The organism is Streptomyces sp. NPDC031426, assembly GCF_055581585.1.
In genome coordinates this window covers 1-55,330 of sequence record NZ_JBVIJE010000006.1, presented here as the reverse complement: position 1 = coordinate 55,330, position 55,330 = coordinate 1, and the positions used below count along the sequence as shown (strand labels likewise).

Sequence of the window (55,330 nt, the reverse complement as noted above, 5' to 3'; positions counted from 1 at the left end):
CGCGACGGCCTTCCACGCCGACGGCTGGGGCGGCACGGTCGGCGTCGGTCTGCTCGCGGTCGCCGGCGTCGTCACCATCACGGTGCTCGGCACGCGCGCGGCCCGGGTGGCGGCGCGGCGGGAGCCGGTCGTGGCCTGACGCGCCGAACCCGGCGTTCCCCCTGCTCGGGGCCGGTTGTCAGTGGGCGCGGATAGCGTCTGCCGGACAACTGGCCCTTCGATGCAGGGGGTTTGCCGTATGGAGTTCCGGATCGCGCGCGGAGAGCTGGCGGAGGCCGTGGGCAGGGCCGCACGCGCGCTGGCCGCCCGGACGCCGGTGCCCGTGCTCGGCGGACTGGTGCTGACCGCGGAGGCGGGGCGGCTACGGCGACGACGTGGCGGCACAACGGCTGCCGGCCGTCCTGCGGGGCGCGGCGGAGGTCACCGTGGCGTTCAACCCGGCGTATCTGCTCGACGCGCTGACCTCCTTCGAGGGCACCGGGCTGCGGATGGAGCTGCTCGGGGCCGGGCAGCGGGCGTTGCTGGGCGGAACCGGGGTGGCAGAGGGGCACCGGCATCTGCTCATGTCCGTGAAGCAACTGGTCTGAGCTGCGCTTTTCCGGACTCGGGGGGCCGTTGTCAGTGGGCTGCGGTAGCTTCCCAAGTGCTGGGGCGCGATGGCGCGCTACAGGGACGGCCACAGGGGTGGGTGGACGATGGGTGACAGCACGGCGACGGCGGACCTCGACGTCGCACTGGAGAAGCACCGGACCGAACTGACCGGGTACTGCTACCGGATGCTCGGCTCCTCCTTCGAGGCGGAGGACGCGGTGCAGGACACCCTGGTGCGGGCGTGGCGGAGCTACGACAAGTTCGAGGGCCGCTCCAGCCTGCGCTCGTGGCTGTACCGGATCGCGACGAACGTGTGCCTGGACATGCTGACGGCGGGCAACAAGCGGGCGAGACCGATGGACCTGACGGAATCGACACCGCTCGCGCAGGTCGCGCTCTCCCCCCGCCCCGACCACACCTGGCTGGAGCCGATGCCGGACGCGCGCGTGCTGCCTACGGTCGACGATCCGGCGGAGGCCGCCGTCGCGAAGGAGTCGATCCGGCTGGCCTTCATGGCGGCCCTCCAGCAGCTGCCGCCCAAGCAGCGGGCGGTGCTGATCCTGCGCGAGGTGCTGGCCTGGAAGGCCAGCGAGGTCGCCGAGCTGCTGGACACCTCGGTCGCCTCGGTCAACAGCGCGCTGCAGCGGGCACGGGCCACGCTCGCGGAGCGCGCGGACGCGAGCCCCGAGGGCGCGGTGTCCGATCCTCTCGACGAGGAGCAGCAGAAACTCCTGGAGCGCTATGTCAAAGCCTTCGAGGGCTACGACATGACGGCGCTGACGGCGCTGCTGCAGGAGGACGCCATCATGACGATGCCGCCGTTCGACCTGTGGCTGCGCGGCCCCGCCGACATCACCGGTTTCATGTCGACGCTCGGTGCCTCCTGTGCCGGCTCCCGCCTGCTGCCGGTGCAGGTCAACGGACTGCCGGGGTTCGCGCACTACAAGCCGGACGAGGAGCAGGGCGGTTTCGCTCCCTGGGCCGTGCAGGTGCTGGAGCTGTCAGAGGGCCGGATCACCGGTTTCCACTGCTTCCTCGACACCAAGCGCTGGTTCCCGCTCTTCGGCCTCCCCCTCCATCTGGAAGCGGAGCCCGGCGAGGTCGAGAAGGGCGTGTAGCGCGGGATCGGGGTCCCGCAGCCGAATCCGCCCGCCGGCCCGGCGGGCGGCCAGCTCCAGCCGGGCCAGCAGGTCCACGGCGGCCAGGCCCGGGGGCCCGAGCCCGCCCACGTCGCACACGACGACGCGGGCCCCGCTGCCCGCCAGCAGCATCTGCACCCGGGCACACAGCGCCGCCGCCTCGTCCCGGGTGACAGGGCCGGGCAGCACGAGCACGGCGGGTTCCTTGGCATCCACGTTCGGTAGACCGGCGGACCGGGCGGAACTCATCGGCATCGATCACCGCCGGCACAGAGCACATTGACCGGTTCCCCGTTCTCCTCGGAGGGTTGGCCGTGTGACGGGGGTGCTGAGCGGGTTCGCGGTGATCGCGGTCGTCATCGGGGTGGGTTATGTGCTCGGGCGGCGCGGGACGCTCGGGGTGCAGGGCGGCGAGGTGCTGACCCGGCTGGCCTTCACGGTGGCGGGCCCCGCGCTCCTGTTCACGACCCTCGCGCGCGCCGACCTGTCGGTGCTGTTCTCGGCTCGCCTGCTGGTGACGGCTCTGAGCACGGCGGCGGTCGTCGGGGCCTTCGTGGCGGTGGGTACCGTACGCAGCTGGGGCGTGGGCCGTACGACCATCGGCGCTCTGTGCTCCGGTTACGTCAACTCGGGCAACCTCGGTATTCCGATCGCGGCGTACGTCCTGGGCGACGCGTCGCTGGTGGCGCCGGTGCTGCTGTTCCAGGTGGTCCTGGTGGCGCCGGTCGCGCTGACGATCCTGGACCTGTCCGGCATGGGCGAGAAGGGCACGCTGTGGCGGCGCCTGCTGACACCGCTGCGCAATCCCATAGCGGTGGGCTCGCTGTCGGGAGTCGTGGTGTCGGCGGCGGGCTGGACCATCCCCGGCCCACTGCTGAATCCCCTGACCCTGATCGGCAACATGTCAGTCCCGGCGGCCCTGCTGGCCTTCGGCATGTCGCTGCCCGGCAGTTCGGCCCCCGGCCGGGGCCGGGACCGCCGACTGGTCCTGCTGTCCGTGGCGTTGAAGTCCCTGGGCCAGCCGCTGGTGGCGTGGGCGCTGGCGACGGCGGTCTTCGGCCTCCACGGCGCCCCGCTGCTGGACGTGGTGGTGACCTCGGCCCTCCCTGGCGCGCAGAACATCTTCACCTACGCGAGCCGCTACCGGGTGGCCGAGGGCCTGGCCCGCGAGTCGATCCTGCTGTCGACGGTCGTGTCGGTGCCGGTGCTGGTGGGAGTGGCGGCGGTGTTGGGGTGACGGCAGGTCAGTCGAAGGGGAACTCGCTGGTGTCGAGCTCCAGATTGAACGGCTCCGGAAGCATGAACTCGTCCCCGAACTTTCCTGCGCGCAGCACGCGGTACACATCGCCCTGCGGCTCACCGTACAGCGTGATGGTGGGGCCTCCGGGCGCCCAGCTGTCGATGAGGAGGTAGAGCGGAACGCCCGCCTGAGCGTATCCAGCGGCCTTCTTGATGCGGTCGTTGCTCGCGTTCGACTTCGAGGTGATCTCAACGACCAGCTCGGCCGCAGCCGCCGGGACGTAATTGCGCTTCTCCACGCGCAGTGCCTCCCTCGGCGCTACCGCGAGGTCGGGCATGTAGAGCCCGTCGCGGGACGGCACGGCCGTGCCCAGAGTCTGGTAGATGCCCCAGTCCCGAGGAATGACCTTGTACAGCTCGCGCTGCACGAGGTCGGCAAGTCGTTATCGGCGTTGGACGGCGGTGGTGCCACGGTGACGATCCCCTCGATGATCTCCACCTTGCAGCCCTCTGGCGCGTCCGTCTCCTGCCAGATCCGGACGACGTCGTCCCACTCGTGGCTGCTGGCCGACGAGTGGTCGACATCGGTGCGTCACCGATCCCAGCATGCCGAACGGGACCGGCGGCGGTCCACCGATCCCGTTCACCCGAAAGGGAAATCCCCTGGTCAGGCGATACGTTCCAGCACCACCGGCGACGGCGTGAAGTCCGTGCCCGGCGCCGCGATGTCGTACGAGCCCTGCACCGCCTGCAGCGCGTACTCGAAGCGCTCGGGGGTGTCCGTGTGGAGGGTCAGGAGGGGCTGGCCCTCCGTCACCGTGTCGCCCGGCTTGGCGTGCATCTCGACGCCCGCCGCCGCCTGCACCGGGTCCTCCTTGCGGGCGCGGCCGGCGCCGAGGCGCCAGGCGGCGATGCCGATGCCGTAGGCGTCCAGGCGGGTGAGGACACCCGAGGACGGCGCCTTGATCACGTGCTGTTCCTTCGACGTGGGCAGCACCGCGTCCGGGTCGCCGCCCTGCGCCGCGATCATGCGGCGCCAGACGTCCATCGCCGAGCCGTCGGCCAGGGCCTTCGCCGGGTCGGCGTCCTTCACCCCGGCCGCCTCCAGCATCTCGCGCGCCAGGGCCAGCGTCAGTTCCACCACGTCCGCCGGGCCGCCGCCCGCCAGGACCTCCACCGACTCGCGGACCTCCAGCGCGTTGCCGGCCGTCAGGCCCAGCGGGGTCGACATGTCGGTCAGGAGGGCCACCGTCTTCACGCCGTGGTCGGTGCCCAGGCCGACCATGGTGGTCGCCAGTTCGCGGGCGTCGTCCAGCGTCTTCATGAAGGCGCCGCTGCCCACCTTCACGTCCAGGACCAGGGAGCCCGTGCCCTCGGCGATCTTCTTCGACATGATCGAAGAGGCGATGAGCGGGATCGCCTCCACCGTGCCCGTCACGTCCCGCAGCGCGTACAGCTTCTTGTCCGCCGGGGCCAGGCCGTCGCCCGCCGCGCAGATGACCGCGCCGGTCCCCTCCAGCACGGACAGCATCTCCTCGTTCGAGAGCAGCGCGCGCCAGCCCGGGATCGACTCCAGCTTGTCCAGGGTGCCGCCCGTGTGGCCGAGGCCCCGGCCGGAGAGCTGCGGGACCGCGGCACCGCAGGCCGCGACGAGGGGGGCCAGCGGGAGCGTGATCTTGTCGCCGACGCCACCCGTCGAGTGCTTGTCGGCCGTCGGGCGGGACAGGGTGGAGAAGTCCATGCGCTCGCCGGAGGCGATCATTGCCGCCGTCCACCGGGCGATCTCGCGCCGGTTCATGCCGTTGAGCAGGATCGCCATGGCGAGCGAGGACATCTGCTCGTCGGCGACCTCGCCGCGGGTGTACGCGTCGATGACCCAGTCGATCTGCTCGTCGGTCAGCTCGCCGCGGTCCCGCTTGGTGCGGATCACGGAGATGGCGTCCATGGCCATGGCTGGTGGCTTCCTTCCGGAGGTGCGAAGTGTGCGGCCCCCCTGCGAGCGGGGCAGGGGGGCCGTACGGGACTTACTTGGTGAGATGGTCCGGGCCGAAGGCCTGGGGCAGCATCTCGGACAGCGAGAGGACGCCCGCGGGGGTGTCCAGGAGGAGGTCCGGGCCCCCGAACTCGTACAGCAGCTGACGGCAGCGGCCACAGGGCACCAGCAGTCCGCCGGTGCCGTCCACGCACGTGAAGTGCGTCAGGCGGCCGCCGCCCGTGCGCTGCAGGTCGGACACCAGGCCGCACTCGGCGCACAGGCCGATGCCGTAGGAGGCGTTCTCCACGTTGCAGCCGGTGACCGTGCGGCCGTCGTCGACCCGGGCCGCCACGCCGACCGGGAAGCCGGAGTAGGGGGCGTAAGCGTGGGACATCGCCTCGCGCGCCACCTCCCGCAGCGCCTCCCAGTCGAACCCGGCGGCATTCCGCGTCACTTGCCCTGACCCTTCCGGTAGCGCATGCCGTCCGCCTTCGGCATCCGCAGGCGCTGCGCCGACAGCGACAGCACCAGCAGGGTGACGACGTACGGCGTGGCACCCACGAAGTCACTCGGGACCTCGTCGGTGACGAGGTACCACAGCAGCACCAGCGCCGCCACGATCAGGCTGATCGCGCCCTGCCACAGCGACGTGCGATACAGCTTCCAGCCTGCCAGGGCGACGAGCAGAATGACCAGCAGGAGCAGCAGCGCGTGGACGGTCGGACCGCCGTTGCGCAGCTGGAGGGCGTCGGAGTAGCCGAACAGGCCCGCGCCCATCGCGAGTCCGCCCGGACGCCAGTTGCCGAAGATCATCGCCGCGAGGCCGATGTAGCCGCGGCCACCGGTCTGGCCCTCCAGGTAGGTGTGCGAGGTGACCAGCGCGAGGAAGGCACCGCCGAGGCCGGCGAGGCCACCGGAGACGGCCACGGCCGCGTACTTGTACGTGTAGACGTTGACGCCGAGGGACTCGGCGGCGGTCGGGTTCTCACCGCAGGAGCGCAGCCGCAGACCGAACGGGGTGCGCCACAGCAGCCACCAGCTGCCGACGAACAGCACCACGGCCAGGATCGTGATCACGGACAGGTTGGTGACCAGACCGCCGATGATGCCGGCGAGGTCGGAGATCAGGAACCAGTGGTGGGTCTCGATCGAGTGCAGGCCGCTGGACAGGCCGGGCACGGTGACCTGCGGCAGCGAGTCCACCGGCGGGGACTGCTTGGGGTTGCCGCCCGCGTTGGCCGCGCTGCCGCCCGCGAAGAACAGCTTGGCGAGGTACTGGGTGGCGCCCAGCGCGAGCAGGTTGATCGCGACACCGGAGACGATGTGGTCGACGCCGAAGGTGACGGTGGCGACGGCGTGCAGCAGGCCGCCGAGGACGCCGAAGCCGATCCCGCACAGCAGGCCGAGCCAGGGGCTGGACTGCCAGCCGACCCAGCCGGCGCCGAAGGTGCCGAGGATCATCATGCCTTCGAGGCCGATGTTGACCACACCGGAGCGCTCCGACCACAGACCGGCGAGGCCGGCGAGGCCGATCGGCACGGCGAGGCCGAGCGCGGCGCTGACCTGGCCGGCGGAGTCGAGCTGCTGGGAGCCGGTGATCATGCGGACCGCGGCCAGGAGCAGCAGCGCACCCGCCACGAGCAGGAGGATCTGGCCGAAGGAGCGGCCCGAGCGCTGCGGCGCGCCCGCCGCCTTGGGCGCCGCGGGCGGCGGCGTGTCGGTCATCGTGGCAGTCATCACGCCACCTCCTGCTTCTTCGTCGGGGCGGCGGCCTGGGCGGCGAGTTCGGCGCCGACCTTCTGCTGCTGGCGCTTGAGGCCGTAGCGGCGCACGACCTCGTAGGCGATCACGACGCACAGGACGATGACGCCCTGGATGACGCCGAGGATCTCCTTGTCGTAGCCCTGGAACTCCAGGTGGTTGGTGGTGCGCTCCAGAAAGCCCCAGAGCAGGGCGCCGAGCGCGATGCCGATCGGGTGGTTGCGGCCGAGCAGCGCGATGGCGATGCCGGTGAAGCCGATGCCGACCGGGAAGTCGTTGCTGTACGCGTAGGAGTCGTTGAGCAGGGTCGGCATGCCGATCAGACCGGCCACCGCACCCGAGATGATCATGCTGGTGGCGATCATCTTCTTCACGGACACACCGCTCGCGGAGGCGGCGCTCTCGGACTGGCCGACGGTGCGCAGGTCGAAGCCGAACCGGGTGCGGCCGAGGACGAACCAGTACGCGACACCGACGGCGGCGGCGATGAAGATGAAGCCCCACAGCTGCCCGGCCGGGCCGGTGTTGATGCTGAAGAAGTACGAGGACGACGGCAGCGGCTTGGTGGAGACCACGGTGCCGCCCTGTTCCAGCTGGGCCAGCTTTCCGGGCTGCAGCAGGTAGGCGATGATCGCGGTGGCGATCGAGTTCAGCATGATGGTCGAGATGACCTCGCTGACGCCGCGCGTCACCTTGAGGACGCCCGCGATGGCCGCCCACAGGGCGCCGGTCGCCATGGCGCAGATGAGGATCAGCGGGATGGCGATCCAGCCGGGCACGGTCAGCGCCCCGCCGAGGACGGCGGCGAAGAACGCGGCGAGCCGGTACTGGCCGTCGACGCCGATGTTGAACAGGTTCATCCGGAAGCCGATGGCGACGGAGACGCCCGCGAGGTAGTACGTCGTCGCCTTGTTCAGGATGTAGACCTGGCTGTCGCTGGCGAAGCCGTAGGTCATCATGTCGCTGAACGCGGAGCCGGGGTTCTTGCCGGTCGCGAGGATCACCAGGGCGGTGACGACGAGCGCGGCGACGACCGCCAGCACCGGCGCGGCGAGGCCGAGGAGCAGCCGCTCCTTGTCGATCCGTGAGGTCAGCTTGTTCATCGCTCGTCGTCCTCTGTGTGCTCCAGGTGGCCGGTGGCCGCACCCGTCATGGCGGAGCCCAGCTCTTCGGGGGTGATGGTGGCGGGGTCGGCGTCGGCGACCAGGCGGCCGCGGTACATCACCCGCAGGGTGTCGGAGAGCCCGATCAGCTCGTCCAGGTCCGCGGAGATCAGCAGGACGGCCAGTCCCTCGCGGCGGGCCTCGCGAATGTAGTCCCAGATGGCCGCCTGGGCGCCGACGTCCACACCGCGGGTGGGGTGGGCGGCGATGAGCAGCTTGGGGTCGTGGCTCATCTCGCGGCCGACGATCAGCTTCTGCTGGTTGCCGCCGGACAGCGAGCCCGCGGTCACGTCGATACCGGGGGTGCGGACGTCGTAGGCCTGGACGATCCGCTCGGTGTCGGCGCGGGCGGCCTTGATGTCGAGCAGCCGGCCGCGCACGTTGGGCTTCTCGGTGACGTGGCCGAGGATGCGGTTCTCCCACAGCGGGGCTTCCAGCAGCAGGCCGTGGCGGTGGCGGTCCTCGGGGATGTAGCCGATGCCGGCCTCGCGGCGGTCGCGGGTGGGGGTGCCGGAGATGTCGGTGCCGTCGAGGGTGATCACGCCGGCGTCCGGGTGGCGCATGCCCATGATCGCCTCGACCAGCTCGGACTGGCCGTTGCCCTCCACACCGGCGATGCCGAGGACCTCGCCCTTGTGGATGGTGAGGGAGATCTGGTCCAGGATGATCCGCTCGATGCCCTCCAGGTCGGTCTGCGCCAGGTGCAGCCCCTCGACCTTCAGCATCGGCACGTCCGTGACGGTGGACTCCGCGGTCTCCGGGGTGGGCAGCTCGGCGCCGACCATCAGCTCGGCGAGCTGCTTGGGGGTGGTGCCCTGCGGCGAGACCGTGCCGACGGTGGTGCCGCGCCGGATGACGGTGATCTCGTCGGCGACCGACAGCACCTCGCCCAGCTTGTGGGAGATGAAGATGACGGTGAGGCCCTCGGACTTCAGCTCGCGCAGGTTGTCGAAGAGGGCGTCGACCTCCTGCGGCACGAGCACGGCCGTCGGCTCGTCGAGGATGAGGGTCTTGGCGCCACGGTAGAGGACCTTGAGGATCTCCACGCGCTGGCGGTCGGCGACGCCCAGCTCCTCCACCAGCACGTCCGGGCGGACGTTCAGGCCGTACGCGTCCGAGATCTCCTTGATCCTGGTGCGGGCCTTGTTGCCGATGCCGTACAGCTTCTCCGCGCCGAGGACGACGTTCTCCAGCACGGTGAGGTTGTCGGCGAGCATGAAGTGCTGGTGCACCATGCCGATGCCGCGGGCGATGGCGTCGCCGGGGTTGTGGAAGGTGACCTGTTCGCCATTGACCGTGATGGTGCCCTCGTCCGGCTGCTGCATGCCGTAGAGGATCTTCATCAGGGTGGACTTGCCGGCGCCGTTCTCACCGCACAGGGCGTGGACGGTGCCCGTGTGGACCGTGATGTCGATGTCGCGGTTGGCGACGACGCCGGGGAAACGCTTGGTGATGCCGCGCAGTTCGACGGCAGCGGGAGGGCTGGACGCGTTGATGGCGCACTCTCCTCGGGGAAAGGGGCTGCGTAGGGGAGGGCTTGGGCGTCGGCGACGCTAGCGCGGCAACTCCACGCTACACGCGTAGAGTTGACACATTGTTATGGCTCGACGGGGGGGCTCCGGAGGGCGCCCCCGCGCCGAGCCTCAGGTCCCGCGGTACGGCCGGACCGCCGCATCGGCGGTCCGGCCGTACCGGACGGGTCACGGGGTGGTCTTGACCTTGATCTGGCCGGAGACGATCTTCTGCTTCGCGGCGTCCAGCTTGGGCTGGATGTCGTTGATGAAGCCACCGCTGGTGGCCAGCGAGACACCGTTCTTGGCGAGGGAGTAGGCGTTGAGGCCGGCCAGCGGCTTGCCGTCGTGCACGGACTTGATGAAGTCGTACACACCGACGTCGACGTTCTTGACCATGGAGGTCAGGATCGAGTTCTTGTACTTGGCCAGACCCGGGATGTTGTACTGGTCCGAGTCCACGCCGATGGCCCAGGCACCCTTGGTGCCGCTGACGGCCTCGATCGCGCCGTTGCCGGAGGAGCCGGCGGCCGAGTAGATCACGTCGGCGCCGTTGTCGAGCATGCCCTGCGCGGCCTCCTTGCCCTTGTCGGGGCTGGCGAAGCCGGAGAAGTCCGAGCCGTGGCTCAGGTACTGGGTGTCGACCTTGATCTTCGGGTTGGTGTCCTTGACGCCCTGGACGTAGCCCGCCTCGAACTTCTTGATCAGCGGGACGTCGACACCGCCGATGAAGCCGACGTGGTCCTTCTTGGTCTTCAGTGCCGCGGCGACACCGGCCAGGTAGGAGCCCTGCTCCTCGGTGAACGTGATGCTGTCGACGTTGCTCGCGTTCACGACCGAGTCGACGATGCCGAAGTTGGTCTTCGGGAACTGCTTGGCGATCTTGGTCACGGCCGGCGCGTAGGAGAAACCGACGGCGACGATCGGGTTGTACCCCGCCTGCGCCAGGTCCGACAGGCGCTGCTCGCGGTCGGCCTCGGTGTCGGAGGTCTTGGCGGTCAGCTCCTTGATGGAACCGCCGAACTCCTTCGCGGCCTTGTCGGCACCGCGCGCGGCGGAGTCGTTGAAGGAACGGTCACCACGGCCGCCGACGTCGTAAGCGAGGCCGATCTTGATGCCGCCCTTGGCGCCGCCCGAGGACGAGGGGCTGGCGTTGTTGTCGGAGGACGTGCTGCCACACGCGGTGGCAGTCACGGCGAGAGCTGCGGTGGCGATTGCCGCAGCGGAAAGCTTGGCTACCCGGCGCACGGGAGGCTCCTTCACCTGACCTGAGCGCCGTGTCGGCGCTTGATGTGAGCACCATGCCAGTGCTCGAGCCGAAACGCCCCGGCGGCGTCGGCTTCGCGGCATCGTAACGCGCGTAGATGTCGCAAAAAACCCTCTCGCGAAGCCGTTATCGATTCGAGGCAAACAGCGTCTGAACTCGCTCTCCCGGTCCTCTCATGGCGCTGTTGCGAAGCGTGTACGAATGGCTTACATGTGTGTTGCGCCGGCCAGCGGAACCGTCCCGGGCCCCGGGCACCCGCCTCGGAGGCCACCCCGGACGCCCGTCTCCGGGCCACCCCAGGGCCCCGCCTCGGTGCCACCCCGGACGCCCGTCCCCGGGCCACCCCAGAAGCCCGTCTCGGCGCCACCCCGGACGCCCGCCCCCAGCCCACCCCAGAAGCCCGTCTCGGCGCCACCCCGGACGCCCGCCCCCGGGCCACCCCAGAAGCCCGTCTCGGTCCCCCCCGGACGCCCGTCCCCCGGGCCGCCCCAGGGCCCGGTCTCGTGCCACCCCAGGAACCCGTCTCCGGGTCACCCCCGGGGGGGGCCGCAGAGACCCCGGGGCCCGGGCGCTCAGCCCTGTACGTCGTTCGGCTCCAGGAAGGCCGCCGCCGTGAACATCTCCACACCGACCTTGATGGCGTGCTCGTCGGCGTCGAAGTCGCCCTGGTGAAGATCGCGCACGGTGCGCTCGCCGGGCTTGCGGACGCCGAGCCGGGCCATGGCGCCCGGGACGTGCTCCTGGTACCAGGAGAAGTCCTCGCCGCCGAGGCTCTGCTCGGTGCTCTCGACGGAGTCCCGGCCCCGCCGCGCCGCCATCGCCCGGCGCAGCAGCTCGGTGGACTCCCGGTCGTTGACCACGGGCGGCACTCCGCGCACATAGGTGATCTCGGACTTGGCGCGGTGCATGGTGGCGACCTCGTCGATGGCCGCGTGCACGAGGTCGGGGGCCTGCCGCCAGGCCTCCAGGTCCAGACAGCGCACGGTCCCGGACAGCTCGGCGTGCTGCGGGATCACGTTCGGGGCGTGCCCCGACTCGATCCGCCCCCAGGTCAGCGCCAGCCCGGCCCGGGTGTCGACGCGGCGGGCGATCAGCGCGGGCAGGTCGACGGCGACCCGGGCGGCGGCGGTGACGAGATCGGTGGTCAGATGCGGCCGGGCGGTGTGCCCGCCGGGCCCGTCCAGGGCGATCTCCAGCCGGTCGCACGCGCTCGTGATCGCGCCGTGCCGCAGCCCGACCTTCCCGGCGTCGACGCGGGGGTCGCAGTGCACGGCGAGGATCCGCTCGACCCCCTTCAGCGCCCCGTCCTCGATGGCGTCCAGCGCGCCGCCGGGCAGCACCTCCTCGGCGGGCTGGAAGAGCAGCCGCACCGGCCGCGGCAGCAGGCCCTTGGCATACAGGTCGGCGAGCACGAGCCCGGCGCCGAGCACGACGGTCGTGTGCACATCATGCCCGCACGCGTGCGCCCGGTCGGGCACGGTCGACCGGTACGGGCAGTCGGTCTTGGTGTCCGGGATGGGCAGGGCGTCGATGTCCGCGCGCAGGGCCAGCAGCGGTACGGCCGGCCGCTCACCGTCCGTCATGCCGATGTCACAGACGAGTCCGGTTCCCTTGGCGAGCACCCGGGGCCTGAGCCCCGCCTGCTCCAGCCGCTCCTTGATCGCGGCGGTCGTACGGAACTCTTGATTGCCCAGCTCAGGGTGCATGTGCAAGTCGCGACGGAAGGCGACGAGTTCGGCGTGCAGGGCTTCGCTCAGCACGCCGGGGAGCACATCCCCCGCGAGGCCGGCCTCGGACTCTAGGGACATCAATTGCTTCACCCTCTGAAGGGTAGGACGCCCGGCTGGTCGACTACCCCTCGATCAACAAAACTTCAGCCCGTTAGGGGAAGAAAATCTGACCGGCGGACGCATGGCGGCGGACACTGATGGGTAAAACCTCTGTTTCTTCTTCCACGCATACCACGCCTCCCCGCACTCACGCGCGCCATGTCCACGAACCGGACCCCCTCCCACGCCCCCGGCCGGTAGGGTCCGCACCCGTGACCGACGCGACCGAGAACCCTCGCACCGAAGCCACCGAGGCCTTCCTCCGGACGACCCGCGCCTCCTACGACGCGATCGCCAAGGACTACGCCGCCCAGTTCCCGGCCGGCGGCTGGCACCCCCTGGACCGCAGCGTGATCACCGCCTTCGCCGAACTGGTCACCACGCACGGCACGGCCCCCGTGGCGGACCTGGGCAGCGGCCCCGGCCATGTCACCGCGCTCCTGGACGAGCTTGGCGTCCCGGCCTTCGGCGTCGACCTCTCCCCCGCCATGGTGAGCATGGCCCGCGACACCTACCCCCGGCTGCGCTTCCACATCGGTTCGATGACGTCCCTGGACCTGCCGGACGCCACCCTGGGCGGCATCCTCGCCCTGTACTCGACGATCCACGTCCCCGATGCCCACCTGCCGGCGGCCTGCGCGGAATTCCACCGCACGCTCCAGCCCGGCGGCCACGCCCTCCTCGCCTTCCAGACCGCCGGGGCGCCCGGCCATCTGCACCTCCCGGAGCGCTTCGGCCACCAGATCGACCTCGACTACTACTGGCGTACCCCGGAACAGCTCACCACGGCGCTGACGGAGGCCGGCCTGGAACTGGTGGCGACGGTGCGCCGGGAACCAGCCGCCGAGGAGACCCTGTCGAGAGCATTCGTACTGGCCCGCAAACCCGCCGCCGGAGCCTGAGCCGATCCGGTGACAGAACCCGATGGGCGGATCCGCACCAGCCCCCTCGCTGCTGGACGACCCCGTCCCCGTCCCGCCCCATGAAAGCCCGAGGCCAACCGGAAGCCTTTCGAACTACTCCGGCGCAACGGGAGTTGAGCCGACAGAAATGTCTGGACACGAAAGGGTGCCGTTTCCTCGCGGCGACCGCGATCGTTGCCGGAACGGTGGCGATGGCGGCTCCGGCGCAGGCCAGTACACAGGACTGCCCGCACTATCCGGCGGGCGAGGGCTACGTGGTCGGTTCGGGGGTCACGCGGGCATGCAACATCGGCCAGGGAGCGGGTGGCCCGGCCGACACGCTGACGTGTAACCAACTGCTCGTGGACCTCGGTGTCCGTGCGGCACACGCCGCCAGGGCGTGCGATCCGGCAAACGACTGATCCGGCACGGGATGCAGCAGCCCCTTGGCCCCCTGGCCTAGGCCGGGCTGGGGCTCACCGCCGCCAGGCGGTGTACGTCACGGGCCGTGCCGGTGACACCCGACAGAAAGCCCTGCGCTCGCGGCGACGCGTTCTCCGTGAGCCAGGCGGGGTCGATGTCGCACACCGCGACCCGCACGCCCGTGCCGGCCAGGGCCAGCGGCAGGGTGTGGACGACCGTCGAAGGGAAGCTGAGGACCGTACGGCCGATCGGGCCCCGGCGGGCGATCAGCTCCAGGGGGAGGTCCGGGCGGACTATCTCCAGGCCGGTCTCGGCGGCCAGGCGGTGCAGCTTGTCCGCGCTCTCGCGGCGGTGGGCGAAGTAGCGGGTCGCGCCGTGCGTCCTGGCCAGGGTGCGGACGGCCTCCAGATAGCGGTCGCCGTCCACCACGCCCGTCTCCACCAAGGACGTCCCCACCATGTCCGCCCCCTTGGTGATGCGCGGGGGCCCGAAGCGGGCACGGGTCCAGGAGAAGTCGTTGGCCGTGACCGTCACCCCGTCCGGGGTCTCCGTCACCGGCATGGAGGAGAAGACCTCGACCCTGCGGCGCGCGCTCGGCGTCAGCCGGCGCCGGGCCGAGGAGGAGACGGGGGCGAAGAGCAGGTCCCTCGCGCCCGGGCGGCCGCCCTTGCGGTGCCAGCGGACCAGCCGCTCACCGCGGGCCAGCTGGGCGACGAACTCCATCGTCGCCGTGCCGTCGTCGACCACGACCAGGTCCTTCGCCCGCGTGATCGTCAGCAACAGCTGCACATACCGCGAGAACGGGTCGCCCATGACGATCCGGTCGGCCTTTCTCAGGGCCCCCGCCAGGCCGCCGATCGTCGAGAAGGGCGCGGTCGTGCCGCCCCGCGCCTCCTCCCAGCGCACCCGGTACCCCTCGTCCCGGGCCAGGTCCGCCATGCGGCGCAGCTGGCCCCGGGACATGGGATCGGTCGGCGACAGGACGACGACCGTGAGCTCCGCGCCGGTCTGTGGAGGGTTGCCGGCCACCGTCCGCCGTACCTGCGCGGGCACGGACGGAAGCGGGTCCGTGGCCGGCAGCGGGTCCGGCTGCGCGCCGCGCAGGCCGTGCAGATGCGCCCACTCCAGTACGTTGAGCAGCTGGACCGGGCTCTCCACGAAGGCGAGCGTGCGGGGAGGGTGGCCGGCGTGACCGGCGCGGGGGCTCATCGGCGTACGACCGTCCCGTCGTAAGGGGATCAAAACACTCAGACCGTGACCGGCTCGCCCGCCGCCGCGGCGATCTCCGCCTCGGCGACGACGCCGGCGACGCGGCGCAGCTTCTTCATCGGGCCGAGCTCGGAGTCGTAGACCTTCTTGACGCCGTCACCCAGGGAGGACTCGATCACGCGGATGTCGCGGACCAGGCGCTCCAGGCCCTGCGGCTCCACCGACGCGGCCTGGTCGGAGCCCCACATGGCGCGGTCGAGGGTGATGTGACGCTCGACGAAGGCCGCCCCGAGCGCGACCGCGGCGAGGGTGGTCTGCAGGCCGGTCTCGTGGCCGGAGTAGCCGATCGGGACGTTCGGGTACTCCTTCTCCAGCGTGTTGATCACGCGGAGGTTGAGTTCCTCGGCCTTCGCGGGGTAGGTCGACGTGGCGTGGCACATCAGGATGTTGTCGCTGCCCAGGACCTCGACCGCGTGGCGGATCTGCTTCGGGGTCGACATGCCCGTGGAGAGGATGACGGTGCGGCCGGTGGCGCGCAGGGCGCGCAGCAGCTCGTCGTCCGTCAGGGACGCGGAGGCCACCTTGTGGGCCGGGACGTCGAACTTCTCCAGGAAGGCGACGGCCTCGGTGTCCCACGGGGAGGCGAACCAGGCGATGCCCTTCTCCTTGCAGTACTCGTCGATCTGGCGGTACTCGTCCTCACCGAACTCCACGCGGTGGCGGTAGTCGATGTAGGTCATCCGGCCCCAGGGGGTGTCGCGCTCGATGTCCCACTGGTCGCGCGGGGTGCAGATCTCCGGGGTGCGCTTCTGGAACTTCACGGCGTCGCAGCCGGCCTCGGCGGCCACGTCGATCAGCTTGAAGGCGTTCTCCAGCTCACCGTTGTGGTTGATGCCGATCTCACCGCAGATGTAGACGGGACGGCCGGGGCCGACCTCGCGGGAACCGAACGTACGCAGACGGGAGTTGGTGCTCATCAGGGGATGTCCTTACTTGGGGAGGGAATCGAGAGAGGGGCCGAGGATCCAGCTGGCGATCTCTCGGATCGCGCCGTCACCGCCGGGGAGGGTGGTGACCGCGCGTGCGGCGCCGCGTACGACGTCGTGGGCGCTCGCGACCGCCACGGGCCAGCCGACGAGGGCGAAGCACGGCAGGTCGTTGACGTCGTTGCCGACGTAGAGCACGCGCTCCGGCGCGATGCCCTGCTCCTCGCACCACTGCTTCAGCGCGAGGTCCTTGCGGTCGATGCCGTGCAGCACGGGAAGCTTCAGCTTCCGGGCCCGGGCGGCGACCACAGAGTTCTGTTCCGTGGACAGGATCAGCATCTTCAGGCCGCTCCTGCGGAGGGCCGCGATGCCGAGTCCGTCGCCGCGGTGCACGGAGACGAACTCCCGTCCTTCGGAGTCGATCAGCACCCGGTCGTCGGTCTGGGTGCCGTCGAAGTCCAGTACGACCGCGTCGATGTCGTCGGCGGTCGGCAGCGAACCGGGGCGGTCCGCGTCGAAGAGCGGGGCCAGCGCGCGGGCGCGGGCCAGGTCGTGCGGATCGTCGATCTCCAGCACGCGCGCGGGGTCGGTGCGGACGAGTTCCGTACGGCCGAAGAAGCGGTGCTGGTGCTTGCGGAAGCCGGCCGCGTCCATCGCGTAGGCGGCGCCGGTCTCCAGGAAGTCCTGCGGTCGGTCCTGGCGGCGCGGGCGGTAGGACTTGTCGTGGTTGACGCCATGGCCTCCGGCGGTCGGTGTGGGAACGGCGTGGCTGCCGCCCGCCGCCGCGGCCACCGAGGCCGTGCCGGTGGCTGACGGCTCGCCGTGCGCGGAAAGCTCGTCGACCGCGTCGCGCCAGACGAACCCGTGGAACGGCGCGACCGTCAGCGCGGTGTCCGCGCCGCCTTCGATCACCGCCGACGCAACCCCGTCGATGTCCTCGCGGACGATGAACGGGCTGGTGCACTGCACGAGCAGGACCACGTCGACGGCGGCGCCGTGCAGCGCCTCGTGGGCGTCCATGGCGTGCAGGACCGCGGCCTCGGAGGTCGCCGTGTCCCCGGCGATGGCGGCCGGGCGCAGCACGACCTCGGCGCCGGCTTCCCGGGCGGCGGCGGCGATGGCCTGGTCGTCGGTGGAGACGACGACGTCGGTCACCAGCCGGGTCGCCCGGCACTCGCGCACCGCGCGCGCCACCAGCGGGACCCCGCCGACGGGGGCGAGGTTCTTCGCGGGCACGCCCTTGGAGCCGCCGCGGGCGGGGATCACCGCGAGCACCCGGCGCACCGTCGCGCCCTGGCCCGCTTCCGGGTTCGACATGGGGTCCACTCCTTGGAAAGAGGTCACAGCTCCCCCATCCGGCGGATCACCGGAGCGACCCGCTGCACGCCGTGGCGGTAGGCGCCACGCGCGGCGCGGCGCACGATCTGGCGGACCGGTCCGGGCTCCTTGTCGGCGGCGGGCGCGCCGGGCAGCGGGACGCCGTCGGGGCCGAGGTGGTGCCGGGCGAGGATGCCGGGCAGATAGCCGGGCGCGGTCTCGGGGGTGTAGTAGGGGTTCAGGGGCGGCAGGCCGCCCGGCCGGTCGAGCAGCTTGGCGATGCGTTCGCGGGCGGTGTCGAAGGCCGTCCCGTACGACCCGTCGGCGGCCACGCCCTGCCGGGCCACCCACTCCTCGTCGGCCACCGGCCGGTGCCCGGCGTCGAGCTGGTCCCAGGAGGCCAGGCACCCGGAGCCGGTGAAGTGGTGGTTGCCGAGCACCTCGCGCACGCCCAGGTCGGTCAGGACGACCGTGGGGATACGGCGGTGCAGGGCCTCCAGGGCGGCCGTGGAGCTGACCGTGACGAGCAGGTCGGTGCGATCCAGCACCTCGCCCATGTGGCCGTACACCAGGCGGAAGTTGGCGGGCACGTCCGTGCCCTGGACCAGCTTCTGGTACGGCAACTCCTCGATATGGGTGGTGTGTTCGCCCGGCTTGGAGCGCAGCTTCAGCAGCACCTCGCGCTCGGGGTGCTTCCGGGCGTGCTCGATCAGCCGGTTCAGCAGGTAGGTGCGGTCCTTGCGGCTGTCCGGGACGGACGGCTGGGCCGCGAACACCACGGTGTAGGGCTCGTGTTCACCGGTGTACGGCGCCCCGCCGAGGAAGGGCAGCGCGACCTCGGTGACCGAGGAGGCGTCGGCGCCCACGCCCTCGTACACGGCCCGGAACCGGTCCGCGTCGTGCCGGGAGTTGGCGAGGACGAGGTCGGCGCCGTGCCGCAGCAGCAGGCCGTCGGCGAGCTTCTCGTAGACGACACCGACGTAGCCGGTGACGACCACGGGGCGCTTGCCGGCGCCCGCCCAAGTGGCGCGCAGCCCGTGCAGCATGGCCTGGACGCCGCCGCCGACGAGCGCGAGGATGAGCACGTCGTACTGGTCTTCGACGGCTCCACCCATCGCACGAAGGAACTCGACGCCGGTGACCTCGCGCAGGGAGTCCGCCCGGACGCCGACCTCCTTCAGCTGGCGGGCTGTCGGGGTGGCGCGTCCTCGCAAGAGGTAGCCGTCGAGCCGGATCTCGGCATCCGTGGGGGCGAGGCGCTGCGCGGTGAGCGCGCCCCACTTCCACCGGGTGTCGGAATCGGCGAGGACGGCGACCCGCAGGGACTTCGTAGCACTTGCTGGCACGCTGAAGACGCTAGGAATCCATTCCGAGGTTCCGCCCAACCCGAATGCAACAAACGGTTAACAGCACATCGCCGAATGGCGAATCGGGCCGTGAGAGCACGGGAAAACAGCCCGGTTCACAGCTTCGCCACGTGGCGTTCACCCAGCATCAAGCGGACGGTCAAGACGAATGACGGGCTTCGTCCTAACGTTCAAGCCGTGGTCAAGCTCTCCGTCATCGTGCCGTTCTACAACGTGCAGCAATACGCGCCCGACACGCTCAGGAGCCTGAAGGCGAACGCGCGTGAGGACTTCGAATTCATTCTCGTCGACGACTGTTCGCGCGACGGGACACCAGAGATTCTCGCGCGCGCGGAGCGCGAGCTGCCCGGAGCGGTCTACGTCCGGCACGAGCAGAACGGAGGGCTGGCGACCGCCCGCAACACCGGTATCGACCGGGCGCGCGGCGAGTACCTGACCTTCCTGGACGGCGACGACTGGCTCGCCCCCGGCTACTTCCCACAGCTGGTCGCGGCCATGGAGGAGCTCGGCTGCGACTTCATCCGCACCGACCATGTGCAGTGCACGGCGCGCTCGCGCACGGTGAACCGGGTGCCGGTCGGCCGGCGGAACGTGGTGATGGACCCGCGGGAGGCGATCCTGCCCACCGACCGGTCCACGTCCGTCGACTACGCGTACGCGTGGGCGGGCGTCTATCACCGCCGGCTGGTGGACAAAGGGCTGCTGCACTTCACCGACGGACTGCGTACGGCCGAGGACCGGCCATGGATCTGGAAACTGCACCGGGAGGCGGAATCCTTCGCGGCGGTGAGCATGCTCGGGGTGTTCTACCGGCGTGGCGTCGCCTCCTCGCTCACCCAGATCGGCGATGTCCGGCAGCTCGATTTCATTCGCGCGTTCGATCAGGTCATCACGGAAACGGCCGGGGACCGGGACGCCGATCAGCTGCTGCCGAAGGCCGTCCGCACCTATTGCGCCATCATTTCCCATCATCTGGGATCCATCGAAAGGTTCGAGCCCGCGGTGGCGAAGAAACTGAAATCCATGAGTGCCGCGGCCCTGCGGCGCATGCCGCAGGACGTGCTGGACGAGGCGCTGGACTCCATGGACCTCCAGCGCGCCACCAAGCTGCGCCGGCTGCGCCGCCGTCCCGCCTCCGCGGGGGCTGCCGCGTGACCACCCAGATCTTCCAGGCGTCGACGCTCTACGGCACGGCCACGCTCGCCGCCGCCCTGGACTCCGGCTGCTTCGGCCCGACCGACCGGCGGATCCTGCTGGTCTGCAACAACGCGGCCACGCCCGAGACCACGCCCGCGCTGGACGAGGCGCCCGGTTTCGAGAAGCTGCGCGACCGGTTCGACGAGGTGATCTCGTACAACGAGACCATCTTCCCGTTCCACCCGGGCGGCTGGGCGCCCCGCACGGACGACATGCCGCTGTGGGAACGCTTCCTGCGGCACGAGTGGCGACTCGGCGACGACGACGTGGCGCTGGCGGTCGAGTCGATCCAGGTCAATCCCTCCCTGGCGCTCGCGCAGATCTTCAACGGCGCCCCGGTGACGGTCTACGCCGACGGCCTGATGAGCTACGGCCCCACCCGCAACAAGATCGACCCGCTGGTCGGCACCCGTGTGGACCGGGTGCTCCACCTGGACCTGGTGCCGGGCCTGAAGCCGCTGCTGCTGACCGAGTTCGGCGTGCCCGGCGAGGTGCTGCAGACGGCCGCCTTCACCAAGGTCCTCGCCGAACTCGCGCCCTCCGGCGCCGAGTTGCCGGAGATCGAGGAGCCCGCGCTGCTGCTCGGCCAGTATCTGTCGGCGCTGGACATCCTCACCGCCGAGCAGGAGGAGAAGCTGCATGTGCGGATGCTGAAGGGCGCGGCCGCCCTCGGGCACACCAAGGTCGTGTTCAAGCCGCACCCGTCCGCCCCGGCCCGCTTCACCCGCCTGCTGGAGCAGGAGGCGGAGCGGCTGAAGGTCGAGCTGACCGTGCTCGACACCCCGGTCCTCGCGGAGGTGCTGTACCAGCGGATGCGTCCCGCGCTGGTCGTCGGCTGCTTCTCCACCGCCCTGCTCACGGCGCAGGCCCTGTACGGCCTGCCGGTCGCCCGGATCGGCACCGAGGTGCTGCTGGAGCAGCTGGCGCCGTACGAGAACAGCAACCGCGTCCCGGTGACCATCGTGGACGCGCTGCTGCCCGAGCTCGGCAACCGCGCCGCGGTGACCGAGCAGCGGGCCGGCATGGACGTGGAGGCGCTCGGCGCGCTGATCCGCGCGGTGGGCTTCGCGATGCAGCCGAAGATCTACCCGAGTCTGCGCCCGGAGGCCGAGGCCTGGCTGGCGCGGAACCTGAACCAGCGCACCGTGCGCTACTTCAAGCGCCGGCGTCTGTCCTCGCTGGCCCTGCCCGGTGGGGTGCCCTCCCAGTTGGCGTTCATCCCGCGCAACCCGACGGTCCGCCGGATGGCGAAGAAGGCGCGCAGTCTGCGCAATTCGGTACGCCGCTGACACCACCGAGTGAACCCTCACCGACCAGTTGACGAACAGTGTGCCGAACAGCCCGGTCGTGGGTGTGAGGCGCCGAGACCCTGGTAAGGCGCCCCACACCATGGCTGCTTCATCCCCCGCCCTGAACGCCGTTCCCGCTCCTCCCGCCGCCGGAACGGCACCTGCCTCCAGGCCCCGGAGCCGTCTGCTCGCCCTGGACGGTCTGCGGCTCGTCGCCGCACTGATGGTCTGCCTCTACCACTACACCGGCCGCGGCGGCACGGTCTCCGCGTCCTGGCACGGGAGTCCGGCCCACCTCTTCCCTGGGCTGTCCCGGGCGGCCGTCTACGGCAATTTCGGCGTCGAGCTCTTCTTCGTCATCAGCGGTTTCGTGATCTGCATGAGCAGTTGGGGCCGCACCCTCGGTGACTTCTTCCGCTCCCGGGTCTCCCGCCTGTACCCCGCGTACTGGGTGGCCCTGGTCCTGGTCACGGGTGCGTCCCTGGCCCTGCCGGTCGTGGTCCACCCGGTCCGTCTGGACGAGTTCCTCGTCAATGTGACGATGCTCCAGCAGCCGATGGGCGCGACGCGGGTGCTGGGCGTGTGCTGGACACTCTGGGTCGAGGTGCGTTTCTACGTGCTGTTCGCGCTGTTGGTCGTCCTGCGCGGGGTGACCTACCGCCGGGTGGTGCTGTTCGCGTGCGTGTGGACCGTGGCGGCCGTGCTGTGCCACTCGTCCGGCAACGAGCTGTTGAACCAGGTCGTCATGCCCGAGTACGCCCCGTTCTTCACAGGCGGTCTGGCGCTGTACCTGATACACCGCTTCGGCAGTGACCTGCTCGCGTGGGGCATCGTCGCGATGTCCTGGCTGCTCGCCCAGAGCGAGGCCACCCGTGGCCTGTGGGGCCCGCACCCGCACCGTGACCCCTACGTGGTCATCCTGATCGTCACCGTCGCCTTCGCGGCCGTCGCCGCCGTGGCGTTGGGCTGGACGCGCTGGGCCTCCTGGCCCTGGCTGGTCACGGCCGGCGCGCTGACGTACCCGTTCTACCTGGTCCACGAACACCTCGGCTGGTTCGTCATCCGGGTGCTGCACCGGGGGCTCGGCCTGCCCGCGTGGCCGGCGCTCGGGGTGACGGTGGTCTCCATGCTGCTGCTCGCCTGGCTGATCCACCGGTTCGTGGAGAGGCCGTTCGGCCCGCGGCTGAAGGGGGCACTGAAGGGGCGGAAGTTGGGCAGCCGTTCACCTCGTCTTGGGTTTTGAACCAGCCCCTCGGGCAGGCACCGTAGAGCCCTTGCCACCCCCAGGCCGCACAGGCTTTTCGCAGGGATCCCACAGACGCCGTACCGAGGGAGCGCCCACCCCGCATGGCCACCATCCAGGAAACGACGCGACAGCCCGAGCGTCTCGACGACGTCCCCGGCTGGTTCCCGGTGCTCGACCAGTTGCTCTTCGACTGGTTCCTGAACCGGCAGGAAACCGCGGACATGCGGGGTGATCTGCTCGAAGTCGGGGTCTACATGGGGAAGAGCGCGATCTTCATCGGACGGCACCAGCAACCGGGCGAGCGGTACACCGTGTGCGACCTCTTCGAGGGCGACGCCCCGGACGACGCCAACCAGGCCGAGTCCACGAAGTCGTACAGCGCGCTGACCCGGAGCGTGTTCGAGGACAATTACCTCTCCTTCCACGACGAGCTGCCCCGCGTGCTGCAGGGCCCCAGCTCGATCGTGCCCGGCGGGGTCGAACCGGGCTCCTGCCGGTTCGTGCACATCGACGCCTCCCATCTGTACGAGCATGTGCACGGCGACATCGGAGCCGCCCGCGACCTGCTGCTCCCGGACGGGATCGTCGTCCTGGACGACTTCCGCTCCGAGCACACCCCCGGAGTCTCCATCGCCACCTGGGAGGCCGTGCTCAACCGTGGCCTGCGGCCCATCTGCCTGAGCACCCAGAAGCTGTACGGCACCTGGGGCGACCCGGAGCCGGTCCAGGAGGAGCTGCTGGCCATGGCGCGGGAGCGGTCCGACTGCCACCTGAGCGTCCAGGAGGCCGCCGGGCACCGGATCGTCCGGCTGAAGTCCAAGCACATGCGGGCGCCGGAGTTCCCGGCCTCCAAGCACGCGAAGGCGGCGCAGCCGCAGCCGGTGCCGCAGGAGACCCCGGCACCGGCACCGGCACCCGCGCCGGCTCCGGTCCGGCCCGCCCCCCGCCGCGGCGCGAGCCGGGTCCGCCGGATCGCCGTCGACCTGCTGCCGCCGGTGGTCACGCGGGCGATCCGCAAAGCCCGCGCCGCCCGGAGGTGACGGCTTAGCCGATCCCGTACCGCGCCCCGACACCCGCGATCACGAGCGCCAGTCCCTCCTCGAACTGCTCGTCGTAACCGTCGAAGAGCAGCTTCCCGGCCTCGGCGGCGAGCGGGTACTCGCCCATCCGCCGGGCGCGTTCCTCGACGTCGTACCCCTCCCGGCGCTCGCCCGGGAGGGGCTGCACGCCCTGCTCCTCGGTGACGAAACCGATGGTGTACGCGTTCACCGTGCGGCCCGCGTGGACCGCCTGGGCGAGGGTGAATCCGGCTTCCGTCAGCAGCCGCAGGTTGGCTTCGAGCTGGGGCGCGTGGTCCGTGCCCGTGAAGCGGGAACCGCTGAACACCTTGGCACCGTCGCGGTAGCCGAGCAGCGCGGTCCGCAGTCCGCGCCCCGCCTTCAGCAGCCGCTCCTGCCAGCTGTCGGCGGGATCGAGCGCGGTGCCGGCGACCATCCGCCGGTACATCTCCGTCGCCATCTCGTCCAGCAGCGCCTGTTTGTCCTTGAAGTGCCAGTACAGCGCGGGCGCCTTGACGTCCAGTTCCTTGGCGATGGCGCGCAGGGTCAGGCCGTCCAGGCCCACCTCGTTCAGCAGCCGCAGCGCGGTGCCGGCGACGCGTCGGCGATCCAGCGGGGCGCGTTTCTCGGGGTTCACACTTGACAGCTTAACAGCGTTAAGGGCACCCTCGTGGGCGACGGCACTTAACGGCGTTAAGGGGATTTGTGATGGATGTTCTGATCGTGGGGGCGGGTCCGACGGGTCTGACGCTCGGCATCGACCTCGCCCGGCGCGGTGTGGACGCGCTGGTCGTGGAGCGGGCGGAGGGACTGTTCCCCGGCTCGCGCGGCAAGGGGCTCCAGCCGCGCACCCTGGAGGTCTTCGACGACCTGGGCGTACTGGACGCGATCCGAGCGGCGGGCGGCCCCTACCCGACGCGGATGATCTGGAAGGACGGCGAGCGGGTCGGCGAGCTGCCGATGTTCGAGCGGATCGAGACGGACGAGGGCACGCCGTACACCGAGCCGTGGATGGTCGCGCAGTGGCGAACGCAGGAGATCCTGTACGGGCGCCTGCTGGAGTGGGGCGGCCGGGTGGACTTCGGGCGCGAGGTGACCGGCCTGGAGCAGGACGCCGAGGGCGTGACCGTGCGGTTCGCCGACGGCAGGACCGCACGCGCGGGGTACGTCGTCGCGGCCGACGGCGGACGCTCGGTGGTCCGGCGCGCGGTGGGCGTGGGCATGACCGGGGAGACGGTCGACCCGGCTCCTTTCCTGGTGGCGGACGTACGGCTGACGGGCCTGGGCCGGGACCAGTGGCACACCTTCCCCAAGGACGACGGCACCGCCCTCGGCCTGTGCCCGCTGGCCGGCACGGACGACTTCCAGCTGCAGGCGCGCCTGCCGGAGGGCACGGAACCCGACCTGACCCTCGATGGCATCTGCAAGCTGGTGGCCGCGTACACGCACCTCTCCGCCGAGGACGTCACGGGCCTGCGCTGGTCTTCCGACTTCCGCCCCCGCGCCGCCCTCGCGGACCGCTTCCGGATGGGCCGGGTCTTCCTCGCCGGCGACGCCGCCCACGTCCACTCCCCGGCCGGCGGCCAGGGCCTGAACACCAGCGTCCAGGACGCCTACAACCTGGGCTGGAAGCTCGGCTCGGTCCTGCGCGGCGGGGCGCCGGAGGCGTTGCTGGACACCTACGAGGAGGAGCGCCGGGCGAACGCGGCGGCCATGGTGAACCTGTCGACGGGCGTGCACCGCGGCGAGGTACGACGCGGAAAGGCGACGGTGCAACTGGGGCTGGGCTACCGGGAGTCGTCCCTGAGCGTGGAGACACGGACCGACCCGACCGGCGTGCGGGCGGGCGACCGCGCCCCGGACGGCACGGTGTCCGGCGCCCGCCTCTTCGACGCGTTCCGGGGCCCGCACTGGACGCTGCTGGGCGCGCGCAGCCCGGTCACCGGCGTGCGCACACTCCCGACGGCACCGGAGTCCTACGGCCCGGGCGTCTTCCTGATCCGCCCGGACGGCTATGTGGGCTGGGCGGGCAGGACGACGGAGGGCCTGGACGCGTACGGGGCGCGGACGGGGGCCTTCGCGGCGGGGTGAGGCACTCCGCCGACGAAGCCGCCCGCAACCCGGCGATCCCCGCGCCCGTCATGCAGGGCATGATCGAACGGGCCGCGGCCAACCGCTGACGGTCGACGGCTCAGGCGCTGGCCAGCGTCAGTTTCACCGCGAACCCGAGGAACAGCGCGCCCGCCACCGAAGTGGCCGTCGCCGACAGCCGCTTGCGGCGCCGGAACGCGGCGGCGAGGCGCGTGCCGCTGAATATCAGCGCGCTGAGATAGAGGAAGCTGGCCAACTGCGCGAACGCGCCGAGGACGACGAAGGACAGGGCCGGATAGGCGTAGTCCGGGTCGACGAACTGCACAAAGAAGGCGACGAAGAACAGGATCGCCTTGGGATTGAAGAGACTGACGACGAGCGCCCGCCGGAACGGCTGCTCATATCCGGTGCCGGACGGGGCCTCCTCCGCCACGGCCTTCTCTCTGCGCGTCCGCCACATCTGCCAGGCGGCCCGCAGCATGCCGATCGCCAGCCAGGTCAGATATCCGGCACCGGCGTACTTCACGATCCCGAAGAGCAGGGCGTTGGCCTTGAGCAGGGAGGCGACTCCTGCGGCGGAGAGCGTCATCAGCACGGTGTCCCCGCACCACACACCGGCGGCTGCGGTGTAGCCGGCCCGCACGCCGCGCCGGGCGGCCACGGAGAGGACGTAGAGGGAGTTGGGCCCGGGCAGCAGAACGATCAGGACGAGTCCTGCCAGATAGGTGGGAAGGTCGATGACACCGAACATGGAAAGGAGTGTCGCACGGGGGTACGACAGTCCGGTCCGGGGTGGGTCAGAACACTTCCGAGGGCTCATATGCCCCCCAAACCCCCCGCAGCGCGTTGCACACCTCCCCCACGGTCGCCCGCCCCCGCAGTGCCTCCTTCATCGGGTACAGGACGTTGCCCTCCCCCTCCGCCGCCATCCGCAGTGCGTCCAGCGCCGAGTCCACCGCCCGCTGATCCCGCTCGGCCCGGAGCTTCTCCAGGCGTTCCGCCTGCCGGGCCTCGATGGCCGGGTCCACCCGGAGGGGCTGGTACGGCTCCTCCTCGTCCAGTTGGAAGCGGTTCACCCCGACGACCACCCGCTCCCCGGAGTCCGTCTCCTGGGCGATCCGGTACGCGTTCCGCTCGATCTCGGCCTTCTGGAAGCCCCGCTCGATCGCCGCGACCGCCCCGCCCAGGTCCTCGACCCGCCGCATCAGCTCGACGGCCGCCTCCTCCACGTCGTCCGTCATCCGCTCCACCGCGTACGACCCCGCGAAGGGATCCACCGTCGCCGTCACGTCCGTCTCGTGGGCCAGCACCTGCTGGGTGCGCAGGGCCAGACGGGCGGACTTGTCGGTCGGCAGGGCGATCGCCTCGTCGAAGGAGTTGGTGTGCAGGGACTGGGTGCCGCCCAGCACCGCGGCCAGGGCCTGTACCGCGACCCGGACCAGGTTCACCTCCGGCTGCTGGGCCGTCAGCTGTACGCCCGCCGTCTGGGTGTGGAAGCGGAGCATCAGGGACTTCGGATTCCGGGCGCCGAACTCCTCCCGCATCACCCTGGCCCAGATCCTGCGGGCGGCGCGGAACTTGGCCACCTCCTCCAGCAGCGTCGTACGGGCCACGAAGAAGAAGGACAGGCGGGGCGCGAAGTCGTCGACGGACATGCCCGCCGCCACCGCCGTACGGACGTACTCGATGCCGTCCGCCAGGGTGAAGGCGATCTCCTGGACGGGCGACGCGCCCGCCTCGGCCATGTGGTACCCGGAGATCGAGATCGTGTTCCACTTCGGGATCTCGGCGGTGCAGTACTTGAAGATGTCGGCCGTCAGGCGCAGGGAGGGCTTCGGCGGGAAGATGTACGTCCCCCGCGCGATGTACTCCTTCAGCACGTCGTTCTGGATCGTGCCCGTCAGCTGGTCGGGGTGCGCCCCCTGCTCCTCCGCCACCAGCTGGTAGAGGAGCAGCAGGAGGGCGGCCGGGGCGTTGATCGTCATGGAGGTCGACACCTGGTCGAGCGGGATGCCGTCGAACAGCAGCCGCATGTCCTCGATCGAGTCGATGGCCACGCCCACCTTGCCGACCTCGCCGTGCGCGAGGGGCGCGTCGGAGTCGTGGCCCATCTGGGTGGGCAGGTCGAAGGCGACCGACAGGCCCGTGGTGCCGTGGGCGATCAGCTGCCGGTAGCGGGCGTTCGATTCGGCGGCTGTGCCGAAGCCGGCGTACTGGCGCATGGTCCAGGGGCGGCCGGTGTACATGGTCGGGTAGACCCCGCGGGTGAAGGGGTACGTGCCCGGTTCGCCCAGTTTCCCGGCCGGATTCCAGCCCTGTAGGTCCTGCGGGCCGTAGACCGGCTCGATGGGCAGTCCCGACTCCGACTCATGCGTCATGGATGCCTCCGGGGTGCGTCCTGTCACCCCTCACCATGCCCCGTCGTTCGGCGGCGGTCACGCTGGGAAGCATCTCCAGCATGAGGATCCCGGGAAGACCCGCCGCCCTGCTCACCTCGGCCGCCGCCGTCGCCGCCCTGTGCGGCTGCACCGTCCAGCCCACGGCCGCCGACGGCAAGGCCCGGGCACCGGTGCACGTCCCGACCGGTGGTCGGAGTCCGGCACAGAGCCCGGGAAGTGGTCCGGCGCATCCCACCCGGACGGAGCAGCCGGCGGTGCCCGCTCCCCGGGTGCTGTACGCGCGCGGCGACAGCGGGGCGGGCGTTCGGGAGCTGCAGGCCCGGCTGCGCCAGCTGGACTGGCTGTTCGACGGGCCGACGGGGTCGTACGACGATCTGACCGAGCGGGCCGTGCGGGGCTTCCAGGGCAAGCGCGGGCTGCCGCGGACCGGGCGGACGGACACCGTCACCTGGCAGCGGCTGGTGCGGATGACCCACACGCCCGGCACATGGGAGCTGTTCCTGATGGGCGGTCAGCCGGCCGGCGCGCCCGACCCGCGCTGTATGACCGGACGCGTGCTGTGCATCGACAAGACGACGCGGACGCTGCGCTGGATGGTCGGCGGGCGGACGCTGTCGACGACGGCGGTGCGGTTCGGGGCGCAGTACACGCCGACCCGGGAGGGTGTCTTCCACGTCTACTGGAAGGCGCGGGACTGGGTGTCGACGCTCTACCACTCGCCGATGCCGTACGCGATGTTCTTCAGCGGCGGCGAGGCCGTGCACTACTCGTACGACTTCGCGGCGCGCGGGTACGCGGGAGCTTCGCACGGATGCGTGAACGTCCGGGACGAGGCCGCGATCCAGGAGCTGTTCGCTCAGGTGCGGGTGGGCGACAAGGTCGTCGTCCACTGGTGACGGGGGATTGCGGGGCGGGGGGGGGGGGGGGGGGGGGGGGGGGGGGCCGCCGCCCCCCCCCCCCCCCCCCCCCGCCAGGTGCACGAGCCGTGGGTACGGGGGGAACCCCGGCTCAGTGCGACGGCCGATGACCAGTCGGCTCACTCAGTACTGCGTACCGGGCTCCGAAAACGTCACACCCCGCGCGAAGAATTTTTCGCGACCCAAGAAACCGCAGGTCAGATGGGCGGGAGGGGGCAGAGGGCGCGGGCCGCGCCGACGGGCCTGCCGGTCAGAGCGTGTGGTACGTCGGGCTCGGCGCCGGGACCGGTGTGGTGCCGGTCGTCCGCGCGGGGTGGGGCGGAGCGAGGGCCGTGGGAGCGGGCGCGGCTGCGTCGCCGTGCCAGCCCTTGCCGCCACCGCCGTTGCCGGGGTGGCCGCCCGCACCGTGACCGTCGCCACCCTGGCCGGGGTTGCCTTCCTCGTCGCCGCCCTGGCCGTTTCCGTTGCCCTTGCCCTTGTTGCCGTTCTCGTCGCCCTCGCCGCCGCTCGTCGCGCCGGCGGCCGAGTCGGTGGTGGCGAGGACGACCTTGCAGTACCGGCTCACCCGGGCGCTGCCGCCGGCCAGGTCCTCCAGGGCGCGCCGGCGGCCGGCGGTCAGTTCCTTGCCGTCCCGGATGTCCCGGCAGGCCGAGGCCGCGTCCTTCCACCGGTCGCCGGGGGTGCCGGAGGAGTCGCCGGTGCCCGGAGCGGTGCTCTTGTCCTTGCGGTCGTCCGGTCCCATGGCCTCGCCGGAGGCCCCGCCGGGGTGCGCGCCCGCGCTGCCGCTCGGCACGCCGGTCCCCACCGACGCACCGGGGGTGCCCTGCGGGACCGAGGCCTGCGGCGTTCCGGAGTTCGGGCCGGCGGAGACGGAGGTGCCCGGGCCGGGGCGTTCGGGCCCGAACCTGGGCAGCATCCCGGTCCCGGCGGCCACGGCGACCCCGCCGACCGTGCCCACGGCCACCACCGCGGCGAGCGCCAGCCGCACCGGGCGGGCCCAGCGGGTGCGGCGGACGGGGATTCCGGTACGGTCCGGGGCGCCGATGCGGACCAGGCCAGCGTCGGCGCCGGGCACGGGCACTCCCAAGGCGCCGTCGGCGCCGGCGCGTTCGGTGCCGGCGGCCTCGCGGGCCTTGCGGAACGCGGCCAAAGCGGCCTGCTCACCGGGGAGTTCGCCGGTGGCGGGGTCCGTCTGCGAGGTCAGTGCGCCGAGCGCCCGGGACAGGCGTTCGGCCTGGTCACGGGCGGAGGCGTCGACGGCTTGAAGCGACTCACCGCGCAGCAGGCGTTCCGCCGTCTCACGGTTCAGCCACTTGTACTGCTCGTCGGCCATCACATGTCCTTCTGCGTCCGCGCACGCGTATCCGTCACAGTTGCGGACGACACCGCGCGACCGCGCGGTTCTCGCTGGGCCGGGAGAGCGTCGAGCACGCCCGCCGATTCCGGATCCTCGCCGAGCAGTTCAGCGAGCCGCTTCAGGCCGCGGTGCGCGGCGGTGCGTACGGCACCGGCGCGTTTGCCGAGGGTCTCGGCGGCGCTCTTGGCGTCGAGGCCGACCACGACGCGCAGGACGACCGCCTCGGCCTGGTCCTGCGGCAGCCGTGCGATGAGGGAGAGGGTGCTGTCGGTGGTCAGGGCCTCGATGGCCTCGCCGGCCGTGTCGGACTCGGCGGCCCGGCCGGTGAGTTCCGTCTCGTCGCCGCCTATGGCGGGGCGGCGGCCGCGCATGCGTATGTGGTCCAGGGCGCGGTTGCGGGCTATGCGGGCAGCCCAGCCGCGGAAGCGGTCGGCGTCTCCGCTGAACCGGTCGAGGTCGCGGGCGATCTGCAGCCAGGCCTCGGACGCCACGTCCTCGGCGTCCGGATCGCCGACCAGCGTGCGTACGTATCCGAGCAGCCGTGGATGCACCGCGCGGTACACAGTACGGAACGCGGTCTCGTCACCGTCCTGCGCCGATCGCACCGCGGCGGTCAGCTCCGCGTCGTCCCCCAGCACCTGACTCCCTTACGCCTGTTTCCCGGTCGGCGCGAAAGGCACGTTACGGCGTCAAACCGTTCCCCGTCCATGTCCGTAGAAGATGCAACTAACTCGTGACCGAGTGCGGATGTGCGCAGGGTGAGGGTCGGCGGTGGCCGGGTGTGACAGAAACAGCACGCACGGCGCTGTAGAGGGTACGGGCCGCATGCGGCCCGACCGCGCGACGGCCGGGGCCTCTCCTGTGGGGGGTGGCGGCCCCGGCCGTTCGCCTTTCGCGGTACGCCCGGGTGACGAGGATTACTTCTTCCCGGAGGCCTTGCGGTCCGAATCGCCGCCGTTTCCGACGTTGTTGCCCCTGCTGGCGCTTTGCCCCTTCTCGGGGGAATTGCCGCTCTTGTGAGCCTTCTTCCCCTGGGCGGACGCCACTTGGGCGGCGCAGTAGGCCGCGACCTTGTTCTCGCCGCCCGCCGCCTCGACGAGCCGGTGCCAGGCGGTCGAGTCCAGGGCGCCGCCCCGGCTCCCGGCCCGCTCGTAGGTACGGCAGTGCGCCACGGTGTCCCGGGCGGTGGCCGGATGGTGCGGAAGCGTGGACGGGGCACCGGATCCCGCGCCGGCGGTCCCGGCGGACGTGCCGGGAGCGGCCGGCCCGTTCGGGATGGCCGTGGACGGGTGGGCCGGCCGCGAGGTGCCGGGGTGGCCGCCTGATCCGGCGACGCCGATGGCCGCGAAGGCGACACCGCCGAGCGTGAGGCTCGCGAGCACCACCGAGAGCGTGGCCTTCAGCGACGCCCGCGCAGGCCTCGGCGCGGCGGGCCGCCAGTCGTCCCGGCGCCGGGTGCGGGTGTGGGCGCGGGCGGCCTGCGTCGTGCGGGCGGCGCGGTAGGCGGCGACGGCCCGGCGCTCGGCCTCGGCGTCGACGCCGTGGGCGCGCAGGACGGCGCCGAGCCGCGCCTCGAATCCGGAGTCCGCGCGGTCCCTGCCGGCCTGGTCCGCGGGGGCGTGATCCGGTGCGGAAAGGGTGCCGCCGGGGTGCGCGCACCGGCGACCGAGGGGACCGTCGCCGCTGTGCCGTTCACCCATGACCGTTCCCGTCCTCGTCCGGTGCGCCGGAGACATGCCGCCTCCCGGGCCTCGTACCGGCTCCGGAACCGTCGGCGCTCGCGTATTCATACGGCTCTCGGCCGGCACCGTTCACTTCGACTCACCCAGCGTCCGGGTGCCGCCGTCCGTCACACCCCGGTCCGCCGGGTCCGGGGCGCCCAGCTGCCGGGCGAGACGTTTCAGCCCGCGGTGCGCGGCCGTGCGGACGGCGCCGGGGCGCTTGCCGAGGACGCGTGCCGCGGCGGGGCCGTCGAGACCGACGACCACCCGGAGCAGTACGGCCTCGGCCTGGTCGCGCGGCAGGCTGTGCACCAGTTCCAGCGCCCGTGCGGTGGACAGCGACTCCAGGGCCTGGGCGTGGGTGTCGAGCCGGCCGGGCAGCTCCAGCGCGTCCTGTTCCAGCGGCGCGGCCTGGGGCCGTACCCGCCGGCGGCGCAGATGGTCCAGGGCGCGGTGCCGGGCGATGGTCGCGGTCCAGCCGCGGAAGCCGGCGCCGTCGCCCTTGAACCGGCCCAGGTCGCGGGCGATCTCCAGCCAGGCCTCGGACGCCACGTCCTCGGCCTCCTCGCCGACCAGGCCCCGCAGATAGCCGAGCAGTCCGGGCTGCACGATCCGGTAGGCCACCGCGAAGGCGGTCTCGTCGCCGTCCTGGGCGCGCGCGACGGCCGCACCCAGTTCCCCGTCCCGCGGCTGCGGGCGCCGGGGTTCCCCTCCCTGGCCCAAGAACCGTCCTCGTCCGTAACAGCCCGGGGCCCGTGCCCGCGCGTACCGAATCCGCGTGCGACACGGCCGCACGTGCTCCATGTCCCACGGTGATCAGCGCCCAGGCACACAGATGTGTCACAGCTGCCCGGGCGCGAATCCGACGCCGTGACGTCTCCGGCCGGGGCCCGCGCGTGGGCCCCGGCCGGTCAGCGGGAGCCGGTCGCGTCCCGGCAGAGCAGGCGCAGCGAGCCGTTGCCGCCGTAGACCTGCCGGGCCTCGTCGATGGGGTCCCAGAGCCGGCCGTCGGGGGTGCGCACCCAGTGGTCGCCGCCGGTCGTCCACCACTCGGCGCCGCTCTGCCGGACGATCACCTCACCGGCGTAGGCGCCGAAGCCGCGCAGCACGCTCTGGACGGCGGCGTACGGGGGTCCCTCGCGCCGTATCTCCTCGATCATCCGGTCCACCCGCCACAGGCTCTGCGCCGAGTAGTCGAGCCGCACCCGGGCGCCCTCGCGCATGGTCGCCACGGCGTCCGCGGCCCACCGGACGGGCTTCGCCGCGGCCTGTGGCCTGGTCTCCTGCTGTGCTGTCACGTACTGGGCTGTCACATAGGGAAGAGCGACGCGGACGGGGCGACCGTCACCGTATTCCGCAACGTTTCGCCAACCGTCGCAGGACTACCCCACGTCCACCGCAGTACTGCCACAGGACCCGTCCACGCACGGGGGTTTGACCGCTGCCTCTCATGCCCCGCTGCGCGCCCGCCGCGACACCACCGCGCGCAGGACCCGCCGTCCCTCGATCGACAGGTCCAGGGCGCGCCGCAGGCCCTGCGGACCGTGCTCGGCCAGAACGTCCAGCACCGCCGTCTGCCGCCGCAGCTCCGCCGCGACCAGCGGCGGCAGGTCCGCCGTGTCCCCCGCCCGCCCGGCGTCGAGCCCCTCGGCGGCCGGCGTACCGTCCGCCGCCGGGTCCAGCAGCCGGTGGATGCGCAGCGAGGCGACGGAGCAGGCGTCGGCCCAGGGCCGTACGGCGTCGGCGGTGCGCTCGGCCGGGGCCGCGTCGAGCATGCGGCGGACGAGCAGCGCGGCCTCGTCGTCCGGCTGCCCGGCACCGAGCGCCGCCCGCGCCTTCTCCAGGCTCGCGCCCCAGTCGGAGCCGTCGGCGAGGCTCGCCCACAGGGGCCGCAGCAGCTCGTCGTCGGCGCCGAGCAGCGGCAGGCACCGATCCAAACAAGCCAGTCCGCTGGCGGCCAGTCCCCGTTCGTCGGCCTGTGCGATCCGTTCCACCAGGCTCATGAAATGTCTCCCTCGCCGGGGCGCCGACCGTTACGGAGCCCGCACTTCCCTTTACTGCGTGGTACGGCGCGGGAGTGTCACAGCCAGAGATTTTCAGCCAAAAACCGGGACCGGCACCGGACCCGCGAGGGCCTTGCGATCCTGCATCCGGGTCAGGCGGACGACCACCACGATCGCGAGGACGGCGGCCGCGATGTCGACCGCGTCGGAGAACAGCATCTGCCCGGCGGCGTTCCGCAGCAGCCTCGCCGTGTGGGCGTGGCTCCAGCTGAGGGACGCGAGCCGTCCGGTGAGAACGCTGATGATCCACAGCATCCACCAGGCGTTGACCGTCCTGTGCCGGGCCCGCTCGCCCCAGGGCACGCTGGCGTCCCAGGCGTTCAGGACGATCCGGCGCGGGAACCACAGCTGGAGCCTACGCGCGGCCTCCCCCCGGCCGCACACATGAGCACCGGAACATACGACCGGACGGTGTGGTGCGTCCACCCCTTCGCGATCAGTCCGGTTCCGTCAGCCCAGCCGGTTCGCCAGAGCCTGGAAGCCCGTCCAGGACAGCGCGGGCCTGCCCGGGTCCCACAGCTTCTGGGCGGTGGCCCGCAGGGGCAGGCGGATGCCGGCCGCGACCTGGGCTTCGGTCTGCGCGTTCGGGAAGTCGCCCCAGACCGCGAACGCCCCGCCGAGGATCTGGCCGTCGTAGCGTGCCGGTACGGCCGTCGTGCCGCGCAGCACCCGTGGGGTCCACTGTTCGTAGATCCGCCGTCCGGTCGGGTAGACGAAGGTCTGCGGCTGGCCGAGGACGTAGTAGAGGAACTCGTCGTTGTGGTTGATGACCTCCCGGCCCGCGCTCAGATACTCCACGGGCGGCCGGGCGCCGAACTCCTTGCCGGTCCAGTAGGCGACCTGCAGGTCTTTGGCCGCCTGCACGGACGTGCCGGGGTAGAAGCCGTCGTTCCAGGCCCGCACGGTCCTGCCGTGGGCGCGGACGGTGCCGGCGCGGTCGTTCAGCCAGCCGGTGGCGAGGTCGGCGACCGTGCCGCCGGAGCCGTACTTCTGCCGGGCGGCGGCCGCGAGCTGCGGATATGAGGTCTGCGGGCTCTTCACGGTCAGCGCCTGGTACTCGTCGCCGCCGAGATGCCACTGGTCGCCGGTGAACAGCCCCGCGTACTCGTTCAGCAGATCGTCCACGAGCTTCGCTGAGGCGGGCTTGGAGATGTCGATCGCGCCCTTGGTGACGACTCCGCTCGCGTTGCGCAGCTTCAGGTCGGGGTGGGCGGCGAGGACGGCGCCCAGATGCCCCGGCGAGTCGAGTTCGGGCACGACGGTGATGTGCCGGCTGTCCGCCAGCTCCACGATCCGCTTGACCTGCGCCTTGGTCAGATGGTCCGTGGAGACGATCTCGGGGTGGGTGCTGGACTCGATCCGGAACGCCTGGTCGTCGGAGAAGTGCAGCCCCAGCTCGTTGAACTTCAGGTCTCCCAGCTCCCGGATCCGGTCCTCGATCCAGGACTCGGAGAACGGTTTGCGCGCGATGTCCAGGTTGAACCCGCGCACCGGCTTGGCCGGCTCGTCCCGTACGACCCCCTCCGGGGCAGTGCCGCCGCCGTGGACCTCCTGCTTGAGGGTCCGGGTGCCATAGAAGACGCCGGCCTCGCCGGGCCCGCTGATGTCGACCCGCCCCTCCCGGACGGTCATGGTGTACGACTCCTGGTTCCCGCCCCCGCCACCGAGTGCCAGCCGGACGTCGCCCGCCCGCACGTCGTCCTTCTCCCCGGCGTAGGTCAGCCCCAGCTCCCCGGCGATCAGCTGCCCCTCGTCGGCCAGCTCCCCGTCGCTGACCACCACCCGGTCCGCCCTCTGCGGCTTCCAGCCGGGCCCGCGCGCCGGGGTGTGGGAACGCACCGCTGGAATCGTGAGCGGTGCCCGGGACAGCGGATAGGACCGGCCGGGCGTCGGCCCCGCCGGCGGCGTGGCCGCCCCGCTGGAAGCGCCGCCGGACACCCTGCCGGACGACGACTGCCCCGCACCCCCTTGCCGCGTCCCGCCGCCCCCGCCCGACGACGCCCATACGCCGATCCCCGTGCCGAGCGCGACGGTCCCGACGACCACGGCGGCCACCACCGCCCGCTTCCGTATCACCTGCTGCGCCGGAGCGCGGCGCCTGTGCTGGCTCACCCGGCCAACGTACGACCTATCCGCACTCCATCCGTCATCGAGACGTTCTGAAACTCTTCCGTCCGAGTGAACTTTCAGGCACCTCACGGACACACCGTGACCACTCTCGATAACCTGACGACACACCTTTCACAGCATCCCCTGCCACGCCACATGTGACGCGAGGACCCACGCTGCCCGCCCACCGTCTCCCGTATCTCCCCAAGCCCCTGGACGCCTTCAACGCGGCACCCGCCGACGAGGCACGCGCCCTCCTGCTGCACTGCCTGCGCAGCCTGCCCTGGGCCCACCGGGTCGCGGACCACCGCCCCTACCCCGACCTGGACTCCCTCCTGGCCGCGGCGGACGAGGCGGCGTACGACCTGTCACCGGCCGACCTGGCGGCGGCCCTGGCCGGAGAGTCGCTCCCGGAGCTGCCAGAGGACACCTATTCGGCGGCCCACATGGCCCTGAGCGCGGCCCACGCGGCGTACGAGGCCCGATTCGGACACGGGTTCGTCATCTATCTGGGCGATGTCCCGCCGGACGAAACCCTCGACCACACCCTCGAGGCGATCCGATCACGTTTGACAAACGATCCGGAGGAGGAACGGGTGATAGCGGCAGAGGAGCTACGGCGCCTCGCAAGAGGCAGACTGGCCACCTGCCTGAGGGGCGCGGGGCCGCATCCATCAGCGGCTCCGCCGCGGGGCGCGAACAGCAGCAAGGCACCCGCACCCGGCGGATAAGAGGGCATACCACTCCAGTGGCCGCTGGACCGCTCCCCCATCCGGTGCCAATTTGATCACACAAGGTAGGCCCCCCGTAAAGCACGGCGCAGCGCATGGCTACGATGCTGGGGGCCGGTGGACCGTACCCGGCCGGGCCCGCCCGACACCGAAGCCGGCGCGGCCCCAATCCCCGCTCCCGGAGGGACTTCCGTGCCGGCTGGAACGCTGTACCGCGGCCGGGAAGGAATGTGGTCCTGGGTGGCTCACCGAGTCACCGGCGTCCTCATTTTCTTCTTCCTGTTCGTTCACGTGCTGGACACCGCTCTCGTGCGTGTCTCCCCCGAGGACTACGACAAGGTCGTAGCCACGTACAAGACGCCGATCGTCGCGCTGCTGGAGTACGGCCTCGTCGCCGCCATCCTCTTCCACGCGCTCAACGGCCTGCGTGTCATCGCCGTCGACTTCTGGTCGAAGGGTCCGCGCTACCAGAAGCAGATGTTCTGGAGCGTGATGGGTGTCTGGGTCGTCCTGATGGTCGGCGCGATCTACCCGGTCCTCGGCCACGCCGCCCGCGTTCTCTTTGGGAGCTGACGCCGATGTCCACGACTGAAACCACCGCGTCCGGCGTCGGCCCCGTCGAGGGCGCCCCCGTCTACACCGTCGACAACCCGGCCCCGCTGATCGAGGCGCCGCGCAAGCGGACCAAGAAGTCCCCGAAGTCGACCCGGGGCAACTTCGAGCTGGCGGCCTGGCTGTTCATGCGCCTGTCCGGCATCGTGCTGGTCGTCCTGGTCCTCGGCCACCTGCTGATCCAGCTCGTGCTGGACGGTGGTGTCTCCAAGATCGGCTTCGCCTTCGTGGCCGGCCGCTGGGCGTCCCCCTGGTGGCAGGTCTGGGACCTGCTGATGCTGTGGCTCGCGATGCTGCATGGCGCCAACGGCCTGCGCACGGTCATCAACGACTACGCCGAGCGGCCTGCGTCCCGCATGTGGCTGAAGGCCCTGCTGTACACCGCCACGGTGTGGACCATCCTGCTGGGCACGCTGGTGATCTTCACCTTCGACCCGAACATCCGCTAGGCACGGGGCTGCGAGAATCATGAAGATCCACAAGTACGACACCGTCATCGTCGGCGCCGGTGGCGCGGGCATGCGCGCCGCCATCGAGGCGACGAAGCGCAGCCGCACCGCCGTGCTGACCAAGCTCTACCCCACCCGCTCCCACACGGGCGCCGCGCAGGGCGGTATGGCCGCCGCGCTCGCCAACGTGGAGGAGGACAACTGGGAGTGGCACACCTTCGACACGGTCAAGGGCGGTGACTACCTGGTCGACCAGGACGCCGCCGAGATCCTGGCGAAGGAGGCCATCGACGCCGTCCTCGACCTGGAGAAGATGGGCCTGCCGTTCAACCGGACCCCGAACGGCACCATCGACCAGCGCCGCTTCGGCGGTCACTCCCGCAACCACGGCGAGGCGCCGGTCCGCCGGTCCTGCTACGCGGCGGACCGCACCGGCCACATGATCCTCCAGACGCTGTACCAGAACTGCGTCAAGGAGGGCGTGGAGTTCTTCAACGAGTTCTACGTCCTGGACCAGCTGATCACCGAGGTCGACGGAGTCAAGCGCTCCGCCGGTGTGGTCGCCTACGAGCTGGCGACCGGTGAGATCCACGTCTTCCAGGCGAAGGCCGTCATCTACGCCTCCGGCGGCTGCGGCAAGTTCTTCAAGGTGACCTCCAACGCGCACACCCTCACCGGTGACGGCCAGGCCGCCGTCTACCGCCGGGGTCTGCCGCTGGAGGACATGGAGTTCTTCCAGTTCCACCCGACCGGCATCTGGCGCATGGGCATCCTGCTCACCGAGGGCGCCCGCGGTGAGGGCGGCATCCTGCGCAACAAGGACGGCGAGCGCTTCATGGAGAAGTACGCTCCCGTCATGAAGGACCTGGCGTCCCGTGACGTCGTGTCCCGCTCCATCTACACGGAGATCCGCGAGGGCCGCGGCTGTGGTCCCGAGGGCGACCACGTCTACCTCGACCTGACCCACCTCCCGCCGGAGCAGCTGGACGCCAAGCTGCCGGACATCACCGAGTTCGCGCGCACCTACCTCGGTATCGAGCCGTACACGGACCCGATCCCGATCCAGCCGACCGCGCACTACGCGATGGGCGGCATCCCGACCAACGTCGAGGGTGAGGTCCTTGCGGACAACACCACCGTCGTCCCGGGCCTGTACGCGGCCGGCGAGGTCGCCTGTGTCTCCGTGCACGGCGCCAACCGCCTCGGCACCAACTCGCTGCTGGACATCAACGTCTTCGGCCGCCGTGCGGGCATCGCCGCCGCCGAGTACGCCGGCAAGGCGGACTTCGTCGAGCTGCCGGAGAACCCGGAGTCCCTGGTCGTCGAGCAGATCGAGCGGCTGCGGGGCTCCACCGGCAACGAGCGGGTGGCCACGCTCCGTCGTGAGCTGCAGGAGACCATGGACGCGAACGTCATGGTGTTCCGCACCGAGCAGACGATCAAGACGGCGGTCGAGAAGATCGCCGAGCTGCGCGAGCGCTACAAGAACGTGGCGATCCAGGACAAGGGCAAGCGGTTCAACACCGACCTGCTGGAGGCCATCGAGCTGGGCAACCTGCTGGACCTGGCCGAGGTCATGGCCGTCTCGGCGCTGGCCCGCAAGGAGTCCCGCGGCGGTCACTACCGCGAGGACTACCCGAACCGCGACGACGTCAACTTCATGCGCCACACCATGGCGTACCGCGAGGTCGGCGCCGACGGCTCGGAAACCGTCCGTCTCGACTACAAGCCGGTCGTCCAGACCCGCTACCAGCCGATGGAGCGTAAGTACTGATGGCTACCCCTGTTCTGGACAAGGAAGAGGCGGCCGGCAAGCCCGAGCCCGGTTTCGCCGACTCCCCCTACATCACGGTCACCTTCCGGGTCCGCCGGTTCAACCCGGAGGTCTCGGCGGAGGCGGCCTGGGAAGACTTCCAGCTGGAGATCGACCCGAAGGAGCGTGTCCTCGACGGCCTCCACAAGATCAAGTGGGACATCGACGGCACCCTCACCTTCCGCCGCTCGTGCGCGCACGGCATCTGCGGCTCGGACGCGATGCGGATCAACGGCAAGAACCGCCTTGCCTGCAAGACGCTGATCAAGGACATCAACCCCGAGAAGCCGATCACGATCGAGCCCATCAAGGGCCTGACGGTCCTGAAGGACCTGGTCGTGGACATGGAGCCGTTCTTCCAGGCGTACCGGGACGTCATGCCGTTCCTGGTCACCAAAGACACGAACGAGCCGACCCGTGAGCGGCTTCAGTCGGCCGAGGACCGCGAGCGCTTCGACGACACCACCAAGTGCATCCTGTGCGCCGCGTGCACGTCGTCCTGCCCGGTGTTCTGGAACGACGGCCAGTACTTCGGTCCGGCCGCGATCGTGAACGCCCACCGCTTCATCTTCGACAGCCGTGACGAGGCGGGCGAGCAGCGCCTGGAGATCCTGAACGACCGTGACGGCGTGTGGCGTTGCCGTACGACCTTCAACTGCACGGACGCCTGCCCGCGCGGTATCGAGGTCACCAAGGCGATCCAGGAAGTGAAGCGCGCGCTGATCACGCGCCGCTACTGATCGTCCCGGCGCCTGCCCGAGGGCCCTGCTTCCGAGTGTTCGGAAGCAGGGCCCTCGGGCGTTTTTGTCGGATTTCATCGCTCGACGGTTCTAATGTGACGACATGTCAGACGACGAGTCGTACGAACTGCTCGGTTTCGACAACGTGCTGCTCCCCGTCGGCGACCTCGGCGAGGCCGTCGGGTTCTACGAGCGGGCCGGGTTCGGTGTCGAGTTCCGGTTCGACGAGGGCGGGATCGCCCTGCTGAAGATCGGCAAGGAGACCCCGGGGATCCTGCTGTGCGCCGAGGAGACCCTGGGGCACCGGTCGCCGCCCTGGCCGGCGCCGCGCATCTGGCTGGAGGTGCCGGACGCGCGAGCGGCGGCGCGGAGGCTGGCCGCCGCCGGTGTCGCGCCACTGGACGAGGTGCTCCCGGTGGCCACCGGCTGGGCAGTGGAGATCGCCGACCCCTGGGGCAACGTCCTCGGGTTCACGGACTACAGCAAACGCCCGGAACTGGGGCGCAGAAGCTGAGCACCATTGAGTTGAACATGTTCAAAAACCGGGCTACAGTCATCCCTGTCAGCGTTTTGAACGCGTTCAAGAAGGGGTGGGGGCATGGACCGCACGGTCATCGCCTACGTCATCTACCTGGTCGTCAGCATCTCGCTGACCATCTGGGTGGCCCGCACGCTCAGCCACAACGGCCGGATCTTCCTGGCCGACGTACTGCGCGGCAACGAGAAGCTCGCGGATGCCGTCAACCACCTCCTGGTCGTCGGCTTCTACCTGGTCAACCTCGGCTTCGTGGCGCTGTACCTGAGCGGGGACGAGACGATCGACGACACCCGCGGCATCTTCGAGGCCCTGTCGACCAAGCTGGGCGTGGTCCTGCTGGTGCTCGGTGTGATGCACCTGGGCAATGTGTACGTGCTCAACCGGATCCGGCGGCGCGGGATCATGGAGCGCGAGGAGCGGCCGCCGGTCGACCCACAGGAGTGGATCGCCCCGGCGGCCGGGGTCTGACCGCCATGACCACCACTGAGGACCGGGGCGTCACGGGGGGCGTCCCGGTCCGCCGGCTCACCGTCCTGTACGACGCCGAGTGCGGGCTGTGCACCCATCTGCGGGACTGGCTCAGCCGGCAGCCGCAGCTGGTGCCGCTGGACCTGGTGCCGGCCGGCTCGGACCGGGCCCGGGCCCGCTTCCCCGGGCTCGACCACGCGGCCACGCTCGACGAGGTCACCGTCGTCGGCGACTTCGGCCAGGTCTACCGGGGCTCCCGTGCCTGGATCGTCGTCCTCTGGGCCCTGCGCGAGCACCGGCCCCTTGCCCACCGGCTGAGCACCCCGTCCGGCGCCCGGCTCGCCCGCGGCGCGGTGCTGGCGGCGGCGAGATGGCGGGGCGCGCAGCGGCGCGACCCCGGGTGGAACTGGGGTGGGACGGTCTACCGGCGGCAAGACGGGTGGGTCTACCGTCCGGACACCGGCTGGAGCTTCGAGCCGCCCTCCTGCTCCGGCGGAGCCCGCGCCACCGGTTAGGCGGCCCTTCTGCCGTACTCGTTAGGCTCTTCTACCGTGCCCGCGAAGAACGACGGCCCCGAGACGGCCGGCTCCCCCAGCAGCAAGTCCGAGCAGACCCGCGCGCTGATCCTGGAGACCGCGATGCGGTTGTTCCAGGAGCGCGGGTACGACAAGACCACCATGCGGGCCATCGCCAAGGAGGCCGGGGTCTCCGTCGGCAACGCCTACTACTACTTCGAGGGCAAGGAACACCTGATCCAGGGCTTCTACGACCGGATCGCCGCCGAGCACCAGCGAGCGGTCCGCGAGGTCCTGGACCGGGAGACCGACCTGGAGGCACGGCTCGCGGGCGTGCTGACCGTCTGGCTCGACATCGCCCGGCCGTACCACGAGTTCGCCGTGCAGTTCTTCAAGAACGCCGCCGACCCCGACAGCCCGCTCAGCCCCTTCTCCCCGGAGAGCGCACCCGCCCGTGAGCAGGCGATCGCCGTCCACCGGGAGGTGCTGGCCGGTTCCAGGTCCAAGGTCGCCCCCGAACTGCGGGAGGTCCTCCCGGAGTTGATGTGGCTCTCCCAGATGGGGCTGGTCCTGTACTGGGTCTTCGACCGGACGGAAGGGCGCGAGCGCAGCTACCGGCTGGCCCGGCGCGGCGCCCGGCTGACCGCCCGCGGGGTGGCGCTCGCCCGCTTCCGTGTGCTGCGCCCCCTGGTCCTGGAGGTCCATGAGCTGTTCACGGACTTCCTGCCCGGGATGACCCGGGCGCTGCCGGATCCCAGGACCAGGAGGAGCGGCGAGGGCTGATCAGATCCAGTTCAGCCGCCACAGGCGGAAGACGCCCGTGCCGTCGTCCAGGTACTGGCTGCCGCCCACGTCCTCGGTGCTGACCACGTACTCCTTGCGCTGCCACAGCGGGATCAGCGGGACGTCCTGGGCGACGTCCGCCTGGATGTCCTTGAAGTCGCTCGCGGCCCGGCTGCGGTCGGCGTACTGCTGGCTGTCCAGGATGAGATGGTCGACCAGCTTGTTGCTGTACCCGGTGCTCATCGTGGAGCCGGTGCCGACGAGCGCGGCGCCGAAGGTGTCCGGGTCGGGATAGTCGGGCACCCAGCCGACCGCCCACGCGTCAATCTTCCCGTTGGCCCAACGCTTTTGGAAGTCGGTCCACTCGTACCCCTGGACGTCCACCTTGAACAGGCCGCCGGCCTCCAGCTGCTGCTTCAGCGCCGCGGCCTCCTGCTCGCCGACGCCCCGGTTCTTCCCGTAGCCGAAGGTGAACCGGACGGGCAGGGACACCCCGGCCTGGGTGAGCAGCGCCCGCGCCTTCTGCGCGCTCTGCGCCGGGTAGTCGTCGAAGAAGGACGTGGTGTGGCCGGTGATGCCGGCCGGGATCAGCGAGTACAGCGGGTCGACCGTGCCCTCGTAGACCGTCGAGGCGAGCTGCTCGCGGTTGACCAGCCAGGCCATCGCGCGGCGCACCCGCACGTCGTGCAAGGGGGAGTTGGCGCGCGTGTTGAGGTACAGGTTGCGGGTCTCGGCGCTGTCGGACTCGGTGACCCGCTTGTTGGGGTCGCTCGGGTTCAGCGCGGAGAGCACGCTCGGCGGCAGCTCCCGGGTGGCGACGTCGACCTGCCCCTCCTTCCAGGCGCTGTCGAGCTTCGCGGAGTCGGCGTAGTAGCGCAGCTCGATCGGGCGGCCGGAGCCGCTGAGGTAGCCCTCGTAGCGGCTGTTCGGCTGGAGTACGGCCTTCTGGTCCTTGGTGTACGACGAGAGTGTGTACGGGCCGGTGCCGTCGACGGCGGTGTCGGTGCGCAGCGAGTCGGCCGGGTACTTGTCCTTGTCCACGATCGCTCCGGCGCCCGTGGCGACCTTCAGCGGCCAGGTGGCGTCCGCGGACGACAGATGGAAGGTGACGGTCGTCGCGCTGTCGGCGGTCACCGAGGCGAGCGTGGAGAACAGCGACGCCGGGCCGACATCGGAGTTGATCTTCTTGACCCGGTCGAACGAGTACTTCACGTCCTCGGCCGTCATCGCGCGTCCGCTCGGGAAGGTGATCCCGGGGCGGAGTGTGCACTGGTACGTCCGCAGACCGCTGCCCTCGAAGGCGCAGCTCTTCGCCGCGTCCGGGACCGGCTCGACGCCGCCCGGCTCGAACGTCAGCAGCGACTGGAAGACATTGCTGAACAGGGCCCAGGACCCGGCGTCGTAGGCGCCCGCCGGGTCGAGGTCCGTGACGGCGTCCGTCGTACCGACCGAGATGGTCTTGTTCTTGTTGCCCTGCGACGGCAGAAGCTGCCAGCCGCCGATTCCCGCGACCGCGAGCACAAGCAGTGTCACGAGAACGCGCATGCGAACAGATCGCATGGTGGTGCCCTCCCCAGGCCCCTTCAAAGGCCCTACCCCTGGCCAGCACGATTTCGCCACCCCCTAGTGGCGCGGCTCACCTAATCACACGGGTTTCTCCTGAGGGAAGGGCTTTCTGACCAGATGGAGAAAGAACTTACCGAGGCGTTGTTTCCCCCGGGTTTCACAGCGTCTTCACAGACGTGGGAGCGGTTCCGTCCGCTATGACGTCCGGCGCAGTGCGCGCAGTCCGCGCAACCCGATGACCCCGATGGCCGTCCCCAATACGAAGGAAACGACCGCGAGCAGCAGGTGCACCCAGAAGTACGCGGTCGGGTGACCGTTGTCGAAGGCCAGCCCGCTGCTGTCCTTGACCAGGTTCTTGACGAAAGTGACCCAGATGACCCAGGACCACACCCCGAACGCGAGCAGGAACCAGGAGACCGGGCGGCTGAGCTTCATGCGACCAGTATTGCCGCTCGCCGTTCCGTTCCGTGTCGGGGGTGAGGTGGGTCATGGAACTGCACAGCCGACAAAAGGTACTTTCTCGACCGTGCTTGCTCCGAAGAAGATCGGCCCGCGATCGCTGGTGGTCACCTCCGCCACCCTGCTGTCCCTCTCCGTCACCGCGCCCGCCGCCCTCGCCGCCCCGGCCCCCTCGACGAGCCCGGCGGCCACACCCCCGGCTCACATGTCGACCGTGGGCGGCGACCGGCTGGGGCAGCCCGGCACCCAGGTCGATCTCGCGCCCGGTGTCCCGGTACTGCCGAAGGACCTCACCGCGCGGTCGTGGATCGTCACCGACGCCGAGTCCGGCGAGGTGCTCGCCGCACACAACGCGCACTGGCGGCTGCCCCCGGCGAGCACGCTGAAGATGCTGTTCGCGGACACCCTGCTGCCCCGCTTCCCGAAGGACGAGAGGCACAAGGTGGCGCCGTCCGACCTCGCGGGCATGGGTGCCGGCTCCAGCGTGGTCGGGATAAAGGAGGGGCACACCTACTCCGTCCACGACCTGTGGCTCGGGGTCTTCCTGCGCTCGGGCAACGACGCCGTGCACACACTGGCCGCGATGAACCACGGAGTCCCGCAGACCGTCAAGGACATGCAGGACCACGCCGACGAACTGCAGGCCCTGGACACGCACGTGGTCTCGCCCGACGGCTACGACGAGCCGGGGCAGCTGTCGTCGGCGTACGACCTGACGCTGTTCGCCCGGTCCGGGCTGCAGAAGAAGGACTTCCGCGACTACTGCTCGACCGTCAGCGCCAGGTTCGAGTCGGGCGAGATCCGCAACACCAACCGGCTGCTGAGCGGTGACATCGACGTGCCCGTCTACCAGGGCATCGCGGGTGTGAAGAACGGCAACACCAGCAACGCGGGCGCGACCTTCACCGGGGTCGCCGAGCGCAACGGCCGGGTGCTGCTCGTCACCGTGATGCACCCGGACAAGCGCGAGCACAACGAGGTCTACAAGGAGACCGCCAAGCTGTTCGACTGGGGCTTCCGGGCGGCCGGCAAGGTCAGGCCGGTGGGTGAGCTGGTGCCGCCGAAGAGCGCCCTGCCGAGCCCGGGGGCCGGCACCTCCGCCGGGCAGTCCACGGGCGGCGACGGCTCCGGCGCCAAGCCGGTGGCGGGTGCCACCGCCGACTCCGGCTCGGGCATCGGCACCGCCGCGGCCATCACGGGCGGGGTGCTGGTGCTGCTCGCGGGCGCGGCGTTCCTGATCAATCGCCGGTGGCCGCTGCCGGACCTGATGCGCCGCCGGTCGCGTCCGTGACGTCGGCGCCTTCGGCCTCCGTGCTGTGGGTCGCCGTCCAGGAGGCGCAGAACAGGATCAGTTTCGCGGTGAAGTTGATCCACAGCAGCAGCGCCACGGGGACGCCGAACGCGCCGTACATGCTCTTCGCGGCGACTCCCTGGATATAGCCGCTGAGCAGCAGTTTCAGCAGTTCGAAGCCGACCGCGCCGAGCAGTGCGGCCACCACCAGGCGGCGGCGCGGCGGCTCGACACCGGGCAGCAGGGTCAGGACGTAGAGCAGGACGAGGAAGTCGCCGAGCACGGCCACGGCGAACGCGGCGATCCGCAGCAGCACACTGCCCCAGCCGTGCTCGGCCAGGCCGAGGTTGCGCGACACGACACCGACGGCGGCCGAGGCGAGCGTGGACGCGGCGAGCGTGATCAGCAGGGCCCCGCCGAGGCCGAGCAGGATGCCGGCGTCCTTGGCCTTGGCCACCACCGGGTTCTGCTGCTGGTCCGGCAGCTCCCACACCGCGCGCAGGCAGTCCCGGGTCTGGCCGACCCAGCCGATGCCGGTGAGCAGCAGCACGGCGCCCGCGATGACGCCGACGGTACCGGCGTTCTGGACGAGCGAGGTGAGGTCCAGTTGGCTGGAGACGACACCGGGGAACTGCTCGGCGATCTTGTGCTCGACGGTCTTCTGCCGGTCCGGGCTGAGCGTGGCCGCGCTGACCGCGGCGACCAGGGTGAGCAGCGGGAACAGCGCCACGAAGCTGATGAACGTCATGGCGGCGGCCAGCCGCGTCCACTTCACCCGGTCCAGCCGTTCGTAGCAGTGCCACGCGTGCGTCTCCATCAGCCGGACCACGAGGGGCCCGATGCCGGAGAGTCTCTTCAGCCACTCCATGAGCCGTTCCTGCCCCCGACCGCGCGCTCGTAAGACATCCCACTAATCACCCATTGTGTGGAGCGGGCGAATGTTCAGTAACAATCCCTCATATAGGGACGATACGGTCAACGGCATGCCTGGAGACACCGCCTTCGGCCTCCCCCAGTCCCTGCTCGTCCTCGGCGGCACGTCCGAGATCGCGCTGGCCACCACGCGCCGGCTGATCGCCCGCCGCACCCGCACGGTGTGGCTCGCTGGCCGCCCGTCACCGGCCCTGGAACAGGCCGCCGAGAGTCTGCGCGCGCTCGGCGCGGACACCCGTACCGTCGCCTTCGACGCCCTCGACCCCGAGTCCCACGAGGCCGTCCTCGGCAAGGTCTTCGCCGAGGGCGACATCGACATGGTGCTGCTGGCCTTCGGCATCCTCGGCGACCAGGCCCACGACGAACGTGACCCGGTACGGGCCGTCCAGGTCGCGCGGACCAACTACGCCGGAGCCGTCTCCGCCGGCCTGGTCGGCGGCCGCGCGCTGCAGACCCAGGGGCACGGCTCCCTCGTGGTGCTGTCCTCCGTCGCCGGCGAGCGGGCCCGCCGGGCCGACTTCATCTACGGCTCCAGCAAGGCCGGCCTCGACACCTTCGCCCAGGGCCTCGGCGACGCCCTGCACGGCACGGGCGTGCACGTCATGGTCGTGCGGCCCGGGTACGTCCGGGGCGAGGGGCTGCTTTCGACGACCCCGGAGGCGGTGGCCACGGCGATCGAACTGGGCTTGCGCAGGCGGTCGGAGGTGGTGTGGGTGCCGGGAGCGCTGAGGCTGGTGATGGCGGCGCTGCGGCACCTGCCGAGGGCGCTGTTCCGACGGCTGCCCGTCTGAGGGCCTCCTACGACACCGCGCTGCGGCCCACCCCACGGAGCGCACCGGCCTGCGACGGCACCACGGATCCCCCGAACGTGTACTCCCGCAACTTGCGCCACACCCCATCGGCGCCCTGCTCGTAGAGCGCGAACCCCGTGCACGGCCACTGCGCGTCGAATCCGGCCAGTTCCTCGAACGCACGGTCCATCGCCGCGTCGTCGATGCCGTGCGCGACGGTGACATGCGGGTGGTACGGGAACTGCAGCTCACGCGCCACCGGCCCGGAAGCGTCCCGCACCCGCTGCTGCAGCAGGGTGCAGTCCTCGGCGCCCTGGACGACGCGGACGTAGACCACCGGGGACAGCGGACGGAACGTGCCCGTGCCGGACAGTCGCATGGGGAACGGCCGCCCGGCCGCGGCGACCTCGGTGAGGTGCGCCTCGACGGCCGGCAGCTCGCTCTCGTCGACCTCGGTCGGCGGCAACAGCGTGACATGCGTGGGGATCCCGTGAGCCGCGGCGTCGCCGAAGCCCGCGCGCCGCTCCTGGAGCAGGCTGCCGTGAGGCTCCGGGACCGCGATCGAGACGCCGATCGTTACGGTCCCCACGTCGTCTCCTGTCGTGTGTCTGTTTTTGTCTCGTCCGTCGGCTATCGACTGTACGGCCATGGCCGCCCTGTAGGCAGGCGCGGCGGAAGTGATGTGCAGCGCTCTGCCCCGTAGGACGTGGGTACGGTCGTGCGCCTCAGCGCCGGTCCGTGCGACTGCGTGCCGGTCCGTACGTGCTCAGTGCTTCGCCGGCAGGAAACCGACGCGCTCGTACGTCTGCGCGAGGGTCTCCGCGGCGACCGCGCGCGCCTTCTCCGCGCCCTTGGCGAGGATCGAGTCGAGCGTCTCGGAGTCGTCCAGGTACTGCTGGGTGCGCTCCCGGAACGGCGTCACGAACTCGACCATGACCTCGGCGAGGTCCGTCTTGAGGGCGCCGTACATCTTGCCCTCGTACTCCCGCTCCAGGTCGGCGATCGACCTGCCGGTGAGCGTGGAGTAGATGGTGAGGAGGTTCGACACGCCCGGCTTGTTCTCCGTGTCGTAGCGGATCACGGTGTCGGTGTCGGTGACGGCGCTCTTGACCTTCTTGGCGGTGGTCTTCGGCTCGTCGAGCAGGTTGATGAGGCCCTTCGGCGTGGACGCCGACTTGCTCATCTTGATCGACGGTTCCTGCAGGTCGTAGATCTTCGCCGTCTCCTTGAGGATGTACGGCGACGGGATCGTGAACGTCTGCCCGAAGCGGCCGTTGAAGCGCTCGGCCAGGTCGCGGGTCAGCTCGATGTGCTGGCGCTGGTCCTCGCCGACCGGCACCTCGTTCGCCTGGTAGAGGAGGATGTCGGCGACCTGGAGGATCGGGTAGGTGAACAGGCCTACGGAGGCGCGGTCGGCGCCCTGCTTGGCGGACTTGTCCTTGAACTGGGTCATGCGGCTGGCCTCGCCGAAGCCGGTGAGGCAGTTCATGATCCAGGCGAGCTGGGCGTGCTCGGGGACGTGGCTCTGGACGAAGAGGGTGCAGCGGTCCGGGTCCAGACCGGCGGCCAGCAGCTGCGCGGTGGCGAGCCGGGTGTTGGCCCGCAGCTCCTTCGGGTCCTGCGGGACCGTGATCGCGTGCAGGTCGACGACCATGTAGAACGCGTCGTGGGTCTCCTGCAGGGCCACCCACTGGCGGACGGCGCCGAGGTAGTTGCCGAGGTGGAACGAGCCGGCGGTGGGCTGGATGCCGGAGAGCACGCGGGGGCGATCAGCAGTGGCCATGCTTTTCATTGTCGCAGAGAGCACGGGGGGTTCTGGGCGTGGGGAAGTGCGCGTGGTCCGTGGTTCCTCGCGCCCGCGCGGCGGAGCCGCATGTCGAATGCAGCCCCGCCGCCCTCTTACGGGCCGCTTCAGCCCAGGTCGACCTGCGGATACAGCGGGAAGCCCGCCACCAGGTCCGTCGCCCGCCCGGCGATTTCCCGGGCGACCTTCTCGTCCAGGACGTGGGCCGCCTTGGACGGGGCACCCGACTTGGTGGTGCCCGGCTCGGTGGTGGTGAGGACGCGGTCGATCAGGCCCGCCACCTCGTCCATCTCGGCGGTGCCGAGGCCGCGGGTGGTCAGGGCGGGCGTGCCGATGCGGATGCCGGAGGTGTACCAGGCGCCGTTGGGGTCGGCCGGGATGGCGTTGCGGTTGGTGACGATGCCCGAGTCGAGGAGGGCCGCTTCGGCCTGGCGGCCGGTGAGGCCGTAGGAGGTGGCGACGTCGATCAGGTTGAGGTGGTTGTCGGTGCCGCCGGTGACCAGGGTGGCGCCGCGCCGCATCAGGCCCTCGGCCAGGGCGCGGGAGTTGTCGACGATGCGCTGGGCGTAGTCCTGGAAGGCGGGCTGCCGCGCCTCGGCGAGGGCGACGGCCTTGGCGGCCATGACGTGCGGCAGCGGGCCGCCGAGGACCATCGGGCAGCCGCGGTCGACCTGGTCCTTGAGGGAGTCGTCGCACAGGACCATGCCGCCGCGCGGGCCGCGCAGCGACTTGTGGGTGGTGGTGGTGACGATCTGGGCGTGCGGGACCGGGTCGAAGTCGCCGGTGAGGACCTTGCCGGCGACGAGGCCCGCGAAGTGCGCCATGTCGACCATCAGGGTCGCGCCGACCTCGTCGGCGATCTCGCGCATGACGCGGAAGTTCACCAGACGGGGGTAGGCCGAGTAGCCGGCGACGATGATCAGCGGCTTGAACTCGCGGGCCTGGGCGCGCAGGGCGTCGTAGTCGATCAGGCCGGTGGCCGGGTCGGTGCCGTAGGAGCGCTGGTCGAACATCTTGCCGGAGATGTTCGGGCGGAAGCCGTGGGTGAGGTGGCCGCCGGCGTCCAGGGACATGCCGAGCATGCGCTGGTTGCCGAAGGCCTGCCGCAGCTCGGCCCAGTCGGCCTCGGTCAGGTCGTTGACCTGGCGGGCGCCGGTCTTCTCCAGGAAGGGCGCCTCGACCCGGTCGGCGAGGACGGCCCAGAAGGCGACGAGGTTGGCGTCGATGCCGGAGTGCGGCTGGACGTAGGCGTGGCGGGCGCCGAAGAGTTCGCGGGCGTACTCGGCGGCCAGGGCCTCCACGGTGTCGACGTTGCGGCAGCCGGCGTAGAAGCGGCGGCCGACGGTGCCCTCGGCGTACTTGTCGCTGAACCAGTTGCCCATCGCCAGCAAGGTGGCCGGGGAGGCGTAGTTCTCGGAGGCGATCAGCTTGAGCATCTGGCGCTGGTCGGCGACCTCCTGGCCGATGGCGTCGGCGACGCGCGGTTCCACGGCGCGGATGACGTCGAGGGCGGCGCGGAAGGCGGTGGACTCGGTGGAGAGGGACTGCTGCTCTGGCATGAGGACCTCCGGACGGCGTGTACAGCGTTCACGTTCGGCCCAGGCGCACGGCACTTTCCCGCTGGGGCCGCTCCCCGATGGTCCGTCCCATCCCAAGCGCGCCAGTCACGACCCGCTGATCAGCCTACCGGGCGAGCCGTACGGCGCAGGTCCCGCGTCCACCATGCGAGCGACGATAGGAAAGAGGTCACCGTCGTGTTCCCGAAGTGTTCTCGTCGGATCCGGGAGAGGCCATGACCGCTGCAGAAGACCTCATCAGCGCCGCCGAGGCGCACTGTGCTCCCACCTACCGTCCGCTGCCGGTCGTCGTGGCCACGGCGGAGGGGGCGTGGATGACGGATGTGGAGGGGCGGCGGTATCTGGATCTGCTGGCCGGTTACTCGGCGCTGAACTTCGGGCACGGCAACCGGCGGCTGATCGAGGCGGCAAAGGCCCAGCTGGAGCGGGTGACGCTGACGTCCCGCGCCTTTCTGCACGACCGGTTCGCGGCGTTCTGCACGGAGCTGGCCGAGCTGTGCGGGATGGAGATGGTGCTGCCCGTGAACACCGGCGCGGAGGCGGTGGAGAGCGCGGTGAAGACGGCCCGGAAGTGGGGCTACCGGGTGAAGGGGGTGCCCGCGGAGATGGCGAAGATCGTGGTCGCGGGCGGCAACTTCCACGGCCGTACGACGACGATCATCAGCTTCTCCACCGACCCGGAGGCCCGGGCGGACTTCGGGCCGTACACGCCGGGGTTCGAGATCGTGCCGTACGGCGATCTGACGGCGATGCGTCAGGCGCTGACGGAGAACACCGTCGCGGTGCTGCTGGAGCCGATCCAGGGCGAGAACGGGGTGATCGTGCCGCCGGCCGGATACCTCCCCGCGGTCCGGGAGCTGACCCGCCAGCGGAACGTGCTGTTCGTCGCCGACGAGGTCCAGTCGGGTCTCGGCCGCACCGGGCGGACCTTCGCGTGCGAGCACGAGGGGGTGGTCCCGGACATGTACGTGCTGGGCAAGGCGCTGGGCGGCGGGATCGTGCCGGTGTCGGCGGTGGTGTCGAGCGCGGAGGTGCTCGGGGTGTTCCGGCCGAACGAGCACGGGTCGACGTTCGGCGGGAATCCGCTGGCCTGCGCGGTGGCGCTGGAGGTGATCGCGATGCTGCGCACGGGCGAGTTCCAGGCCCGGGCGGCCGAGTTGGGCGAGCGGATGCACCGGGCGCTGGGGGCGCTGCTGGACACGGGCGCGGTGACGGCGGTGCGCGGGCGCGGGCTGTGGGCGGGCGTGGACATCGCGCGGAAGGTGGGCACGGCGAGGGAGGTCTCGGAGCGGCTGATGGACCGCGGGGTGCTGGTGAAGGACACCCACAGCGCCACGGTACGGATCGCTCCGCCGCTGGTGATCAGCGAGGAGGACCTGGACTGGGGGCTGGAGCGGTTCCGGGCGGTGCTGAGCGGCTGAGCGCGGGGGTCAGAGGATCACATGGGGCAGGAAGCGGGCGTACTCGTCGGTGATCAGGCCCGCGGACTCGCGGATGCCGAGGCCGGCGGGCTCGTCCCGGACGACCCAGGCGCCGAGGACGACATGGTTGCCGTCGAAGGCGGGCAGCGGGGCGAGCTGCTGGTAGCAGCAGGGCTCGTCGCGCAGTACGGCCGGGGCGCCCGGCCGGTGCACGGTGACGCCCTCGCCCTCGCGGCCGAGCAGCGGTTTGGCGACGTAGCCGGGCGCGGAGGCCAGCTCGCGCGGGCCGTCGAGGTAGGCGGGGAGGAGGTTGGGATGGCCGGGGTACAGCTCCCAGAGGATCGCCAGCAGTGCCTTGTTGCTGAGCAGCATCTTCCAGGCGGGTTCGATCCACAGGGTGCTGCCAGTGCCGCCGCCGTTGTCGAGGGTGGCGAGGACGTGCCCGCCGAAGGCGTCGGTGGTCAGCCACTCCCAGGGGTAGAGCTTGAAGATGCCGCGGATGAACCGGAGTTGGTTGTCCACGAAGCGGCCGGAGAGGGTGTCCCAGCCGATCTCCTCCATGGACAGCCAGTCGGTGTCGAGGCCGGCCTGCTCGGCGGTCTCCTTCAGATAGGCGACCGTCATCAGGTCCTCGCCCAGCTCGTCGGCCGAGGAGTGCGCGAAGTGCAGGGGGCTGCCGGGAGGAAGGAGCGCGGCCTGGGCCCGCCAGGCCTCGACGAGGCGTTCGTGCAGGGAGTTCCACTGGTCGGCGCCGGGAAAGCGGTCCTCCATCCAGAACCACTGGGGGGAGGCGGCCTCCACCAGCGAGGTCGGGGTGTCGGCGTTGTACTCCAGCAGCTTGGCCGGGCCGGTGCCGTCGTAGCGGAGGTCGAACCGGCCGTAGACGGAGGGGAGTTCGGCGCGGCGCCGCCAGGCCTCGGTGACGGCGGCGGCCACGCGCGGGTCGGTGATGCCGAGGTCGGCGAGCCGGTCCTCGGCCACGATGTGCCCGGCGGCCGCGAGACACATGCGGTGCAGTTCCTCGACGGTCTCCTCCAGCGCCTCGATCTCGTCCAGGGTGAAGACGTAGTAGGCGCTCTCGTCCCAGTAGGGGCGCAGGGAGCCGTCGGGGTGGCGGGTCAGGGGGTAGACGAGCCCCTGCTCCTCGACGGTCCGCTGCCAGCCGGGGCGGGGGGCGGTGGTACGGCGTTCCATGGGCCGGTGCCGGTCAGCCGCCGGAGCTGTGGTGGCCGCCGCCGAAGCCACCGCGGCGGACTCCGGTGCCGCCGTGGCTGCCACCCGAACCCGACCTGGGCCTGGTGAAGGAGCCGCCGCTCACCCAGGAGCCCTTCTTCTTGCCGCCGTAGTACCAGCCGCCGTCGACCGAGGTCTTGAGGGAGGACGTCTTGCAGTTCTTGTCGGAGACGACCTTGTAGCCCTTGCCGTAGGTGTAGCTGTCGCGGTCGACGCAGCGCTTGTCCGGGTCGGAGGAGCAGGCGGTGAGGGCGGCGGCCAGCAGGCCCATGCCGCCGAGGACGACCGTGCCGGAGCGCAGTCGGCGGCGCGTGTTCTCCATCGTGGTGTTCCCCCGAGTGCTCGCCATTCCTAGGACTGTCGGTTCAGCCTAGAGAACGGTAAGAGGGCAGGCCACAGGGGGTGGCCGGATCAGCCATCTCCTAGAGTCCCTTTGTGCTCTTTGGAATGGTGTGCGCCCTTGGCGCGGCGGTCTGCTTCGGCACCGCGACGGTGTTGCAGGCGGTTGCGGCGCGCGAGGCCGGTACGGGCGAGGGCGGCGAGGCGGCACTGCTCTTGCGGGCGCTGCGGCAGTGGCGGTACCTCGCCGGGCTCGCGCTGGACGGGCTGGGCTTCCTGTTCCAGATCGCGGCCCTGCGGTCGCTTCCGATCTACGCGGTCGGCGCGGCGCTGGCGTCGAGTCTGGCGGTGACCGCGGTGGTGGCGGCGCGCCTGCTGCGGGTGCGCTTGAGCGGCACGGAGTGGAGCGCGGTGGCCGTGGTCTGCGCCGGGCTCGCCATGCTGGGGCTGGCGTCCGGGCCGGAGGGGAACCAGGACGGTTCGGACGCGTTGCGGTACGTGATGCTCGCGATCGCGGTCGGCATGCTGCTGCTCGCGTTCGCGGGCGGGCGGCTGTCCGGCACGAGCCGGGCGCTCGTGCTCGGGCTCGGGGCCGGGTTCGGGTTCGGGGTGGTGGAGGTGTCGGTCCGACTGATCGACAGCCTGGCGCCGCTGGACCTGCTGACCAACCCGGCGACCTACGCACTGCTGCTCGGGGGCGGCGCCGCGTTCGTATTGCTCACCTCGGCCCTGCAGCGGGGCTCCGTGACGACCGCGACCGCCGGCCTGGTGATCGGCGAGACCATCGGTCCGGCGGCGGTGGGCGTGGTGTGGCTGGGCGACCGCACGCGGGAGGGGCTGACCTGGCTGGCGGTCCTCGGGTTCGCCGTGGCCGTGGCGGGCGCGCTGCTGCTGGCCCGATTCGGAGAGGCGCCCGCGGAGGAGCAGCCCGCCTGAGCGGGTGGCACGTTCAGCACGCCACGGTCGCGCAGCTGGCGGCGCAGGCCACGACGGCCGGTGCCAAGGCGGCGGCGCAGACCAAGGCGGCCAAGGACGCCTCCGCGCGTGCCGTGACGGCGGCGAAGCTGGCCAAGGAGGCCGCGCAGAAGGCGGCGGCCGAGACCCAGGCGGCCAAGAACGACTCCCTGCACGCCGCAACCGC

At 71.0% G+C, this 55,330-nt stretch carries 54 protein-coding genes, 3 pseudogenes and 1 riboswitch (1 of these 58 cut by a window edge); of the genes and pseudogenes, 25 read left to right on the top strand and 32 right to left on the bottom strand.

Annotation, left to right across the window (positions count from 1 at the left end; all coding sequences use genetic code 11):
- The 4 genes and pseudogenes from ACZ5NH_RS13440 to ACZ5NH_RS13425 all read left to right on the top strand — a co-directional run.
- Positions 1-139: the final stretch of an MFS transporter gene (locus ACZ5NH_RS13440; RefSeq protein ID WP_468774969.1), read on the top strand. 1,151 nt of this gene lie to the left of the window's left edge; 139 of the gene's 1,290 nt are visible here — the last part of the coding sequence; its start codon lies beyond the left edge, outside the window; it ends in the stop codon at positions 137-139.
- Positions 140-220: 81 nt separating this feature from the next.
- Positions 221-304 (top strand): annotated as a pseudogene (locus tag ACZ5NH_RS13435) (hypothetical protein); the annotation flags it as partial.
- A 49-nt stretch (positions 305-353) separates the two neighbouring features.
- Positions 354-587 (top strand): annotated as a pseudogene (locus ACZ5NH_RS13430) (DNA polymerase III subunit beta); the annotation flags it as partial.
- A gap of 108 nt (positions 588-695) precedes the next feature.
- The gene (locus tag ACZ5NH_RS13425) at positions 696-1,709 is read left to right on the top strand and encodes a sigma-70 family RNA polymerase sigma factor (protein ID WP_451552920.1); all 1,014 of its coding nucleotides are present in this window, start codon (positions 696-698) and stop codon (positions 1,707-1,709) included.
- Here the strand turns inward: ACZ5NH_RS13425 and ACZ5NH_RS13420 are convergent.
- Positions 1,593-1,979, bottom strand: coding sequence for an STAS domain-containing protein (locus ACZ5NH_RS13420; protein WP_468774968.1), 387 nt, complete (start codon positions 1,977-1,979; stop codon positions 1,593-1,595). The genes ACZ5NH_RS13425 and ACZ5NH_RS13420 overlap by 117 nt on opposite strands.
- Positions 1,980-2,046: 67 nt before the next feature.
- Here ACZ5NH_RS13420 and ACZ5NH_RS13415 point away from each other — a divergent pair, with 67 nt between their 5' ends.
- Entirely contained in the window at positions 2,047-2,967 is a 921-nt protein-coding gene (locus ACZ5NH_RS13415; RefSeq protein ID WP_468774966.1) for an AEC family transporter, read from the top strand.
- A gap of 7 nt (positions 2,968-2,974) precedes the next feature.
- Here the strand turns inward: ACZ5NH_RS13415 and ACZ5NH_RS13410 are convergent.
- The 8 genes and pseudogenes from ACZ5NH_RS13410 to ACZ5NH_RS13375 form a co-directional block, all read right to left on the bottom strand.
- Positions 2,975-3,577 (bottom strand): annotated as a pseudogene (locus ACZ5NH_RS13410) (Uma2 family endonuclease).
- A gap of 59 nt (positions 3,578-3,636) precedes the next feature.
- The gene (locus ACZ5NH_RS13405; protein WP_468774964.1) at positions 3,637-4,920 is read right to left on the bottom strand and encodes a thymidine phosphorylase; all 1,284 of its coding nucleotides are present in this window, start codon (positions 4,918-4,920) and stop codon (positions 3,637-3,639) included.
- Positions 4,921-4,993: 73 nt separating this feature from the next.
- Entirely contained in the window at positions 4,994-5,398 is a 405-nt protein-coding gene (locus tag ACZ5NH_RS13400) for a cytidine deaminase (RefSeq protein WP_388619992.1), read from the bottom strand.
- Positions 5,395-6,681 carry an ABC transporter permease gene (locus ACZ5NH_RS13395; RefSeq protein WP_388619989.1) on the bottom strand — a complete coding sequence of 429 codons (1,287 nt, stop codon included), beginning with the start codon at positions 6,679-6,681 and terminating at the stop codon, positions 5,395-5,397. The genes ACZ5NH_RS13400 and ACZ5NH_RS13395 overlap by 4 nt, the downstream gene beginning before the upstream one ends.
- Positions 6,681-7,808 (bottom strand): ABC transporter permease, encoded by a 1,128-nt coding sequence (locus ACZ5NH_RS13390; protein WP_468774962.1) that lies wholly within the window; start codon positions 7,806-7,808, stop codon positions 6,681-6,683. The genes ACZ5NH_RS13395 and ACZ5NH_RS13390 overlap by 1 nt, the downstream gene beginning before the upstream one ends.
- Positions 7,805-9,331, bottom strand: a complete 1,527-nt coding sequence (locus ACZ5NH_RS13385) for an ABC transporter ATP-binding protein (RefSeq protein WP_468775460.1) — start codon at positions 9,329-9,331, stop codon at positions 7,805-7,807. Before ACZ5NH_RS13385 ends, ACZ5NH_RS13390 begins: the two co-directional genes overlap by 4 nt.
- Positions 9,332-9,568: 237 nt before the next feature.
- Positions 9,569-10,627: a BMP family lipoprotein gene (locus ACZ5NH_RS13380; RefSeq protein WP_388619986.1), complete on the bottom strand. Its 1,059-nt coding sequence runs from the start codon at positions 10,625-10,627 to the stop codon at positions 9,569-9,571.
- A 591-nt stretch (positions 10,628-11,218) separates the two neighbouring features.
- Entirely contained in the window at positions 11,219-12,454 is a 1,236-nt protein-coding gene (locus tag ACZ5NH_RS13375) for an amidohydrolase (RefSeq protein ID WP_468774959.1), read from the bottom strand.
- A 233-nt stretch (positions 12,455-12,687) separates the two neighbouring features.
- On the opposite strand from ACZ5NH_RS13375, the gene ACZ5NH_RS13370 reads away from it, so the two are divergent.
- Complete coding sequence (locus ACZ5NH_RS13370; protein WP_388619981.1) at positions 12,688-13,377, top strand: class I SAM-dependent methyltransferase; 690 nt, start codon at positions 12,688-12,690, stop codon at positions 13,375-13,377.
- 459 nt (positions 13,378-13,836) lie between these two features.
- Here ACZ5NH_RS13370 and ACZ5NH_RS13365 read toward each other — a convergent pair whose 3' ends face one another.
- The 4 genes from ACZ5NH_RS13365 to ACZ5NH_RS13350 are packed head-to-tail and all read right to left on the bottom strand — an operon-like array spanning position 13,837 to position 18,658.
- On the bottom strand, positions 13,837-15,009 hold the full coding sequence (locus tag ACZ5NH_RS13365) for a hypothetical protein (RefSeq protein WP_451552911.1): 1,173 nt from the start codon (positions 15,007-15,009) through the stop codon (positions 13,837-13,839).
- Between the two features lie 38 nt (positions 15,010-15,047).
- Positions 15,048-15,986 (bottom strand): N-acetylneuraminate synthase family protein, encoded by a 939-nt coding sequence (locus ACZ5NH_RS13360; RefSeq protein ID WP_388619976.1) that lies wholly within the window; start codon positions 15,984-15,986, stop codon positions 15,048-15,050.
- Between the two features lie 12 nt (positions 15,987-15,998).
- On the bottom strand, positions 15,999-17,312 hold the full coding sequence (locus tag ACZ5NH_RS13355) for a cytidylyltransferase domain-containing protein (RefSeq protein WP_468774957.1): 1,314 nt from the start codon (positions 17,310-17,312) through the stop codon (positions 15,999-16,001).
- A gap of 23 nt (positions 17,313-17,335) precedes the next feature.
- On the bottom strand, positions 17,336-18,658 hold the full coding sequence (locus ACZ5NH_RS13350) for a DUF6716 putative glycosyltransferase (protein ID WP_451552909.1): 1,323 nt from the start codon (positions 18,656-18,658) through the stop codon (positions 17,336-17,338).
- Between the two features lie 198 nt (positions 18,659-18,856).
- Between ACZ5NH_RS13350 and ACZ5NH_RS13345 the strand changes: the two genes are divergently transcribed.
- The 4 genes from ACZ5NH_RS13345 (at position 18,857) to ACZ5NH_RS13330 (ending at position 23,451) form a co-directional block, all read left to right on the top strand.
- Positions 18,857-19,834, top strand: coding sequence for a glycosyltransferase family 2 protein (locus ACZ5NH_RS13345; protein WP_388619968.1), 978 nt, complete (start codon positions 18,857-18,859; stop codon positions 19,832-19,834).
- Entirely contained in the window at positions 19,831-21,165 is a 1,335-nt protein-coding gene (locus tag ACZ5NH_RS13340; protein WP_468774954.1) for an alpha-2,8-polysialyltransferase family protein, read from the top strand. The genes ACZ5NH_RS13345 and ACZ5NH_RS13340 overlap by 4 nt, the downstream gene beginning before the upstream one ends.
- 100 nt (positions 21,166-21,265) lie before the next feature.
- The gene (locus ACZ5NH_RS13335; RefSeq protein WP_468774952.1) at positions 21,266-22,408 is read left to right on the top strand and encodes an acyltransferase family protein; all 1,143 of its coding nucleotides are present in this window, start codon (positions 21,266-21,268) and stop codon (positions 22,406-22,408) included.
- A 104-nt stretch (positions 22,409-22,512) separates the two neighbouring features.
- Complete coding sequence (locus tag ACZ5NH_RS13330) at positions 22,513-23,451, top strand: class I SAM-dependent methyltransferase (protein WP_468774950.1); 939 nt, start codon at positions 22,513-22,515, stop codon at positions 23,449-23,451.
- A 4-nt stretch (positions 23,452-23,455) separates the two neighbouring features.
- Here ACZ5NH_RS13330 and ACZ5NH_RS13325 read toward each other — a convergent pair whose 3' ends face one another.
- Positions 23,456-24,106: a TetR/AcrR family transcriptional regulator C-terminal domain-containing protein gene (locus ACZ5NH_RS13325; RefSeq protein WP_468774948.1), complete on the bottom strand. Its 651-nt coding sequence runs from the start codon at positions 24,104-24,106 to the stop codon at positions 23,456-23,458.
- Positions 24,107-24,177: 71 nt separating this feature from the next.
- Here ACZ5NH_RS13325 and ACZ5NH_RS13320 point away from each other — a divergent pair, with 71 nt between their 5' ends.
- Positions 24,178-25,560 (top strand): FAD-dependent monooxygenase, encoded by a 1,383-nt coding sequence (locus ACZ5NH_RS13320; RefSeq protein WP_468774946.1) that lies wholly within the window; start codon positions 24,178-24,180, stop codon positions 25,558-25,560.
- Positions 25,561-25,660: 100 nt separating this feature from the next.
- Here ACZ5NH_RS13320 and leuE read toward each other — a convergent pair whose 3' ends face one another.
- Positions 25,661-26,311: a leucine efflux protein LeuE gene (leuE, locus tag ACZ5NH_RS13315; RefSeq protein WP_468774944.1), complete on the bottom strand. Its 651-nt coding sequence runs from the start codon at positions 26,309-26,311 to the stop codon at positions 25,661-25,663.
- Between the two features lie 46 nt (positions 26,312-26,357).
- Positions 26,358-27,938, bottom strand: a complete 1,581-nt coding sequence (locus ACZ5NH_RS13310) for an acyl-CoA mutase large subunit family protein (RefSeq protein ID WP_451552903.1) — start codon at positions 27,936-27,938, stop codon at positions 26,358-26,360.
- Between the two features lie 80 nt (positions 27,939-28,018).
- Between ACZ5NH_RS13310 and ACZ5NH_RS13305 the strand changes: the two genes are divergently transcribed.
- Positions 28,019-28,855 carry a L,D-transpeptidase family protein gene (locus ACZ5NH_RS13305; RefSeq protein WP_468774942.1) on the top strand — a complete coding sequence of 279 codons (837 nt, stop codon included), beginning with the start codon at positions 28,019-28,021 and terminating at the stop codon, positions 28,853-28,855.
- A 271-nt stretch (positions 28,856-29,126) separates the two neighbouring features.
- On the opposite strand, the gene ACZ5NH_RS13300 is transcribed toward ACZ5NH_RS13305, so the two are convergent.
- The 8 genes from ACZ5NH_RS13300 to ACZ5NH_RS13265 all read right to left on the bottom strand — a co-directional run bounded on the left by ACZ5NH_RS13300 (position 29,127) and on the right by ACZ5NH_RS13265 (position 36,093).
- Positions 29,127-30,209: a hypothetical protein gene (locus ACZ5NH_RS13300; protein WP_468774940.1), complete on the bottom strand. Its 1,083-nt coding sequence runs from the start codon at positions 30,207-30,209 to the stop codon at positions 29,127-29,129.
- Positions 30,209-30,871 carry an RNA polymerase sigma factor gene (locus ACZ5NH_RS13295; protein ID WP_388619938.1) on the bottom strand — a complete coding sequence of 221 codons (663 nt, stop codon included), beginning with the start codon at positions 30,869-30,871 and terminating at the stop codon, positions 30,209-30,211. The genes ACZ5NH_RS13300 and ACZ5NH_RS13295 overlap by 1 nt, the downstream gene beginning before the upstream one ends.
- Before the next feature lie 279 nt (positions 30,872-31,150).
- A complete protein-coding gene (locus ACZ5NH_RS13290; protein ID WP_468774937.1) occupies positions 31,151-31,933 on the bottom strand; it encodes a hypothetical protein in 783 nt (260 codons plus the stop codon).
- Between the two features lie 111 nt (positions 31,934-32,044).
- Complete coding sequence (locus ACZ5NH_RS13285; RefSeq protein WP_468774935.1) at positions 32,045-32,677, bottom strand: RNA polymerase sigma factor; 633 nt, start codon at positions 32,675-32,677, stop codon at positions 32,045-32,047.
- A gap of 188 nt (positions 32,678-32,865) precedes the next feature.
- Positions 32,866-33,252, bottom strand: a complete 387-nt coding sequence (locus ACZ5NH_RS13280) for a hypothetical protein (protein WP_468774933.1) — start codon at positions 33,250-33,252, stop codon at positions 32,866-32,868.
- Between the two features lie 150 nt (positions 33,253-33,402).
- Positions 33,403-33,957 (bottom strand): hypothetical protein, encoded by a 555-nt coding sequence (locus tag ACZ5NH_RS13275; protein ID WP_450981585.1) that lies wholly within the window; start codon positions 33,955-33,957, stop codon positions 33,403-33,405.
- Between the two features lie 93 nt (positions 33,958-34,050).
- On the bottom strand, positions 34,051-34,401 hold the full coding sequence (locus tag ACZ5NH_RS13270; RefSeq protein WP_468774931.1) for a DUF4328 domain-containing protein: 351 nt from the start codon (positions 34,399-34,401) through the stop codon (positions 34,051-34,053).
- A gap of 66 nt (positions 34,402-34,467) precedes the next feature.
- Complete coding sequence (locus tag ACZ5NH_RS13265; protein ID WP_468775458.1) at positions 34,468-36,093, bottom strand: beta-N-acetylhexosaminidase; 1,626 nt, start codon at positions 36,091-36,093, stop codon at positions 34,468-34,470.
- Positions 36,094-36,284: 191 nt separating this feature from the next.
- Between ACZ5NH_RS13265 and ACZ5NH_RS13260 the strand changes: the two genes are divergently transcribed.
- From ACZ5NH_RS13260 to ACZ5NH_RS13220, 9 genes are all read left to right on the top strand, one after another.
- A complete protein-coding gene (locus ACZ5NH_RS13260) occupies positions 36,285-36,857 on the top strand; it encodes a 2-oxo-4-hydroxy-4-carboxy-5-ureidoimidazoline decarboxylase (RefSeq protein ID WP_388619920.1) in 573 nt (190 codons plus the stop codon).
- A 192-nt stretch (positions 36,858-37,049) separates the two neighbouring features.
- Positions 37,050-37,430: a succinate dehydrogenase, cytochrome b556 subunit gene (sdhC, locus tag ACZ5NH_RS13255; RefSeq protein ID WP_275883871.1), complete on the top strand. Its 381-nt coding sequence runs from the start codon at positions 37,050-37,052 to the stop codon at positions 37,428-37,430.
- A gap of 5 nt (positions 37,431-37,435) precedes the next feature.
- Positions 37,436-37,918, top strand: coding sequence for a succinate dehydrogenase hydrophobic membrane anchor subunit (locus tag ACZ5NH_RS13250; protein ID WP_388619917.1), 483 nt, complete (start codon positions 37,436-37,438; stop codon positions 37,916-37,918).
- Positions 37,919-37,937: 19 nt separating this feature from the next.
- Entirely contained in the window at positions 37,938-39,692 is a 1,755-nt protein-coding gene (sdhA, locus tag ACZ5NH_RS13245) for a succinate dehydrogenase flavoprotein subunit (protein WP_451553981.1), read from the top strand.
- A complete protein-coding gene (locus ACZ5NH_RS13240; protein ID WP_388619912.1) occupies positions 39,692-40,471 on the top strand; it encodes a succinate dehydrogenase iron-sulfur subunit in 780 nt (259 codons plus the stop codon). Before sdhA ends, ACZ5NH_RS13240 begins: the two co-directional genes overlap by 1 nt.
- Positions 40,472-40,574: 103 nt before the next feature.
- Positions 40,575-40,985, top strand: coding sequence for a VOC family protein (locus ACZ5NH_RS13235; protein WP_468774927.1), 411 nt, complete (start codon positions 40,575-40,577; stop codon positions 40,983-40,985).
- An 84-nt stretch (positions 40,986-41,069) separates the two neighbouring features.
- On the top strand, positions 41,070-41,477 hold the full coding sequence (locus ACZ5NH_RS13230) for a hypothetical protein (RefSeq protein WP_388619907.1): 408 nt from the start codon (positions 41,070-41,072) through the stop codon (positions 41,475-41,477).
- A 5-nt stretch (positions 41,478-41,482) separates the two neighbouring features.
- On the top strand, positions 41,483-41,992 hold the full coding sequence (locus tag ACZ5NH_RS13225) for a thiol-disulfide oxidoreductase DCC family protein (RefSeq protein ID WP_388619905.1): 510 nt from the start codon (positions 41,483-41,485) through the stop codon (positions 41,990-41,992).
- A 36-nt stretch (positions 41,993-42,028) separates the two neighbouring features.
- Positions 42,029-42,775, top strand: a complete 747-nt coding sequence (locus tag ACZ5NH_RS13220; RefSeq protein ID WP_388619902.1) for a TetR/AcrR family transcriptional regulator — start codon at positions 42,029-42,031, stop codon at positions 42,773-42,775.
- Here the strand turns inward: ACZ5NH_RS13220 and ACZ5NH_RS13215 are convergent, their stop codons facing one another.
- The gene (locus tag ACZ5NH_RS13215) at positions 42,776-44,335 is read right to left on the bottom strand and encodes an ABC transporter substrate-binding protein (RefSeq protein ID WP_468774924.1); all 1,560 of its coding nucleotides are present in this window, start codon (positions 44,333-44,335) and stop codon (positions 42,776-42,778) included.
- A gap of 201 nt (positions 44,336-44,536) precedes the next feature.
- Positions 44,537-44,776, bottom strand: coding sequence for an SCO4848 family membrane protein (locus tag ACZ5NH_RS13210; RefSeq protein ID WP_388619897.1), 240 nt, complete (start codon positions 44,774-44,776; stop codon positions 44,537-44,539).
- Positions 44,777-44,867: 91 nt separating this feature from the next.
- Between ACZ5NH_RS13210 and ACZ5NH_RS13205 the strand changes: the two genes are divergently transcribed.
- Positions 44,868-46,091, top strand: coding sequence for a D-alanyl-D-alanine carboxypeptidase family protein (locus tag ACZ5NH_RS13205; protein ID WP_468774922.1), 1,224 nt, complete (start codon positions 44,868-44,870; stop codon positions 46,089-46,091).
- On the opposite strand, the gene ACZ5NH_RS13200 is transcribed toward ACZ5NH_RS13205, so the two are convergent.
- Positions 46,039-46,959 carry a YihY/virulence factor BrkB family protein gene (locus ACZ5NH_RS13200; RefSeq protein WP_468774920.1) on the bottom strand — a complete coding sequence of 307 codons (921 nt, stop codon included), beginning with the start codon at positions 46,957-46,959 and terminating at the stop codon, positions 46,039-46,041. The two genes, ACZ5NH_RS13205 and ACZ5NH_RS13200, sit on opposite strands and share 53 nt — an antisense overlap.
- Before the next feature lie 115 nt (positions 46,960-47,074).
- On the opposite strand from ACZ5NH_RS13200, the gene ACZ5NH_RS13195 reads away from it, so the two are divergent.
- Positions 47,075-47,815 (top strand): decaprenylphospho-beta-D-erythro-pentofuranosid-2-ulose 2-reductase, encoded by a 741-nt coding sequence (locus ACZ5NH_RS13195; RefSeq protein WP_468774918.1) that lies wholly within the window; start codon positions 47,075-47,077, stop codon positions 47,813-47,815.
- A gap of 7 nt (positions 47,816-47,822) precedes the next feature.
- Here the strand turns inward: ACZ5NH_RS13195 and ACZ5NH_RS13190 are convergent, their stop codons facing one another.
- The 3 genes from ACZ5NH_RS13190 to ACZ5NH_RS13180 form a co-directional block, all read right to left on the bottom strand.
- Positions 47,823-48,404 (bottom strand): 2'-5' RNA ligase family protein, encoded by a 582-nt coding sequence (locus ACZ5NH_RS13190; RefSeq protein WP_388619886.1) that lies wholly within the window; start codon positions 48,402-48,404, stop codon positions 47,823-47,825.
- A gap of 177 nt (positions 48,405-48,581) precedes the next feature.
- Complete coding sequence (trpS, locus tag ACZ5NH_RS13185; RefSeq protein WP_468774916.1) at positions 48,582-49,598, bottom strand: tryptophan--tRNA ligase; 1,017 nt, start codon at positions 49,596-49,598, stop codon at positions 48,582-48,584.
- Between the two features lie 128 nt (positions 49,599-49,726).
- Complete coding sequence (locus ACZ5NH_RS13180; RefSeq protein ID WP_468774914.1) at positions 49,727-51,178, bottom strand: glycine hydroxymethyltransferase; 1,452 nt, start codon at positions 51,176-51,178, stop codon at positions 49,727-49,729.
- Positions 51,179-51,208: 30 nt separating this feature from the next.
- Positions 51,209-51,297, bottom strand: a riboswitch (ZMP/ZTP riboswitch).
- 114 nt (positions 51,298-51,411) lie between these two features.
- Between ACZ5NH_RS13180 and rocD the strand changes: the two genes are divergently transcribed.
- Entirely contained in the window at positions 51,412-52,617 is a 1,206-nt protein-coding gene (gene rocD / locus ACZ5NH_RS13175; protein ID WP_388619879.1) for an ornithine--oxo-acid transaminase, read from the top strand.
- Between the two features lie 9 nt (positions 52,618-52,626).
- On the opposite strand, the gene ACZ5NH_RS13170 is transcribed toward rocD, so the two are convergent.
- The gene (locus tag ACZ5NH_RS13170; RefSeq protein ID WP_468774911.1) at positions 52,627-53,811 is read right to left on the bottom strand and encodes a glutathionylspermidine synthase family protein; all 1,185 of its coding nucleotides are present in this window, start codon (positions 53,809-53,811) and stop codon (positions 52,627-52,629) included.
- A 13-nt stretch (positions 53,812-53,824) separates the two neighbouring features.
- Entirely contained in the window at positions 53,825-54,172 is a 348-nt protein-coding gene (locus tag ACZ5NH_RS13165; RefSeq protein WP_468775456.1) for a hypothetical protein, read from the bottom strand.
- A 125-nt stretch (positions 54,173-54,297) separates the two neighbouring features.
- Between ACZ5NH_RS13165 and ACZ5NH_RS13160 the strand changes: the two genes are divergently transcribed.
- Positions 54,298-55,125, top strand: a complete 828-nt coding sequence (locus ACZ5NH_RS13160; protein WP_468775454.1) for a DMT family transporter — start codon at positions 54,298-54,300, stop codon at positions 55,123-55,125.
- Positions 55,126-55,330 lie beyond the last annotated feature (205 nt).

What these genes read in the sequence shown, in the direction of transcription:
- ACZ5NH_RS13425 (WP_451552920.1), top strand. Translation starts at nt 696, where the DNA reads ATGGGTGACAGCACGGCGACGGCGGACCTCGACGTCGCACTGGAGAAG.
- ACZ5NH_RS13420 (WP_468774968.1), bottom strand. Translation starts at nt 1,979, where the DNA reads ATGAGTTCCGCCCGGTCCGCCGGTCTACCGAACGTGGATGCCAAGGAA.
- ACZ5NH_RS13405 (WP_468774964.1), bottom strand. Translation starts at nt 4,920, where the DNA reads ATGGCCATGGACGCCATCTCCGTGATCCGCACCAAGCGGGACCGCGGC.
- ACZ5NH_RS13395 (WP_388619989.1), bottom strand. Translation starts at nt 6,681, where the DNA reads ATGACTGCCACGATGACCGACACGCCGCCGCCCGCGGCGCCCAAGGCG.
- ACZ5NH_RS13390 (WP_468774962.1), bottom strand. Translation starts at nt 7,808, where the DNA reads ATGAACAAGCTGACCTCACGGATCGACAAGGAGCGGCTGCTCCTCGGC.
- ACZ5NH_RS13375 (WP_468774959.1), bottom strand. Translation starts at nt 12,454, where the DNA reads ATGTCCCTAGAGTCCGAGGCCGGCCTCGCGGGGGATGTGCTCCCCGGC.
- ACZ5NH_RS13365 (WP_451552911.1), bottom strand. Translation starts at nt 15,009, where the DNA reads ATGAGCCCCCGCGCCGGTCACGCCGGCCACCCTCCCCGCACGCTCGCC.
- ACZ5NH_RS13360 (WP_388619976.1), bottom strand. Translation starts at nt 15,986, where the DNA reads ATGAGCACCAACTCCCGTCTGCGTACGTTCGGTTCCCGCGAGGTCGGC.
- ACZ5NH_RS13355 (WP_468774957.1), bottom strand. Translation starts at nt 17,312, where the DNA reads ATGTCGAACCCGGAAGCGGGCCAGGGCGCGACGGTGCGCCGGGTGCTC.
- ACZ5NH_RS13335 (WP_468774952.1), top strand. Translation starts at nt 21,266, where the DNA reads ATGGCTGCTTCATCCCCCGCCCTGAACGCCGTTCCCGCTCCTCCCGCC.
- ACZ5NH_RS13330 (WP_468774950.1), top strand. Translation starts at nt 22,513, where the DNA reads ATGGCCACCATCCAGGAAACGACGCGACAGCCCGAGCGTCTCGACGAC.
- ACZ5NH_RS13320 (WP_468774946.1), top strand. Translation starts at nt 24,178, where the DNA reads ATGGATGTTCTGATCGTGGGGGCGGGTCCGACGGGTCTGACGCTCGGC.
- leuE (WP_468774944.1), bottom strand. Translation starts at nt 26,311, where the DNA reads ATGTTCGGTGTCATCGACCTTCCCACCTATCTGGCAGGACTCGTCCTG.
- ACZ5NH_RS13310 (WP_451552903.1), bottom strand. Translation starts at nt 27,938, where the DNA reads ATGACGCATGAGTCGGAGTCGGGACTGCCCATCGAGCCGGTCTACGGC.
- ACZ5NH_RS13305 (WP_468774942.1), top strand. Translation starts at nt 28,019, where the DNA reads ATGAGGATCCCGGGAAGACCCGCCGCCCTGCTCACCTCGGCCGCCGCC.
- ACZ5NH_RS13300 (WP_468774940.1), bottom strand. Translation starts at nt 30,209, where the DNA reads ATGGCCGACGAGCAGTACAAGTGGCTGAACCGTGAGACGGCGGAACGC.
- ACZ5NH_RS13290 (WP_468774937.1), bottom strand. Translation starts at nt 31,933, where the DNA reads ATGGGTGAACGGCACAGCGGCGACGGTCCCCTCGGTCGCCGGTGCGCG.
- ACZ5NH_RS13275 (WP_450981585.1), bottom strand. Translation starts at nt 33,957, where the DNA reads ATGAGCCTGGTGGAACGGATCGCACAGGCCGACGAACGGGGACTGGCC.
- ACZ5NH_RS13250 (WP_388619917.1), top strand. Translation starts at nt 37,436, where the DNA reads ATGTCCACGACTGAAACCACCGCGTCCGGCGTCGGCCCCGTCGAGGGC.
- sdhA (WP_451553981.1), top strand. Translation starts at nt 37,938, where the DNA reads ATGAAGATCCACAAGTACGACACCGTCATCGTCGGCGCCGGTGGCGCG.
- ACZ5NH_RS13240 (WP_388619912.1), top strand. Translation starts at nt 39,692, where the DNA reads ATGGCTACCCCTGTTCTGGACAAGGAAGAGGCGGCCGGCAAGCCCGAG.
- ACZ5NH_RS13235 (WP_468774927.1), top strand. Translation starts at nt 40,575, where the DNA reads ATGTCAGACGACGAGTCGTACGAACTGCTCGGTTTCGACAACGTGCTG.
- ACZ5NH_RS13230 (WP_388619907.1), top strand. Translation starts at nt 41,070, where the DNA reads ATGGACCGCACGGTCATCGCCTACGTCATCTACCTGGTCGTCAGCATC.
- ACZ5NH_RS13225 (WP_388619905.1), top strand. Translation starts at nt 41,483, where the DNA reads ATGACCACCACTGAGGACCGGGGCGTCACGGGGGGCGTCCCGGTCCGC.
- ACZ5NH_RS13215 (WP_468774924.1), bottom strand. Translation starts at nt 44,335, where the DNA reads ATGCGATCTGTTCGCATGCGCGTTCTCGTGACACTGCTTGTGCTCGCG.
- ACZ5NH_RS13210 (WP_388619897.1), bottom strand. Translation starts at nt 44,776, where the DNA reads ATGAAGCTCAGCCGCCCGGTCTCCTGGTTCCTGCTCGCGTTCGGGGTG.
- ACZ5NH_RS13200 (WP_468774920.1), bottom strand. Translation starts at nt 46,959, where the DNA reads ATGGAGTGGCTGAAGAGACTCTCCGGCATCGGGCCCCTCGTGGTCCGG.
- ACZ5NH_RS13195 (WP_468774918.1), top strand. Translation starts at nt 47,075, where the DNA reads ATGCCTGGAGACACCGCCTTCGGCCTCCCCCAGTCCCTGCTCGTCCTC.
- trpS (WP_468774916.1), bottom strand. Translation starts at nt 49,598, where the DNA reads ATGGCCACTGCTGATCGCCCCCGCGTGCTCTCCGGCATCCAGCCCACC.
- ACZ5NH_RS13180 (WP_468774914.1), bottom strand. Translation starts at nt 51,178, where the DNA reads ATGCCAGAGCAGCAGTCCCTCTCCACCGAGTCCACCGCCTTCCGCGCC.
- rocD (WP_388619879.1), top strand. Translation starts at nt 51,412, where the DNA reads ATGACCGCTGCAGAAGACCTCATCAGCGCCGCCGAGGCGCACTGTGCT.
- ACZ5NH_RS13170 (WP_468774911.1), bottom strand. Translation starts at nt 53,811, where the DNA reads ATGGAACGCCGTACCACCGCCCCCCGCCCCGGCTGGCAGCGGACCGTC.
- ACZ5NH_RS13165 (WP_468775456.1), bottom strand. Translation starts at nt 54,172, where the DNA reads ATGGAGAACACGCGCCGCCGACTGCGCTCCGGCACGGTCGTCCTCGGC.
- ACZ5NH_RS13160 (WP_468775454.1), top strand. Translation starts at nt 54,298, where the DNA reads ATGGTGTGCGCCCTTGGCGCGGCGGTCTGCTTCGGCACCGCGACGGTG.